Below are 57671 nucleotides of genomic sequence, written 5' to 3'. Positions count from 1 at the left end.
GCCTCGTAAAGGCTGGGCATCATCGGATAAAAGCTGTCGCGTGAATGGAAAAGTAAAATGCCAATTGCGCATAGAAGGAGTAGGAAGCTCATCGCCATCCAGCTCTTTTGGCTGGCAGGTTGGTTCATGGCAGGCAGTGTTGAATCTATTGGAAGCTCAAAGTCGTCGGCATCAACAACATCCAGAAAATCGCCAAAGTCGTCTACTTCAGGTTCAGCAGCGGCCTGAAACCACTTATGCTGACAGCTACGACAGCGCACCGTACGACCATCCGTGCCGATGGCATTATCAGGCACAGCATAGCGAGTGTTACATTTAGGACAGTTAAGAATCATATTCTTGCATTGTATATTCAATTTACACCGCTTAGTCTAATCCCAAAATAACCCTAATGAAAACACTTCAATGATTCGCCTGCGTAATATTTTCCATACCTATGATCGTGAGCATATGGTGTTGCGCGATGTCAACCTGACGCTTGAGAAGGGTGGGTTCTATTTTTTAGGTGGACCAAGTGGAGCAGGAAAGTCGACCTTGATGTCGCTTATATCGCTCATGCGCCGCCCTAGCCGTGGTCAAATTGAGATGTTCGGCGTGGATGTGACTAAGTCAACGCATGAGGAGCTTCCGGCGATGCGCCGCCGTGTGGGGATGGTTTATCAAGATTTTCGCCTGCTTGATCACCTAACGGTTGAAGAAAATATCGCCCTTCCTTTGAAGGTAATGGGTGAGCCTAAGGGGCATATTATTGAAAAAGCGCGTGAGATGGCGGAGTGGGTCGGTTTGAAAGATGAAACTCAGCTCTATCCGCCCGTGTTATCAGGCGGGCAGAAACAGCGTGTCGCGATTGCTCGTGCTGTGATTACGAATCCAGATGTGATTCTGGCCGATGAGCCGAGCGGTAACCTTGATAATGCGTTGAGTGAACGTTTCATGCACTTATTTAAAGAACTGCATAAGCAGGGCACGACCGTACTTTACGCGACGCACGATCAAAATCTCATCCAGAAGCATAAATATCCTGTGATGAAGTTGAGTGGCGGTAGCATAACGCTTGCGCGTTAGAGAGAAATAACCATAAAACACGGTTGACAGTGGCGGCTTAGCTGAGTAGAAAGCCAATCTCTTTTAAGATAGGAAGATGTGATGAAAGTTTTAAGTTCTTTGAAGTCAGCGAAAAAACGCGACAAGAATTGCCAAGTAGTAAAGCGCAAAGGCCGTCTTTACGTCATCAATAAGAAGAACCCACGCTATAAAGCGCGTCAGGGTTAATTCTCTTATTTGAATTGGATATTGCAAAGAAAGCTGCCGAAAGGCGGTTTTTTTTTGTGCATTGCGTAAACTTCTTTGATTGCCCTCACTCGCTCTGCTGACCTCGATGATGGATTAATTACGACTAACCATGCTCTTGATATAACAAAGAGGGGAGGCCAGTAGGCGCACAGAGGGAGCCATTAAAAGGACTATCGAACGTAAAGGTGAACTTCGCTATGCGGTAAGCCTGAGGCGACCTGCTTTTGCACTTGTACTTTGCCGGAATCTACACCCAGACTATACAGATATTTCAAGACCGATTGTAAATTACGCTCTGATTTCTCGGCTACGTGGCTGCTGCCTTGCGGCGCATAATGGATGATTTTGAATTCGACACCTGGGCTGACTTGCATTGCGCGGCGTACGGCATTGCCTACAGGGCGTTGAAAATAGACACGAGGCTGGTTAAAACGCACGACCGCTAAGGGCACGCTATAATGGTCACTTACTTGCGCTTGTGCCGTAGAAGGCACGCCGATAAAAGCCGGTACAGCGAAGGTTAAACCAAGGGTAAGTGACAATATCCAAAATCTATTCATGGGGGCTACTCTAGCTAAGCCTTAGCAAACTGCAAGGGGTAAGCACAAAGATGTGGATAAAACCCTTGTCATTTCCCTTTTGATTGTTTAGGTTGCGCCTCGCTTAAGAGCACCGGTGCGCACCCCTAGCTCAACTGGATAGAGTACCTGACTACGAATCAGGCGGTTGCAGGTTCGAATCCTGCGGGGTGCGCCATTTATTTCAATGGGTTGGATGAATTTTTCAAAAATGTAAATTTACGCGGTGCCCTTCTGGTGCCCTTTCGAGTGAAGTTTCAAAACCCTTTATAAGCGGCATAGAATCTAACGATTAGAGGTTTTAGCTTCAAAGGCTGTTTGAATCAGTAAAACTCGCTACCATTACACAAAACTTGCCGCTATACCTTTTATATGCAGTTATTTCACCCTCGTATCATAGCAAAGCACATTGAGAATGCAGTTCCTCCACCAGCAAATCATGTCGAGATATTGCAGGGCTGGGCTGAGAATCTAGACCTTGGCATTTATGACAGTGAAACTAAGAATGACGGTCAGTTTATACAGCGTATCTTAGTGGATGTACTTGGTTACACTGAAAGTAGTGGCGCAAGCGATGGGTGGACTCTCACTAAAAATCATCAAATCGGTTCAGGCAATGTAGATGTTGCGTTGGGCAATTTCGAATCTGGCAAATCCGATATTCTTGCTCCCTTTGAGCTTAAAGGCGCAAAAACTAGAGATTTAGATGCGATTATGGCAGGGCGCAATAAAACCCCTGTAGAGCAAGCATGGGAGTATGGTACAGACAATAAGGGCACGAAATGGGTGCTCGTTTCCAATTACCGCGAAATTCGACTTTATGCTTATGGGCATGGACGTAAGGAATATGATGGGTTTGATCTTTCTAAACTAACAAATCCTAAGAACTACGCTCACTTCTTACTCTTATTATCGCCTAAAAACCTCCTAAACGGTCATACATTATCTTTGCTTCGAGAGAGTGAGAAGGTCGAAAAGCAAATTACCGATGCGCTTTACCAAGATTACAAAGCCCTACGCTCTCAACTAATCTCTAGTCTAACCCAGCAAAACCCCAATGTTGAATCGCTGGAAATTATCCAATTTTCGCAAACCATCTTAGACCGTATTTTGTTTATCGCTTTTGCCGAAGATAAAGGGCTACTACCCAAAGAAACACTTAAAAAAGCCTACGAAACTCAAAATAACTACAACCCTCAACCTGTATGGGAGAATTTTAAGGGCTTGTTCGTAGCGATTGATAAGGGGAGTCCTCCATTAAACATCACTGGCTATAATGGTGGTCTTTTTTCCGCTAACCCAGCGATTGATAATTTAAGCCTGAGCGATGAACTCTGCGAAGGTTTCAAAAAGATTGGCGATTATGATTTCGATAGCGATGTAAGCGTAAACATCCTCGGCCATATCTTTGAGCAATCCATTACTGATTTGGAAGAAATCAAAGCCCATGCTACTGGCGAGCTTGACGCGTTAGATAAGAAGAAAAGTAAGCGCAAGAAAGATGGTATTTTCTACACGCCGCCATACATCACTAATTATATTGTGGAGCAAGCTGTAGGCGGCTGGCTAAAAGACAGACAATCCGAAATTGGTTTCGATAAACTGCCAGCTTTAGCCGATGAAGATTATGCATCTATTAAAATCGCTAAGAACGGTAAGGTAAGCCAAAATGCTAAAGTTAAGAAGCATATCAAGGCGTGGCAGGAGTATAAAACTGTCCTTTCAAACATCAAAGTGCTCGACCCTGCATGTGGTTCAGGTGCGTTTCTAAATGAGGTGTTTGATTATTTGAAAAATGAGGGTGAGGCTGTAAATAGTCAACTAACCGAGTTCAACGGCGGCCAAGCACATATTTTCCGCTGGGATACCCATATTCTCGCCAATAATATCTATGGCGTAGATTTGAATAATGAGTCGGTTGAAATCACCAAGCTCTCATTATGGCTAAAGACCGCTAATAAAGGCGAAAAACTTACCTACCTTGATAATAATATTAAATGCGGAAACAGCTTAATAGACGATTCAGCAATAGCAGGTGACTCAGCCTTTGATTGGAATGTTGAGTTTGCCGATATAATGCAAGCAGGTGGCTTTGATGTAGTGGTTGGTAATCCGCCTTATGTGTTTGCACGTGAAAATTTTTCTCAAGATGAGAAGGATTGTTATGTTAAGAAATTCATATCCGCACAATACCAAGTAAATACATACCTTCTTTTCATTGAACAGTCCTTGAGGAAGGTCAAAGAGACCTCAGGAAGAGTTAATCTTATTGTGCCTAATGCGTGGTTAATGGTTACTTCCGCTAAAAACCTCCGTCACTATATTTTGGAGAATTCATATATAAAGCGAGTTACAAATTTGAGTGGCTATTCATTTGATAACGTTAATGTTGAAACAATAATAGTAGATTTAGTGAAAACAAAGAACCTTAACGGTAAGTCATTAGAGGTTTACCAAAGTAATGAGCATAAGGGGTTTAGTCATCTGCATAATAAGAGCCAAATAGACTTCAATCAAAACTCAGATTATGAATTTCAAGTTTTTCTAAATAATCTTGAAAGTGATACAATACAGAAAATTATTCAAACATCCCAGCCTTTAGAGAAAGTCTGTGCGATTAAGACTACACTTAAGGCTTATCAGAAAGGGAAGGGAAAACCGAAACAAACTAGTGATGACGTAAAAAATAGAATTTATGACTTTCATGAAAAAGTAGATAAAAATACCTACAAATATTTAGAAGGAAAAGATGTTAATCGTTATGCAGTAAAGTGGTCTGGGGGGTATCTTCAATGGGGAACTCATTTAGCAGAACCCAGAAATTTAGAGATTTTTAATAGCCCCAGAATCTTAATTCGAGAAATTACTGGTAAGTACCCCGCTTCGGTTCTGGCCACGTATGTTGAAGAAACTTATCTATGTAATATTAGCAATATTGCTGTAATTCCAGAAAGTGAAGAATACAGCGTATTCTATATTCTGAGTCTGTTGAATAGTAATACTCTATCATATTACTTTATGCGCACTAACCCAAAAGCTGTACGCCAAATGTTTCCCAAAATTATTTTGAAAGACTTGCGTCAGTTTCCTATTAAAATGGCAACTCCAGAGGAGCAAGCTCCCTTAATTATCAAAGCTAAGGCTATGCTCTCTAAAAATACGGAACTACATAACGTTTCATCCAAGTTTCTTGGCTTATTGCAAGCCGAACTTCCCATCGATAAGTTAAGTAAGAAACTTGAATCATGGCACTTGCTCGACTTTGCTGAGTTTCTAGATGAATTGAAGAAAAAGAAAATCTCACTTTCGCTTGAGCAGAAATCTGAATGGATGGATTATTTTGAGAAACAAAAAACAGAAGCTCTAGCCATTAAATCAGTTATTGATAATGCTGATCGTGAAATTAACCGGATGGTTTACGAACTCTATGGCCTGACCGATGATGAAATTGCTATCGTCGAAGGGCAGGTTTAGGAATGTTTAGTAACCTGTGCTTTCGCCACGACACGCGCAAACTGTTTGTTGCTGTGCAGCAGTGTAATCAGAATGTCACTTGCAAAGATGCAACCATTGCAGTAAGTAATAGTCATTATGGCTCTTCCCTCTGCATGCACGGGAGAGCCTTTCTTTTATGAGCCAGAACTCTAACAAGACCTTCTATACTGCCGCTGAACATATCATTCTTTTGCAAGAGCGCGGAATGACGATTGCTGATGTTGATCAGGCAAAGGCTCATTTAGAACGAATTGGCTATTACCGATTAAGTGCCTATTGGCATCCTTTCAAGATTTCAGATGATAATGGCGGCCACGCATTTGCCGAAAGCACTAGCTTTGAAACTATCTTAGAACTTTATAAATTTGATAGTGAGTTGCGATTCATTGCACTAGGCGTGTTGGAGCAACTAGAAGTGGTGATGCGTTCTCAAATTTCTATGATTTTGGGGAGTCAGCATCCATTAGCCCATCGAATCACCTCCTATTTAGATGGAAAACTTAAGCTAGACCAGCATGGGATATGGCTTGGGAAGCTCGATAAAAAGAGTCAAACCTCTAAAGAGAAATTCGCCCACCACTTTAGAGAGAAGTATCCTGATAAGAAGATGCCTATTTGGATTGCGGTAGAGCTGTTTGATTTTGGCATGCTGGCTTATCTCGTAGATTTCATGAACTATCGAGATAAAGAACAACTCGCTAAAGCATTCGGATTACCCTCTGGTCGCTTCCTTTCAAGCTGGATGAAGGCAATGAACATTATCCGAAACACAGCAGCGCATCATTCTCGACTATGGAATAAGGCTTTTGCCTTGCAGCCGCAGCTCCCAAAAAAGGACGAAATAGATATGCTGGCACATTTGCGCGATGACCCAGCGGTGAAAGCACGACTATATTGCTACTTTGCTTTTATGAAGATACTTACCGATAACTCGTGCCCAGACTATCAATGGGCAGGCGAGCTGAAACAGCTAATGGCAAGATTCCCAACGACTGACATTATATCAATCAAGCAAGCTGGTTTCATAGATGGGTGGAGTGAATTGGAGCTTTGGAAATAGTTAAAACTTTAACTCGCCATAGCTTTCTCTAGCATCTTGTCATTTTTCCAAGTCAATAATGTAAGTCAGGGTAGTTTCCAAGGCGTATTGGCAGTGTATTTGTGTATATCTCGAATATTTAAGATAGCCCCAATAATCTATAATAATCAAGAAAAATCATTGTGTTGTAAGTATCTGTGTATCTCCGTATATCTCAAAATAATCTGACTACGAATCAGGCGGTTACAGGTTCGAGTCCTGTGGGGTGCACCATTACTTTCAATGACTTAGATCATTTTATAGTTTTCTAAAAAACTTGCGTTGCTACTCGGTTGCTACGCTCAGAACTGTTATCTCATTCCATTGCGTAGTGTAGCATGGGCTTACATTCCCTCTTTTCATACCCCACCGCTTGCTAATACCTGCATAGCTCAGAGTATGCTTATCCGCATGACAGTAAACAGACACATCTACCTAATTGGTATCAGCTTGAGAAAAAAGATCCGCAGATGTTCTTCGGCATGTATCAAATGTGGATGCGACCAAAGCCCATTATCTAAGTATTCTTCAGTGCTAAACGCCTAAGTTCGGCACGATTGTCATCAAACTGTAATAGTTTAAAAGGGTGCTTAATGTTACACTCTACCCTCAGTTTTAGTGTTATTTTTTTATTCTTATAAACCAAAGGTATTTATGTTGGTTTCTCTCTTAAAATGAGTTGCCATACTTAGATACTTATTTTTTCACTATAAAATTTCAAAAAGATGAAAATTTATAGCCTATTTTTATTTATACTCGTTTGTTTGCTGACGGGTTGCTCGACCTCTTTTTTAATGAAGGATGATGCGAGTCTTCTTTCAAAAACTTCAAAAGTAACGAAGTGGATGGAAAAAGAAAATTGGTTTATCTCTCTGCAAGGGGTTGATTCATCGAATTTTCAAGCAAATTTGAGTGATGGTTGCGTGCAACCCCATTCAAAAAATGGAAGAGTGATGAAAATTACTGATACTCAATTTTCTTCGTATGAAGAGATATTGATTGTCAGAGTTGAATTCATCAGCCTGCTGTATTGCATCCAAGATTTGGAGCAATATCTTAGCAAGACTGATTCACTTTTACTCCCTGCCATGGGGGATAAACTTATTATGGCGGCCTTTTTGGGCCTACATGGAAAAGCATATGATGGTAACGCTAAAGAGTATCTTGATGCTCGGTTACCAGCATATCAAATGACCACCGTCGAACTGATTGATTATTTCAACTTTCGGCACGTCATTACCCCGCAAATTGCGGAAAATGCGATTTCAAATTATATGGAATTTCGTATCACTCGTAAAGACCTTCGAAAGAAGGTAATTCGGGGAAAAATTTATGATTACTCTTACGGCGATTTGCTCGTATCTGATGTGATTATAACAAAAAAGAACCTTGAACCCTAGTTGGATCAAGGTTTTTTTTGTTTTAGAGGGAGGGGTGCGAAAGTTATCCGACTGTCAAGGTGGGGTCGGTCAATCTTTGTTGTGCTGGAACCTCAGTGCTTGGTAGGGTGGTTCTATCTGTTGCGACGACCTCTACCGACATCACTTGGGTTTCTTCGCGCATCTGTTGCAGATTAACCCGGCCATCGAGTAAACCACCATAGACTCCTGCACCTTGCCCTTGTTCGACTGCGGCAATATCGATCGATTGGTCCAATTCGGTTTTCTGTACGTTGCCATCTCTATCTCGGATTCCGAAGATAACCTTATCGGGCGATACCCCCTTGGGTAGGTGGATCACGCCAAGTGTGCGGGTCGTGCCATTCTGTCTGATCTGTGCTTTAATGATGTTTGGTTCATCTCCACCAACAAAGGTAACCTCTGTTCCAGCGGTTTTCGTTTTGACGAGGAAACGAATATTATCTGCTACTTGGTCGGGTGTTCCGTAAAGATCAGTGTTCGTGAAGTGAATTGTGACAGGCTGTGCTAAGTCTTCCGAGAGAAGTACAGACCCATAACCGCTTTGTATGCCCTCGTTTTCCTTTAGGAGAGCCGTAGAAGCATCGGAAAGAGCAGGGCTAATTGTGAATTCTTGCGGAGAATTATTATCCACCAGAATATTATGTTCTACTTCAGTCATCAAGCTGCGCTCATCTTCGGCAGCTTGCGTTTTTTGTTTATATTCAGCGTATCCTTCTTCCCATTTTGCTTTTGCAGCAGCATTTTGAGCCATTACAGCTTCGTAAGCCTTTTGTGCTTCGGGTGAAGGAGTGATGCTGATTTGAGTGTTCCGCTTTTTTTCATTGGCGGTGCCATCTGGATCCGTCACTTGGCTTTCGCCCGTAGAGGCGTGACTGAATTTGGCTTGTTGTTCTGGGTTCTCAATGCCGAGATCTTGCATATGTTTTATGAGTTCTGCGTAGGCTGCGGTAGTACGGCCTTCAGAAAGGATCTGGTTTGTGTCCGCGCCTCCTCTTCTGTCAGTTTGGCTATGGAGGAGTACAAAAGCACCTGAATTGTTTTTGAGATATTCTGCGACTTCACGTAGTGTGTTTTGCCCTTTTGGCTTAATATCAGTTTTATTGTTATCGTAGTAGAGTGCTGTGTTGCCCTGATATATGCCTGCTGGTGCTGGTAAGGGGGCTGGCGGTGGTTCAAGAACTGGACCTATCGGAACTTTACGGCCCAGATTGATTCTAAGGCCAGAGTAATACTCTCTCTCGCGTGGTTTTGGTGGTTTATCATAATGTTTGAAAGTCGTGATCTTGCCATTTTCTCTCACAATGTCTCTGTCATTGAGAGGGAATTTATCCGGTATGTGGTCCGAATGGTGTGGCGTATGGTCACCACCGTGTCTTCTATTGTTGGGGACGGGGGGGGCCGTTTCCTTCTTATTATGAAGAGCAGTGAGCTTATTATCGGAAGTAGGAGTCGCATTCAGGTTACTCGTCTCCATCGTCGCAACTTCTTGCGATCCAAAAGCCTTCTTAAGCCATGATGGTAACTCCATTGATCTTCCTCTTTATATGTTAATTATACGTTAATATTTATTATATAGATGTGAGGTGACAGTTTCATGACAGCGAGGCTGGGCAACCGTTACGGTATATTTCAAGTGTGTATTGTAATGGGTTATTAACCTGTGAATTAGGCGGTTTTAAGGTCGAATCTTGTGATGTTATTTATATTCGCCCAATAGTATTATTCGGGCCTGTTTTGTGCTATGCGTAGGTTATGACGTTTGTTAAGGGTTCAGTTTTAATCAGTGCAGCAGTGCTTCTGCTGACAGGTTGCATAATCCTACGACGGAGTGCCCGATGGTGAGTCAATGGTGGTACCATGCGCGACCACAGGTGGAAGAATCGGCGATTAAATCAACAGGAATTAGGCATAATCCTTCGACGATTACGACGGTCGGTGGGCATGGGCATGGTCGTAAGTAAATTGTTCGTTTTTGAATTTTTTGGCATGCTTGTTGCTACTAATGTAATAAAGTTAGAAAAAATGAGGGTAACGTAATGAAGATTTCTGATGTTGATGGTGTCAAAGGGGCAGGAAAGCCTAAGAAACCGAAAAAGACGGGTGATAAAGGGGCGTTTGATGCCGCTTTAAGTGCGGCAGAGGAAACAGAGGCAGTAGCGGCTCCGGCTTCGGTTGGGGGTGTGGAAGCGCCTAGTTCATTGCTTTCGTTACAAGAAGTGCCTGCGGGTGCGGGTTTGCGTGAACAAACCATGCAGCAAGGCAAAAAATCGCTCGATATGCTAGAAGAGCTCCGTCGCGATTTGCTGCTAGGGGATGATAGTGATCACACCTTACAGCGTATGCGTGATCAGCAGAGCCGTATGAAGCAGCAAGTGTATGATCCGCAGCTTAAGCAAGTGATGGATGATATCGATTTGCGCCTCGCCGTTGAAATTGCCAAGCGCGAGACGTCTTTCGCCTAGTCGTCTTTATTTAATATCTTTATTTTTCGTGTAAGCGTCGATTTTATTTGGCCTCCTTTAAGGGTTGGCTTATAAAAACCGTATCTAACAAGGAGCGATGATGAAATACCCTGAATCAATTGCCGTATTTTGCGGTGCTAGTAATGACGTAGCCGAAACTCACCTCGAAATAGGCAAAGAGCTTGGTAAAGAGTTTGCCCAAAATGATATCCGTCTTGTTTATGGCGGTGGTGATTGTGGCGTAATGGGTGCCATTGCAAATGCGACGATGGCCGATGGCGGCAAAGTGACCGGCGTATTCCCGCATAGTTTGAAAGATCTTGAGAGTGAGCATGAATCTCTGACCGAAATTATCATGGTTGATACGATGCATCAGCGTAAAGAGATTATGTATCAGCGTTCAAAAGCATTTATTATTCTTCCAGGTGGCTTTGGCACGATGGATGAGATGTTTGAAATCATCTGTTGGAAGCAATTAAAGTTGCACAATAAACCGATCATTATTTTTAACCATCATGGCTATTGGAATCATCTGATTGCGTTGATGGAAAATATTGTTGCTAAAGGGTTTGCGGCACAGGAAGTGGCGAGTTTCTATAAGGTGGTGGATGATATGCCGTCTTTGATGGAAGCATTGGAAGTATCTGATTATTCAGATGACCGAGCTGAACTCCTCTAACACCAAGACCGGATATTTAGTTTCACCCACCGTTGATTTTTTAACGCTTGGGGGAGGAGCTTTATTATTTACACTTATTTTCTCGTTTATTCCGTATAGCGAGGCGTTGGGTGTTCAGTTGGCGATGGGTACGAGCATTGCGACTTACTTTATCAACCATCCGAATTTTGCGCATTCCTATCAAATTTTTTATGACCAATTCAGGCATAAATTAACGCGCGAAGATTATCCTTTAAGTTTGCGACTGCGTTATTGGTGGGCAGGGGTTCTATTCCCGATTGTAGCGATAGTTTTCTACGGCATTTGCCTGATTGGCGAACATTATCGAGTGATTGGTTGGGCTGCTAATGCCATGTTCTTTACGGTGGGGTGGCATTATGTAAAGCAAGGTTATGGCGTGTTAATGGTGCTTTCGGTGAAAGAAAAATTTTTCTTCAATGAAAAAGAAAAAAAGGCATTTTTACTCAATAGTTATGTGGTGTGGGCGGTTTCGTATCTTATTTTTAATAACATTATGGGCGAGGTCGATTTCCTCGGAATTAAATATTATACGTTTCAAACACCCAATATTATTATGACGGTACTCAGTGGGCTGGTGGCATTTACGACGGCATATTGTGTCGGCATGCTAGTGAAGCGTTACCGCGCAACAGGAGAGAAACCCTCCTTAATTGGCCTCATCGCTTATATTTCTGCGGTTTATATTTGGCTGTTTATGCGTTGGGTGGATCCGGTGCTTTTCTTTGTCGTACCCGCCTTTCATTCGCTGCAATATTTGCCTTTTGTGTGGCGTTATAAATATAATCAATATAAGCAGAATGAGTCCCATCGTTATGGCTATCGTTTCCGCATGTTTATATTTTTAAGTGTCGGATTTTTATTGGGGATGTTAGGGTTCCATCTGGCTCCATTTTGGCTGGCTGCGATGATCTCTTACGATGAAACAATATTCGGCACGAGTTTGTTTATTTTTATGTGTTGGATCTTTATTAATATTCAGCATTACTTCATGGATAATGCCATTTGGCGAAAAGAGAATCAGGATGTTCAACAGCACTTATTTGCAAATTAAATTATTTATTTTAACGGCGTTGTTTTTGGCGAATTCTGCATGGGCAGATAAACCTGCCATTCATGATTTCTCATTGGAAAATGGCCTGCGTGTGATTGTGATTGAAGATACGCGCATTCCGGCCATTAGCCATAATTTGCTGTTTAAATTTGGCGCAGCGGACGATCCGCGCGGTAAATCGGGACTGGCGCATTATATGGAGCATATGCTGTTTCAAGGAACGCAAAAATATAAACCTAATGAATATAGTAAAATCATCGCCGCCAAGGGTGGAAAAACCAATGCGTTTACTACGGCAGATTATACGGGTTATTGGGTGAATATCGCCAAAGAGCATTTACCCTTGGTGATGGAATTAGAAGCGGATCGTTGGGAGAATTTGCAATCGGCTGATGCGGAATTTACCAAAGAAAAGCAGGTCATTTTGGAGGAACGCCGCGCGCGGGTGGATAATAATCCGGGCGCTCTCTTTGCGGAACAATTGAATGCGGCGCTCTATTTGCATCATCCCTATGGCATTCCGATTATCGGTTGGGCCAATGAAATGGAGAGCCTCGATAAAACAGCGGTGATGGATTATTATCAGCGCTATCAGCATCCGAGTAATGCGGTTCTCATCTTATCCGGTGATATTAGTTTGAGCCATGCTAAGATGCTTGCGAAGCGTTATTATGCACCCGTAAAACCTCGTGGAGAGGCTTTACCAATACGTAACGCCGAGCCGCCACAACTTGCGCCACGTCGCCTCACGATGCAGCATGCACGGGTCAAGCAGGTGGAATTAGGTAAGGCCTATGTCACGCCAAGTTACGGTTGGCGTGGAGATGAAAATAAGCAGCATTTTATTCCTTTAATGATTGCGGATTATTTATTGGGTGGCGGTAAAACTAGCCGGCTTTATCAATTATTGGTGGAAGAAAAGCGCTTGGCGCAATCGGTGAGTACGGATTTTAATCCCTTCCGCAAAGGGCCGGGTGAATTTGAATTAAATGTGTTACCGACTGATGCGAATAAATTACCAGAAATTGAGAAACTTATTGCGACAGAGGTTCGAAAATTAATGCAAACTCCGCCAAGCGAAGCTGAATTAAATCGTGCCAAAACGCAGCTTATTGCAGGTAATATTTATCTGCGTGATGGGTTGCAATCTTTGGCGCAAGTGATGGGTCATTTAGCGATGATTAACCTGCCGCTCGATTATTATTTCACCTGGGAAGAAACGATCGAAAAAGTTACCGCCCAACAGGTGTCGGACAGTTTAAAACTGTTAGATGAAAGTTATTCCGTGACGGGGGTGTTGAGCCCAAAACTCTAACCGTCATTGCCCGATTTATTCGGGCAACTTATTCACGGATAAATCGATTACCCGGACAAGCCGGGTAACGACGAATGTATGTAAACTAGCCCTGATCCAAGAAGCTACGCATTTTGCGTGAGCGGCTTGGGTGTTTCAGCTTACGCAGTGCTTTCGCCTCAATTTGGCGAATACGCTCACGTGTCACTGAGAATTGCTGTCCCACTTCTTCCAATGTGTGATCTGTATTCATACCGATACCGAAACGCATACGCAGCACGCGCTCTTCACGTGGAGTGAGGGAGGCGAGGATACGGGTCGTCGTTTCACGCAAGTTACTGTGGATAGCAGAATCAACCGGAAGCACCGCATTGGAATCTTCAATAAAGTCACCGAGTTGTGAGTCTTCTTCGTCACCAATCGGCGTTTCGAGAGAAACAGGTTCTTTGGCGATTTTCATCACTTTACGAACCTTATCGAGTGGCATGACGAGGCGTTCCGCTAGTTCTTCCGGCGTTGGCTCACGGCCAATTTCGTGAAGCATCTGACGGCCCGTACGAACGATTTTATTGATCGTCTCGATCATGTGAACTGGGATACGAATGGTACGTGCTTGGTCAGCGATAGAGCGAGTGATCGCCTGGCGAATCCACCATGTGGCGTAGGTACTGAACTTATAACCACGACGATATTCAAACTTATCGACGGCTTTCATCAAGCCAATATTACCTTCTTGAATCAGATCCAAGAATTGTAAGCCACGGTTAGTGTATTTCTTGGCGATAGAAATTACGAGACGAAGGTTGGCTTCGATCATTTCTTTCTTCGCACGGCTTGCTTCACGCTCACCTCTTTGTACGGCCATTACGATGCGTTTATATTCGCTAATATCGACGCCGAGTTGACGCGCTGTGCTGCAAATATCGCTACGTAGGTCATCTAGCTCATCGTAATTATCGCCAATGAAGGCTTTCCAGCCTTTTTCTTTCGACTCCGCCATTGTCTCGAGCCAACCTTCGGTCAACTCATTGTTTTTATAGGCATTTAGGAAGCTTTCGCGAGTCACGCCTGATTTCTCAGCCATTTTAAGCATTTGCATTTCCTGTTGGATTACGCGGCGGTTAATGCCGTACATTTTATCCATCAGCTTTTCGACTTGGTTATTATGCACGCGGATATTGATGGTAAGTTCTACCAAATCTATGTGCAATTTGTCATATTTCTTTTTATCTGCGTCGGTGAATTTACCTTCGCCAAAAGCCGCGAGGAGTTGCTTCTCTTGAAGCTTTTTCATCGGCTTCGCAATTTTCGCCAGCTCATCAAGCTGCTCTAAGGTGCGCGGTGTAAGCTCTGTTTCCATCGCTAGGAGTGATGGGTTAGCGACGTAATCATCGTCAGAACTGCTTTCACCCTCTTCGCCTTCTTCGCCCTCTTCACCCTCTTCGCCTTCTTCACCCTCTTTGCCTTCGGCCTCATCTTCGCCTTCTGCATCCGCATCGGCAAGACCTAGGCTATCGCCATCAGGATCAGCTTGGTCATCGTCAGAGGCACCATAAGCTTCGGCACCGTAAGTCGCATCGAGATCGATGATGTCACGTAGTAAAACGGTTCCGGCTTCAAGTCCGTCGCGCCAGTCCATCATTTCCGTCATCACGAGTGGGCTTTCGCAAAGGGATGTCACCATGGCTTCACGGCCGGCTTCGATACGTTTCGCAATTTCAATCTCGCCTTCGCGTGAGAGAAGCTCAACATTGCCCATTTCGCGCAAGTACATGCGGACAGGGTCATCGGCGCGGCCGTATTTATCGGCTTTTTCTTTATCGTCAGATTCTTCAATCTCGCTCGCATCTTCTACGAGGGTGATGCCGGCGCTTTGTAGGCCAGAGATAGTGTTGTCGATGAAATCCGTTGAGAATTCATCTGGCGGAACCATCTGGTTGATCTCATCGTAAGTAAGGAAACCACGGGTTTTACCACGGCCGAGGAGCTTCTTAACAATCTCCTGTTGTTTTGTTTTTAACGCGGCGGCTTCTTTTTTGGTGAGTGTAACTTCAGGAACAGCTGCTGCCGCTGCCGCAGCAGCTTCCGCTTCTTTTTTCTGTTTTGCCGTCATTCTTTTAGCGGCAGGTTTTTTCTCTGCAGCGGGTTTCTTAGCTGCGGTCGCCTTTTTGGAAGCAGGCTTCTTCGCAGCGGCGGTCTCTTTTTTTGCAGGTGTCGCTTTTTTGGCGGCAGTTTTAGGAGCGGCCTTTTTGGCGGCAGGTTTTTTTGTCACCTCTTCTGTGTCGCTTTTTGCTTTGGAAGTCGTCGTTTTCTTCGCAGCCATAATATATCCCGATACTATTAAATTCTTTAGAGGGTTTTAAAACCCACCATAGATAGGCCGGAAGGGGTTAATTTCAAGTTAATCCTCTAAAAATATTCAATTTTTTTGCATTTTCGTCGGTTTTTACGCGTATTGGCGCTGCAATAGCACCTCTTTTTCGGCTTGTAGTGCTTGTAATTGCTGCAAGCTATTTTCGGTAACTTCACGTTGAAGCAATTGCATTTCCTGATCAATTTGGGCGAGTGTGACGCCATCGACCAGTTGTTGCCATGCTTGTGGTAAGTTCTCGGTTGGTAAATGCACTTGATTATCATCGCGCAGGGCCATGACCGCTGCTGAGGGCACTTCTTCGCGCTCTACCAGCCAATGTTGGATCGCTTTGAGCGTGTTATCGGAGATTTCAAATCGTTCAAGCGTCGCGCTGATATCGCCTTGATCGAGTAGTTCAGGGTGCATGATGAGCAATTTGAGCATTTGTTTTTGCGTGCGTAAAATACCGGCGGCGCGGGTAGGGATGTTTTTCGGCGGAGGCGCTTTGATCGTTTGTTTTTTGCCGTAAGGCTTATTGAAATTGCCGGAACTTTTGCCTTTGGCAAAGCGTTGTTCACGGAAATATTGCTTAAAATGATGCTGCACGCTTTCATGCTGAATCCGGCTTGCCATCTGGTTGAGCTCGTCTTCGGAGGCGGCGCGTTGCTCCGGTGTGGTGGTGCCGTGACGTTTGCTCACCGTTTCAAAAATCATTTTGGACAATGGCGTGGTTTGCTCAAGTTTTTTGTGCAAGGCTTTGGCGCCGTTGGCTTGCAAGAAATCATCCGGATCTTGCCCTTGGGGCAGGGTAAGGAAGCGCAGGGTCTTTCCGGGTTCTAGCATAGGCAGGGCAAGCTCCGCGCTACGCCACATGGCGCGCTGGCCTGCTGCATCGCCATCAAGCGAGAGGATAGGTGCATCCTGATAGCGCCAGAGGCCCTTCAGATGCATTTCCGTCAGTGCTGTACCAAGGGGAGCGACACCGGTCGTAAAGCCATATTGGTGAAGCGCGATGACATCCATATACCCTTCAGCGATGATGATCGGGGTGTCATCACGCGCGGCCATTTTCGCATTCTTCCAGTTATAGAGCACGTGGCCTTTATGAAAGAGTGGCGTTTCCGGCGAGTTCAGGTATTTAGGAGCTGTATCTGACTTGGCCATTAGACGCCCACCAAAGGCGATCACTTCGCCCTGTCGATCCGTAATTGGGAACATGATGCGCCCACGGAAACGGTCATAAGAGGGGCGGCTGCGATCCTCTAATTGAATGAGGAGACCGGTTTCGATCAGTTGTGATTCCTTGGCATTTTGACTGAGGAGGTATTCTTTTAACGCGTTGCGGTCATTGGGCGCGTAGCCTAATTTGAAATGTTTGATCGTTTCATCGCTTAGGCCGCGACCCATTAGGTAATCACGAGCGGCTTGGCCGTGTGCGAGCTGTAATTGTTGCTGGAACCAATCTGCGGCGAGTGCGACAACAGTTGTGAGGCTCTGACGTTTCTGTTCTTGAGCCTCTGCCTCGGGCGAAATTTCAGGTAAGGGAATACCCACTTCTCGTGCGAGAGATTCAATGGCCTGAGGGTAGCTAAGTTTATCATATTCCATGATAAATTTAATGGAGTCGCCATGTTCAGAGCAGCCAAAGCAATGGTAAAAACCTTTTTGATCATTCACGAAGAATGAGGGGGATTTCTCCTGATGGAAGGGGCAGCAGGCTTCAAACTCGCGTCCCTTTTTCTTCAATGGCACCCGCGCCCCGACAATTTGCGAAACGGGAAATTCGTCTCGCAAGCGCTGGATAAAGCTTTTAGGGTACATTGGCATAGTAAAACTTTATAGAGCGTGGGAGCGGATTAGGCTATAGGTTATCTTAACGATGAGTAATGAATTTCTGAATATCAAGGGCCAGCAAGTGCCGCTTAAGCTGAAGCGTAATGCGCGGGCGAAGCGGATTGTGCTGCGTTTGAGTCGAGATGGTTCGGCGGTTCAGTTGACTTTGCCGCGTCGGGTGAGTGAGAAAAAGGCAATTGCTTTTGCGCAGACTCAGACCGAATGGATTGCGAAACAGCTCGCTAAAAAACCAACGCCGATTGCGTTTGAGCCGGGGATGGAATTATCCGTATTGGGGGAAGATTTAATCTTCGAACACCACGATAGCCGTCTGACCAAACGGGAGGGTGATACGATTTATATTGGCGGCGATGTGGAATTTTTCAGCCGTCGTGTGAAGGATTATATTAAGAAACAGACGCGTGACGAATTTAGCGAAATGGCGCTCGATTTAGCCGATGATTTAGGGATGCATTTAGCGGCGGTACGTTTGCGCGATACGACCTCGCGTTGGGGAAGTTGCAGTCAAGATGGAACGATCAATTTGAGCTGGAGATTGGCTTTGGCACCTAGCAGAGTAGCGCGTTACGTGATCGCGCATGAGGTGGCGCATTTGGAGCATTTCGATCATTCGCCGGCCTTTTGGGCAGCGGTGGAAAAACTACATCCCAACTGGGAAAATGAACGTGATTGGTTGCGGAAAAACGGTGCGACGTTACACGCTTATGGTGGGTAATTGGCTGAGTTTCCCCCAGCGTTGATGCACCCATAACCACTGCTCCGGATGCTCGATGACCCATTGTTCAATTTGTTGATTGATGAGGCGCATGGCTTCTAGCGTTTCGGTGTTCTCGGGCAGAGTTAATTCCTGCACTTCGACGGTAAAGTGACATTCTTTTTGGCGGATGCAGCGAATGGCGGCGAGGCTCGAATTAAACCGTAAGGCCATCTCTGCCGCCGCGGTCGAGGTTGGTGCTGGATTGCCGAAAAACTCGATCTCCTCGCCATCATTTTGTTTTTGATCGACCAATAAACCTGCCTGACCATTCTTGCTCATCGCTTTTAGTAAAGCCCGTGCGCCGCGTTTTCCTTTCGGGTGGAGCTCATTGCAATAACGGTTGCGAATTTTGTAATAAATTTTTTCAACATAAGGATTATTGAGGTGGCGATAGATTGAGGTGATTTCAATATTTTCTAATGCGCCGACCCAAGGAATAATTTCCCAATTGGCTAAATGCGCCCCGAAAAAGACGCAAGGTCTGTCGGCTTGTTTGAAATGGGTGATCGCATCGCTATCTTTTTGCGTGATGGTCACGCGGTTTGCGAATTTTTGATGACCAAGCCATGGCGTTTCAGCAAAAGTGCGGCCAAGGTTATCCCACATTTTATGTAGCGTATCGGCGCGTTTTGCTTCGTTCCAATCGGGAAAGGCGCGGATTAAATTATACGTCGCAATTTTATGCCATTTGAGGCGTGGGCCGATAAATTGACCGAGTTTCCCGCCGAAGCTGGAAGCCATATCTAGCGGCAATAAACGGAAAATTCCAAACAGAAAGAGCATCAATCCGGCTTCTATCAGATGGCTAATTTTCTTAACCATGAGCGATCCGTGTTTGCAGCCAATCCAAAAATTCTTTTGGCTGGTCTAGGGTAAGTTTGACATCGACGACCACGACCCTCTCGCGGAACGTTTCGGGCAGTTTAACGTAATCTTTTGCGGTGGTAAGCAGAGTGGCTTGTTCCTCCTCAGATTTTTCTAACAGCAGGGCAATATCGCTCGGGCTATAGGTGTGATGGTCGCTATAGGCAATCTCGCCGAGCAGGTTGATACCTTGTTTGCGCAATCCATCGAAAAATTTATTCGGTGTGGCAAGGCCGGTAAAAGCGAAGGCAGGTTTGTTTTTATAGTCGCTTAAGTCCGTGACCGTATTGAGGGTGGCCGGCCAAATGCGTAATTCAGTAGGCGGACGATACGTGCCATCGCCGATTAAGATCACGCCAGCGCAGCGTTTTAGTGCTTTGCGTAAAGGCTCGCGCAAGGGACCGGAGGGAAGAAGTTGGCCATTGCCGATCCCATAATGGCTATCCATCACCAGCAGTGAGATATCCTTATGGAAGGTTGGGTTTTGTAGGCCATCATCGCTTAGAACGATGCTTGCGCCCTCTTTGATAGCCGCTTTTGCTGCGGCTTGGCGATCAGCGGAAACCCAAGTTGGGCAGGTCTGAGCGAGCAGTAAGGGCTCGTCGCCGACTTGAGCCGCTTGGTGTGTATTGCCATCGATGCGTAGCGGGCTGGTTTGAGGTTCTCCGCCATAGCCGCGGCTGACGCAATGCGGCTCTTGTCCGGCGATTTTAAGCATCGCGCTGAGCATACGGGTTGTGGGTGTTTTACCAGCGCCACCGGCGGTTACATTGCCAATGCAGATAATAGGTGCGGAAAGTGGTTCCAATTTTGTGCGCTGCGCTTGCCATTTACGGTGCAGGGTGCTGAAGCCATAATAGATCCAGCCTAGTGGCGCGAGCAACCGGCCATGCATGGTTTCCTGTCGCCAGAATGCGGGAGTTTTCACAGTGCTTCCAGTGCCGGCGAGAGTTCGGTGATAATTTTTTCGACCGCGCCGCCTTCGCGTTTAACCGTCTCATTCGCCGCTTCGGCGAGGGTTTCTTGTGTATCGTGATTATGCAGGAGCTCTTCGACCGCCTCGCACAATTCGGCTTCATTACGCGCTCGCATGCATGCATCATTACGGATGAAATCGGCTGTAATTGCCGGAAAATTATCCATATGAGGGCCTAAGATGATCGCGCAATCAAGGCGCGCGGCCTCAAGCGGATTTTGCCCGCCATGCGGTATGAGTGAGCCGCCTATAAAGACGATACCGGCGATACGGTAAAAGATACCCAGTTCGCCCATACTATCGGCGAGGTAAATATCGGTTTCCGAGGTGATGGGGTCTTTCTTGGAACGGCACGCCACTTTCAAGCCCATCGCACGGAGTTCCGTCGCAATGTTTTCGCCGCGTGTATTATGGCGTGGTACGATGATAGTTAGCAAGTCCTCGTGAATTTCGCGCAAGATGCGGTGCACATTACCTGCCATGGTTTCTTCGCCCGCATGAGTGCTGGCTGCTAGCCATAAGGGGCGACCCCTGACGGCGCTAATGACTTCGCCTGCGGCCTTCGAATCAGCCGGTAGCGGGGGTGCGTCATATTTTAAATTGCCTAGGTGTTTGATGCCCTGTGCGCCCAATTCACGAAAATGATCTGCGGATTTCGTGTTTTGCGGATAGATCGCCTCAAAGCAATCGAGTAGCGGAATAATCCCTGCGGGAAACTTCTTCCAGCGTTCAAAAGAGCGGCGCGACATACGGGCATTTATCAAGCGCATATCACAGCCGGTTTTATGGGTGAGGGTAATGAGGTTCGGCCAAATCTCGGACTCGATAAAGAGCGCGAGTGCGGGCTGCCAATGTTTCAAGAATTTACCAATCGCACGCGGGCTATCGATCGGCGCATATTGATGAATCGCATTATCGGGTAGTTTGTTTTCGAGTAAATGCGCGGAGGTTTTGGTGCCAGTCGTCACCAGGAGTTTGACACCAGGTTTGCGTTTGGAGATTTCCTCAATGAGTGGCAAAACCGAAAGAGACTCGCCAACGCTGGAAGCGTGAATCCAAATTAACTTCCCTTCCGGGCGGCTCATGGCGATACGTCCTAGCTTCTCCTGATAGCGTAAGGGATCTTCCTTGCCTTTATGCACGCGAAAGCGCAGCCAAAGCGGCAGTAGCGGTGTCGCAGCCCAAGAGGCAAGTCGGTAAAGCGTCAAATAAGGCAATCGCATGATTATGCGTGTTTAACCCAAAGCAATGATTTTGTCCAATTGCTGAGCGCTCAATTTGTTTTACTTCTTTTAACTTCTCGCTTAACGTCCGGCTTATGACAGGTGGTGCACAAAGACGCGTTTGGGTTTTGACGGATGAACGACCGGGAAATCGTACGCAAAGTATGGGGGTGGCGCAGAAGCTTCCTTATGAATTTGAAGAGAAGCATTTAGAATTCTCGCTGCTGGGTGGTTTGCCAAATCGGTTGATGGGGGGGAGTCATTTCCGCCTACGTCGTCGTTCGCGGGCGATTTTAAATGCGCCTTGGCCTGATATTGCAATTGCTGCGGGGCGTAAGTTAGCACCCGCGCTGCGCTATATTAAGCAAAAGAATCCAAATTGTTTTACGGTTTATTTGATGAACCCGCAAACCAGTTTGCGCCATTTTGATATGGTGGCGATGCCTGAACATGATAGGCCGCCAACGCGCCCCAATGTATTGCCAACCGTCGGCCCTGTTCATTCTTTAACGACCAAGAAATTGACGGCAGAAGCCGATAAATGGCGCAGCCAGCTTGCGCATTTGCCTGAGCCGCGTATTGCGTTGCTTGTGGGCGGAGATTCCAAATCGGCGCAATTTTCGAGTCATGATTTTCACGATATGGGCGAGATGGCCAGTAACATGGCGCGCGATATTGGCGAAAAAGATAAACCTGGATCGCTCATGGTTACGACCAGCCCGCGCACCAATGCACGTGCGATGGATTATTTGCGCCTCTCGCTTTCAGTGGAGCATGAATTATTCGTGTGGCAATCACGGGTAGATAATCCGTATCACGCCTATTTAGCGCTTGCGAATGTGATTATCGTGAGTGGAGATTCCATGAGCATGTGCGCCGAAGCCTGCGCGCTAGGCAAGCCCGTCTTTATTTATGTGCCGCGTGGCGGGAAATTGTCGCCAAAACTCATGCGCTTCCATCAATCTCTTTTTGACCGCAACCTCGCCCAACCCTTAACCGCAGGCGCCATGCCACAATGGAATACCGGCGCTGCACTAGACGAAGCCGGCCGAGTAGCAAGCGAGATCGTTCGCCGTAATGGCACATTAATTTAAGTTCATAATACCCGCTTTCCATTGACTTATGTGGCCTGCGCCCTACATCTATCTCCACATAACAATAATGGAGAGTTCTCATGAGCGTACTAGTAGGTAAAGAAGCCCCCAATTTCACCGCAGCAACGGTAATGGGTGATAATGAAATTAACGAGAAATTTGACCTGAAAGAATACCTTGATGGCAAAATGGGTATCTTGTTTTTCTACCCGTTAGATTTCACGTTTGTTTGTCCTTCTGAAATCATCGCCTTTAATAATCGTCTTGAAGAGTTCACAAGTCGTGGCTGTAAAGTCGTTGGCGTATCGGTTGATTCACATTTCAGCCACCTTGCGTGGAAAAACACAGCAGTAAATGATGGTGGTATTGGCCAAGTTCAGTACCCACTCGTAGCGGATCTAACCAAGCAAATCGCACGTGACTATGATGTTCTCGTCAATGATGCCGTGGCGTTCCGTGGCACCTTCCTTATCGATGAAAATTTTGTGGTTCGTCACCAAGTGGTGAATGATCTTCCACTTGGCCGTAACATCGACGAAGCGATTCGTATGGTCGATGCGTTGCAGTTCCATAACGAGCATGGCGAAGTATGCCCTGCTGGTTGGAATAAAGGTTCCGAAGGTATGAAAGCAAGCTCTGATGGCGTTGCTGATTACCTCGAAAAGAATGCAAAAAGCCTGTAAATAACATGCGTACCCCTTGTTGGCTTTCATGTCGGCAAGGGGCGCTTTTAATAAAGAAAATATTATGACATTACATCACACATCCGTTCTTATCATTGGTTCAGGCGCTGCAGGTTGTACTGCGGCTATTTACGCAGCACGTGCAGGACATACGCCAATTATGGTGCATGGTATGCAGCCGGGCGGGCAATTGACGATCACGACTGAGGTCGAGAATTACCCCGGTTTTGCGGATCCCATTGAAGGGCCGTGGTTGATGCAACAAATGGAAAAGCAGGCTGAGAATGTCGGCACGAAGATTTTCCATGATACGATTATCGAATGTGATTTATCAAAGCGTCCTTTCACAGCCAAAGGTGATTCGGGTGATGAATATACCGGCGATTCTCTTGTGATTGCGACCGGCGCTTCAGCGCGCTGGTTGGGTACAACAGGCGAAGAGAAATTCCAAAACTTTGGCGTTTCGGCGTGTGCGACTTGCGATGGTTTTTTCTTTAAAAATCAAGAAGTAACCGTCATTGGTGGCGGTAACTCAGCGGTCGAAGAAGCATTGTTTCTCGCGAATATCTGTAAGAAAGTCACCGTTATTCACCGCCGCGATGAGTTGCGTGCGGAAAAGATTATGCAAAAGCGCCTCTTCGCCAAAGAGAATGTCGAAATGCTATGGGATCACACGGTGGAAGAATTTGTCGGAACCGATGGCCCGCCCTCACTGACCGGCGTTCGTGTGAAAAGCACAAAAACCGGTGAAGAATCCGTAGTGGAATGCACTGGCTCTTTCGTGGCGATTGGCCATGTGCCTAATACGGGCTTATTTAAAGGCCAGCTAGAGATGCACGATAACGGCTATCTCAAAACCGCCAATGACAGCACCGCAACCAACATTCCCGGCGTTTACGCCTGTGGCGATGTGCAAGATTTCACCTACCGTCAAGCGGTAACAGCAGCGGGTACAGGCTGCATGTCAGCCCTCGAAGCAGAGAAGTTTTTGGCGGAGAATGAAGACGAAGCGGCGGCGGCTTAAGTTAGGCTAGCGTGTTTTAGCAGATGATGAACCCGTCGATTTATTCGCGCTGGCGTGTAAATCGTAAAATAGGTTGGTCTCGTGCAAGATGTGTTTAATTTCCTTCATACGCTCAGGGTAATTCGTTCTTTGTGGATCGGATAACCCTGTTGCAACGGCTGTTATGGCTTGCCATTCGGTTCGGGAAAGCTGGATGAGTTGCCAGGGAGCTTCGGCGATAATATTTTGGTCCATGTCAAATATCTTACCTCGTGTAGGAGCCTCTTTGGTGGGTTTAGAGTAGGCAGTGACAAACTCTTCTCGCTGTTCGTAATGATTGAGGGCAGAGTATTTCTCGTTATAAGCGGCGATTTTTTGTTTTAAATAGAGGCCAGCAGCGAAATAGATGGATTTATCTCGCTTGGAGACGTTGCCCCATTTTTCTTCCGTTCCAGGGTTAGCATATTGTGCGACCTGGTTTTTATAAGCATGAAATTGTCGAGAATAGAGTTTGTCAAAATCCTCCATCCTCCCATCGTGATGTGTTAGTCCTAGCATAAAGTGCATCATTATGACTTCTTGCAGTGGAGTATGTCCGAGTTTGGGGCATAAATGGCAAATTTCGTGTATTAATGCTCCCTGCTTCAAGGGGGTTTCTATGGCGTTAACACTCATGATTTCGGGGTTGTTTAGATAGTATTCGCGATTCCCTTTTTTGCGCATCGTTTCTACCATATCCAATACGGTAGGCTGCCTTCCTGCCTTCTGACCATCATGCATTTCTGTAATGATCTCGCCATAATAATTTTGATTAGTGAGAGGGATAACCATACTAAGAGTATAAGGCAAAAAAGTTAAAACTTCTTTACCGACGATTTGCGTAAAACGCATATAACTGCTAGTAGTTATGCGAAACATGCAAGAGGGTGGCGATGTTAGATTGGGATAAATTGCGGGTATTTCATTCGGTAGCGCAGGCGGAGAGCCTGACACGTGCGGGTGAGTTATTGAATCTGAGCCAATCGGCGGTGAGCCGTCAAATTTCTGGGTTGGAAGAGCAGTTGGGGATGACGTTATTCCACCGTCATGCGCGCGGGCTGATTCTGACAGAGCAGGGCGAAATCCTCTTCCAAACCGCAGCGGAAATGGCGCAAAGTTTACGCGCGACCGAGAATGCGCTAACGGATAGTCGTGAGCGCCCCAAGGGTCCGTTGATTGTATCAACGCCGGTGGCAATTGGTACCATGTGGTTGATTCCGCAGCTGGCTGAGTTCCAGCAGCTCTATCCTGATATTACGGTCACGCTCAATGTGCAGGATGCCGAGGTGAATGTGGCGATGCGTGAGGCTGATTGTGCCTTACGAGTTAATGAGAGTAATGCACCGGACGTGGTGCAGCGTAAAATCACGACGATTCATAATGATCTCTATGCCTCGAATGATTACCTTCGTAAGCACGGGGTGCCACGTAAGTTAGAAGAGTTGCATGAGCATCAATTGATTGCCTACGGCGCAGAGTTCCGGGCGCCTTTTTCCGAAGTGGATTGGTTATTGAGGTTGGGGAGTAAGAATAAGGCAGCGTTGCGTCCCGCGTTTAAGGTCAATAGCCTGTTTGGAATGCTGCGCGCGGTGGAGCAGGGAATGGGTATTGCCGGTTTACCGGATTACATGGTGCGGGGTGCGCGTAATATTAGCCCTGTGTTACCCAATACACGCGGGCCTGCTGTCGATGCCTATTTTGTGTATGGTACGGAGCTTCGTAATTCTAAGCGCATCACGGTTTTCCGCGACTTCTTGCTCCGTAAGTTTGCGTCGACAGAGTTTTAGGGGTTGTAGTTTTGCTCCTGCTCGTCTCTGGGCTCGACGATAAACTATTGGCTTCGCCAATACTCAAGGCTGGGTTGGCCTGCTGGCCTCCCTTTTTTTTGAATTTCTTCTGCTATTGTACTCGCCCACTGACTCGCTTCATCTGGATTTCTGTTGCTCGAATTTCTTAACTCTCTACAGCGTCATATGCATGTTAATTACCATAAAATGCTTGTGATATGCGTTTTATGCATATGAAAACTGCAAGAATGTTAATTTTCAGTTAGATTTTGATTGCCTATACAAGACTCACATCTGGCCGAGGTCAGATTCTTTCATTCGAGATTTCTCATATGAAAGCCTCCCTGTTAAAGCTTGGGCCGGCGCGGATTTATTCGCTCCGGCTCTTTTTTTGTACGGGTGCGGCGGATTAACGGCACCGCGTTATTTAAACGGTCTTTTTTATGTGTTAAACGCTCTCCTTGCAGTTGCGCGGGGCAAATCACTGCTCTATGCATGAGGTAACTTAAAATTTATGCATTTATAGGAGCATTTCATGGCTATTCTCGTTGATCAAAATACCAAAGTTATCTGTCAGGGTTTTACGGGTAAAGAGGGAACGTATCATTCAGAGCAAGCGATTGCTTATGGTACAAAAATGGTCGGCGGTGTGACGCCGGGTAAGGGCGGTACGGACCATCTTGGTTTGCCGGTTTACAATACGGTGTTGGAAGCGAAAGAAACGGCCAGTGCGAATGCCTCTGTCATCTACGTTCCGCCTAAATTTGCAGCGGATGCGATTTTGGAAGCGATTGACGCTGAGATCGAACTTATCATTTGTATCACTGAAGGTATTCCGGTGTTGGATATGGTGGAAGTAAAGCGTGCGCTTTCGGGCAGTACCTCTCGCCTAATCGGCCCTAACTGTCCGGGTGTGATTACGCCGGATGAATGTAAAATTGGTATTATGCCAGGTCACATCCATAAGCGCGGTAATGTCGGTATCGTGTCGCGTTCAGGTACGTTGACTTATGAAGCCGTAGCGCAGACTTCTGCCGCGGGTTTCGGTCAATCGACTTGTGTCGGTATTGGTGGTGATCCTGTGAAGGGCACCGAGTTTATCGATATGCTTGAGTTGTTCCTGCATGATGATGAAACGCAAGCAATCGTAATGATTGGCGAAATTGGTGGCGCGGCTGAAGAAGAAGCAGCTGAGTTCTTGAAGAACCATAAGATCAAGAAGCCAACCGTTGGTTTCGTTGCAGGCCGTACAGCCCCTCCGGGTCGTCGTATGGGGCATGCGGGTGCGATTGTTTCGGGTGGCCAAGGTGGTGCCGAAAGCAAGATCGAAGCGATGTTATCTGCGGATGTTAAAGTTGCAGAAAGCCCTGCGCATATTGGTATTGCGATGAAAGAACTGCTCGCTGCTTAGCTAAGTATTAGGTTTTCTTAATATTTTGGTAACATAAGGGTGGTATCCTGTATCTATGGTACAAGATATTAGACCGCTCAGTGCGATTGATTTGCATCCTTTAGAGGGTGTTTTAGGGATTTTTGATTCTAAGTTTTCGGCAGAGGAAGCTTCTATTGAGGTGATGGATTCGAGAATAACAGGTGTTTCCGGCTATAAATTAGTTCTTCCAGATATTGATAATAAGAGGGCCGGGCCAATCTCTGACCATTTCAAGAGAAAGGCTGACGGTGCAGGTAAGCCAATCTTCACTCAGGTTGATTCGGTGAGTAATGCTGGAGGAAAGACACAAGATGTTGTGGCGGTTATTAATCTAGAACTTCAGGAGGAGTTGATTGCCTATATGAAAGAGAGGGGCGCAAAAGTTTCCACCAATTTAATCAAACTGAAGTCAGAAAATAAAGAACAAGTGACTGCTTGGAGCAAAGGCTTGGCTGAAGAAATGCATAAGCATCTGGAAGGGGTCTATAATCTGTTCGATGGTAATAAGTCACTCAAGGGACAAATTAGAACAATGCAACGTGATCATCTTGATGTGCTCAGAGTAGATGGGCCGAATGAACCTGAGGTGAGTGTCGCTTATACGGCCTTAACGTCTAAGCTGAATGGATTTTTAAAAGAAGCAAAAATAGAAGCGACACGTCGAGAAAGTCAGCCTGCGCTCAATATATTGATAGGAATGACAGAGCGGCTTGAAAATTTTGCGCATGACGCGCCTGTTCAAGATGAGGCGGCTGTTCAGAATGAAAGCTTAGAGAAGTTAATTAATGGACTTCGTAAGGCGGGAGTTAAAGCTGGTAAAGAGCAGTTTGGAAAATTTGCAGATCAGTTGGCGGCGATTGACCTTGATCCAGCACAACTAGCAGCAAAGATTGATGAGATTGAAAGCTCTGGAGTGTTACCCTCTCACGTAAGGGTGCTTTTGAAGACTATTCAAGCGTCGCTCAGTCCGCAACTTTCCGGTATGGCGTATTAGTTTTATCTAGTATTTCTGCCTTCATTCTTTTCCTTATCTCCAAGAACTCCATGTCATGGATATCCTCATTTGTTTTTTTGCGCCGATTTTTTGATTTTCAGTGCGGCTTTTGCTTGCGATTAGCGCAAAAATGATACCTTTTGGTGTATAGAATATACTTGGCAATTTTCTGATTTTTGAAGAAAGAAAACTGATGACACACCAAAACGACCCTTTCCTTAGCGATGACACGCAATTAAGTGCGTTGAACGCGGTATTTGTTGAAGAAATGTACGAGCGTTGGGCTGAAAACCCGAGCGCGGTGGATGCGAGTTGGCAGAGCTTCTTTGCTGGCTTTGGCGATAATCCGCATGCGGTTCGTTCGGCGGTGGGGTCAGCCAGCTGGGCACATGATGAAACGCGCGTGATTGGCGAAGCGGATGAGACGGCACAAGCCAAAACCAATAAAGCGGTTAAAGGCGGCGGTACGGATATTGCCAGCACGCAGGAAAGCTTACGCGCGATTATGATGATTCGTGCTTATCGTGTGCGCGGCCATCTGATTGCAGATTTGGATCCGTTACAGCAAGAGCCGAATAAATATCATGCTGAGCTAGATCCAGCGACTTACGGCTTTGGCCCTGACAATATGGATAAGCCTATCTTTATCGATGGTGTATTGGGTATGGAAACTGCCACGATGCGTGAGATTTTGAATCTGCTGCGTAATACCTATTGCGGTAAAATGGGTGTGGAATTTATGCATATCCAGTATCCAGAGCAAAAAAGTTGGATTCAGCGTCGTATTGAATCGGCGCGTGGGCGTCCGAATATTCCGGCGGAAGAAAAGACAGAAATTCTGCGCAAATTGGTTGAAGTGGAAGCCTTTGAAGATTTCGTACATGTAAAATACACAGGCTCAAAACGTTTCTCCATCCAAGGGGGCGATACGGTGATTTCTGGCCTAGATCGTGCGATTGCGCAAGCGGCTGAGCTTGGCGTAAAGGATGTCGGTATTGGTATGCCGCATCGGGGCCGTTTGAATGTGGTCACGGCGGTGATGGGGCGTCCTTATGTGGAGCTTCTATCTATCTTTAACGGGAATCTCGATTTCCCTGAATGGGTCGAAAGTTCGGGTGATGTGAAATATCATTTAGGCCTGTCAACGGACCGTACTTATAATGGCAAAAATGTGCATTTATCGCTTTCTGCCAACCCTTCGCATTTGGAGGCGGTGAACCCTGTCGTTTGTGGTCGTACCCGTGCGAAGCTTCGTCAAATGGGCGATATTGAAGCCAAAAAACTGGCCATGCCGATTTTGATGCATGGGGATGCGGCCTTTGCTGGTCAGGGTGTGGTGCCTGAGTCTCTCTCTTTTGCAGAGCTTAAAGGGTATCGCTCGGGCGGAACGTTGCATATCATCGTGAATAACCAAATTGGCTTTACGACGAGTCCTAAAAATTCACGTTTCACGCCTTATCCATCGGATGTGGCGAAGACGGTGCAGGCGCCGATTTTCCATGTGAATGGTGATGATCCTGAAGCAGTGGCTTATGTGTGTAAACTCGCAGTAGATTTCCGTCAGGAATTTGGCCGCGATGTGGTGGTGGATGTGTTCTGTTACCGTCGTTACGGCCATAATGAAGGCGATGAGCCGATGTTCACGCAGCCTCTCATGTATAAAGCGATCAAGCTGAAGAAGTCTCCGGCGACGATCTACGCCGAGCAGTTAATTGCGGAAAGTTTTATCACGCAAGAGGGTGTCGACGGTATTTTCAAAGAGTTCAAGATACAGTTCGAAAAAGATCATGATACGGCCAAGAATTTCTCGCCAAACAAAGCGGGTTGGTTAGAGGGTGAATGGCAAGGTTTGAAAAAACCGGATCCGAATAAGTCGCACCCAGCCGGTAAAACGGGCATGAAAATCGCTGATTTGAAGAAAATCGGCATGAAGCTGACAGAAGTGCCAAGTGACTTTAATTTGAACAGTAAAATTAAGCGCCAAATGGGCACAAAAGTGCAAATGATGGAAACCGGCGAGAATATTGACTGGGCCATGGGCGAAGCGCTCGCGTTTGGTTCGCTTGTCACAGAAGGTACGCCTGTGCGTATTTCCGGTCAGGACTCTGAACGCGGAACTTTCTCGCATCGTCATTCGGTTTTGACCGATCAGGTGAATGAAGACCGTTATATGCCGCTTAATCATATTCAGAAAGAGCAGGCGCTTTTCGAGCCGATTAACTCTTCGCTCTCCGAATATGCGATTCTTGGTTTTGAATATGGTTATTCCCTCGCGGAGCCGAATGGCCTCACGATTTGGGAAGCGCAATTTGGTGATTTCGTTAACGGTGCGCAGATCATGATTGATCAGTTCATCTCCTCTGGCGAGATCAAATGGCTGCGTATGAGCGGCTTGGTGATGTTGCTGCCGCATGGCTATGAAGGTCAAGGGCCGGAGCATAGCTCGGCACGCTTAGAGCGATTCTTACAGCAATGTGGGGAAGATAACTGGCAGATTGTGAATATCACGACGCCGGCAAACTATTTTCATGCTTTGCGTCGTCAGATGCATCGTGATTTCCGTAAGCCATTGATCGTGATGGCGCCGAAATCGTTGTTACGTCATAAGCTTTGCCAATCAACCCTCGCTGATTTTGGCCCGAAAGAGACGTTCCAACGTGTGATTCCTGAAGTCGATAAGATGGATGATAAGAAGGTCAAACGTGTGATTTTCACCAGTGGTAAGGTCTATTACGATCTCTATCAGGCGCGCGAAGAGCGTAAGCAAAAAGATGTCGCGATTGTGCGTGTAGAGCAGTATTATCCTTTCCCACATGCTGAGATTCAGGATGTTATGCAAGGTTATCTCAAAGCGAACAAAGATGTCGAAGTCATGTGGGCACAAGAAGAGCCTGAAAATATGGGCGCTTGGCGTTTCATTGGTCCACGTATGGGTGATGTGCTTGATGAGTTGGATCAAGAATGCTGCAAGATCAAATATGCAGGCCGCCCAGAAGCGGCGTCTCCAGCAGCGGGTTATGTGAGTATTCACAACCGCCAGCAAGATCTGCTTATCAACGATGCATTGACGCTCGGTAAATCCTCAAGGCAACGCGGTAAGAAGGCAAAAGCGGCCTAAGGTTTTAAAGAGTTTTTGTCATTGCGGCGTTAGGCCGGCATGACTACAGGTTTTTGCGGAAATAAGTGGTTTGATCTTTCATATTGCGGTAGCGGTGTGCAAGGTAGAATTCATACGTTCCCTTTGTTTTTCGACGCAAGTTGCTACTTAGCTCCATGACCGTACAACCTGCCTGTAAAGCTTGTGTTTCTGCTAGCTGAATGAGGATGTTTCCTAGGCCTTTCCGTCGGTAGCTCTTATCAACCACCAAAGCGCTTAGCCGAGCCATACAATCGGTTTGGTGAAACCAGTCTATGATGTGAAAACTCATAAAGCCAATAACACGGCTATCCATTTCGGCGACAAATGCTTGATAGCTTTTTTGCTCATCAAGCTTCTGTATCTTATCCGTAATCTGTTCTTCTGTTATTTTATAACCCAACTCATCCAGTAAATTTTGGATGACAGGCGCATCGTTTACGACGGGGGCACGAATGTGAAAATCCACCGCTAACTCTTCGTTACCGCAATCACGCTTGGACGGGGCGGCAGGCTATCGTCGAAATCTGGCCATCGGGTGCTTGGTTCGTCGAAGGTCGAACCTTTATCTTCCCCCGGATGCTGGATGGAGAGGAACAGCGTTTCGCCATCAGGGGTAAAGCAGGGGCCGGTCACCTCGGCACCTTTAGGAGCGCGTAGGAAGCATTTGGGTGCGGTGTGATTATCGGTCGCATAGAGGCCATCGGCAATGCCGTAGCTTTTTGGCATGCCATCGGTCGCAATCCATAAGCTGCCAGATGGATGGAAGGCAAGATTGTCAGGGTTGCCAAACCAGCCAGATTGGCCTACGCGTTTTCCGTTATAATCCGGTGTGTCGCTATCAGGGTCGCCGGCGAGGATAGGTGTATCCCATAGGAATTTATCCGCCGCATGATCGCCTCCGGGAGGGAGGAGTTTGATGATATGCCCGCCTTTATTGGCGGCGCGGGTGTTGGCGCTATTGGCCACCTTGCGTTTTGGATTTCGGGTTAGCGAAACAAACACAGCATTGGTATAAGGCTGGATAGCGATGCCTTCGGGGCGGTCCATCTTAGTGGCGCCCAGTATGTCACCGGCACGGCGGGCCTCGATCAACAGATCGGCTTGGGAGGTAAACCTGTTCGATTTATCCAATCCGTTCTCACCGTAAATGAGGGGAAGCCATGTTAGCGATCCATCATCGAGGAACTTAGCGACAGAAAGCGTGCCTTTATCAAGCAGGTTGGCATTGGCCGCTTTGTGGGTGAGGTTGATTTTATCATCGGACACAAAACGGTAAATATATTCGAAATAATCATCATCACCGGAATAAATAACCAAGCGGCCATCAGGCGCAGTGGCGCAGGTGGCGCTTTCATGCTTGAAGCGGCCCAGTGCCGTGCGTTTTACCGGTTGCGAGAAAGGATCATAGGGATCGTATTCAACAACCCAGCCAAAGCGGTTAGGTTCATTAGGCGTTTGGGTAATATCGAAGCGTTCATGGATGCGGTGCCAGCCGTAATAGCCTCGTTTGGCGATCGTATAGCGTGCGTGATTTTCCGCCTCAGTGCCATCGGTTTTGCCATTAAAGTAGCCATCGATATTCTCTTCGGAGACGAGTACGGTGCCCCAAGGGGTGACTCCACCTGCGCAATTTCCAACCGTTCCGAGTACAGTTTTGCCTTGTGGGTCTGCCTTGGTGCTTAGGCGTGCGTTGCCTGCTGCTGGGCCGCTAATATGGATGGGCGTGGTGGCGGTGACGCGTCGTTGATAGCGGCTGTCTAGAATGGGTTCCCACAATCCGGTTTTATCACGTTTGACCTCAAGCATTGAGAAGCCGTGCGCGGCTTGTTCGATGCGTAATTCTTCTTCACTAATGGTTTCGCTGGAATCTTTTTTGCGCGTAGCGGAGAACATGAGGTGGGCGTTGGTATATTCATGATTCACGTGTAGGAGCCCGTGGCTGCTACTGCCATTGAGGGGCATGTAAGCGATAAAGTCGTTATTATAGCCAAAGCTCTTAGATTGGATATCAGCCGTTAGATTGAGTGGATCGAAGTCCGCTGCGTTAGCGAAAAGAGGATCGCCCCAGCGCATCAGGATTTGCGCTTGATAGCCCGCTGCCCCCAGTAAATTTTCGGTATAGCCTTTAGCGACAGAGGTGAAACTGAGGTCGAATGCATTGGAAGCACTGGTTGATGAACCTACGCCGCCCATCGCCTTAAGCGAAGCGGAGGGAAGTAGGCTCAATGCAGCCCCCGCTGTGCCTGCTTGCAGCAGGTTACGACGGCTTAAGCGCGTGGATAAAATATTTAAAAAATCACTCACCTTGAAACTATAAAGGTAGGTAGAGAGAAATGCTAGACGTCTTCCGGCTTTTCTTCTTCTGCCGTGGTGACTTCTTCTAATGCATAGCCTGCGGAGCGCACGGTACGGATGAGTTCTTGCATTTCACCTTCTGGGTTGAGACCTTTACGGAGACGACGAATGTGAACATCCACCGTACGAAGTTCTACGTAAATATCGTGTCCCCAAACGGAATCAAGTAGCTGTTCGCGTGAGAATACGCGGCCAGGGTGCTCCATGAGGTACTGAAGAAGTGAAAACTCAGTTGGGCTGAGATGAATTTCTTTATCCGCACGCCATACTTTATGTGCCGCCAAGTCCACACGAACATCAGAGAAGGTCAGAACCTTTTCAGAAAGCGCAGGGCGGAAGCGACGGAAAACCGCGCGAATACGAGCATTAAGCTCAGATGGGCTGAACGGTTTGATCATATAATCATCCGCGCCAGCATCGAGTCCTTGAATACGATCACCTTCTTCACCGCGAGCGGAAAGCATGATGATAGGAATCCCTTTGGTATCATTGTTGCGACGTAATGCCTCGCAAACCTCGATGCCGCTCATTGAAGGCAGCATCCAATCTAATACGATAACATCAGGGCGATGTTCCTTAACCATGGTGAGGGCTTCCTCACCATCATCGGTTGACTCGACGTTGTAGCCTTCTTTTTCCAAGTTATAACGTAACATGGTGACGATGGCTTCTTCGTCTTCAACAATCAAAATTGTGGTATCCATAATGTCCTTATACTGCATGATTACCGCTTGCGCGGATACTGGTTACGTGTTTTGTAACGGCAAAAGGTTAGATTTGCGTTAATTTTCTGTCGTAAAATTACATCATTAGAGTGTGAAGTCCATGAAATTCATATTAGAAATACTGCCGTTAGCGGCTTTTTTCATCACCTACCAGAAGGCAGGGCTGATGACGGCGACGCTGGTGCTTATGGTTGCTACGGCTATTTCTGTGACGGTGCTCTATATTAAAGAGAAGAAAGTGCCGTTTAACCCGCTTATTTCCGCTATATTAGTCGGGGTGTTTGGTGGGTTAACCTTAATATTTGAAGATCCGATCTTTATTAAGATGAAGCCGACCATTATTAACCTTCTATTCGCCGCGATTCTTATCGTAGGTACTTTGCTGCAAAAACCACCTTTAAAATACATGATGCAAATGGCCATCCAGATGACTGAGCAGGGGTGGCGTATCTTATCATTCCGCTGGGCAGGGTTATTTATCTTTCTAGCCGGTTTGAATGAATATGTTTGGCGTAATTACCCAGAAGAGTTCTGGGTTAATTTTAAAGTATTTGGCATGTTGCCGCTCACCTTACTATTCCTGATGTGCCAGATGCCGCTCATTAAGCGCCATCTTCTTGATCAGGAAGCATTGAAATAAAGCGAGTTTATCCGGCTTTACTATCCAGCTTGGGTGAGCTTGCTACGCCATATTCACGCTTGGGCATACGCCCTGCGAGATAGGCCTTACGGCCTGCAATCACGGCATGTTTCATGGCTTCGGCCATCATCACGGGGTTTGCTGCTTCAGCCAGAGCCGTGTTCATAAGTACGCCGTCACAGCCCAGTTCCATCGCAATTGCCGCATCGGATGCGGTACCAACGCCGGCATCAACCAGTACCGGTACGCTGAGCGCTTCCGCAATCAGCCTAATGTTGAGTGGGTTTTGGATGCCGAGGCCTGAACCGATCGGCGCGCCGAGTGGCATGACGGCGATACAGCCAATTTGTTCCAGCTCTTTCGCAACGATCAGGTCATCACTGGTATAGGCCATCACATCAAAGCCCTCTTGCACCAAAGTTCTCGCTGCTTTGACAGTTTCGATCACGTTGGGGTAGAGGGTTTTTTCATCGCCCAGCACTTCAAGCTTTACCAATTTTTCGCCGCTAGCTTCGCGGGCAAGACGTAAGGTGCGTAGGGCGCTCTCGGCATCGTAGCAACCTGCGGTGTTGGGAAGGTAAGTGTATTTTTCCGGTGGCAGAACATCTATCATTTGCTGTTGTTGTTCGGCATTTAAGCGGCGTACGGCAACGGTGATGATCTCAGAACCACTGGCGATAATCGCCTGTTTGGTTTCCGCCATATCTTTGTATTTCCCTGTGCCAACGAGAAGGCGTGATTCGTAAGTTTTACCGGCGATTTTGAGTGGAGTGTCTTGCATTGTCATTATTTTAAAATACTTCCCATTATGCCACGTAAGATGGCTTTTGCTATTTTGCGGCCTAAAGAAGTTCCAACCGAGCGTAAGACGCTCTTAGTGGTGGCTTCAATATAGCCCTGACGGTTGCTGCGGCGCTTGGTAGAAGTGCGCTCTAGCTTTTCTTCTTTTTTCGATTTTGTAGCAGACTCAGCGGCTTTCTCAGCACGAGTGTGCAGAATTTCGTAAGCGGATTCACGATCAATCGCTTTGTCATACTGACCCGAAACCGGACTGTTATCTCGTATCGTCTTGCGCTCTGATTCCGTCACTGGGCCCATGCGAGACGAGGGCGGGCGAACGAGCGTGTGTTGAACGACAGACGGCTCACCCTTTTTTTCCAAGGTTGAAACGAGTGCTTCACCTATACCTAATTGGGTGATGGCCTCTGTTGTATCCAGGTTCGGATTAGGACGGAAGGTTTCCGCTGCGGATTTCACGGCTTTTTGGTCTTTCGGTGTGAAGGCGCGCAGGGCGTGCTGTACACGGTTACCAAGCTGGCCGAGAATATCGACAGGGATATCTAGCGGACTTTGCGTCACGAAATAGATGCCAACACCTTTGGAGCGAATCAGGCGAACCACTTGCTCTACTTTATTAACCAGTGCTTTGGGCGCATCGTCAAACAGAAGGTGAGCTTCATCAAAGAAGAAAACGAGTTTTGGTTTATCTGGATCGCCTACTTCTGGCAGTGTTTCGAAAAGCTCCGAAAGTAGCCATAAAAGGAAGGTAGAATAGGTTTTTGGCGCGCGCATGAGTTCATCCGCTGCGAGAATATTGACGATACCGCGCCCGTCGCGCGTGGTGCGCATTAGGTCAGCAATCTCTAAGGCTGGTTCGCCGAAGAACGCTTCTGCACCTTCGGATTCGAGCTGTAGGAGGTTGCGCTGAACGGCGCCGACAGAGGCTTTGCTGATATGGCCATATTCGTTAAGTTCTCTCGCATTTTCAGCAATGAAGTTGAGCATCGCGCGTAGGTCCTTCAGATCGAGCAGCAGCATGCCCTCATCATCAGCGACGGCAAAAGCGATGTGTAAGACGCCTTCTTGCGCGTTGGTAAGGTCCATCAAGCGCGACAGGAGTACCGGTCCCATTTCCGAAATGGTGGTGCGAAGGGGATGGCCTTGTTTACCAAAAATATCCCAAAAGATGGTGGGGACGCAGCCAAGGGCAAAATCAGTGATGCCGATAGATTCAACGCGCTCATCAATTTTTGGATGCGGCTTTCCGGTTTGCGAAATGCCAGAAAGATCACCTTTCACATCGGCCATGAAGACGGGTACGCCCGCGTTCGAGAAGCCTTCAGCCAGCACCTGAAGCGTCACGGTTTTACCGGTGCCGGTTGCGCCAGCAATCAGGCCATGACGGTTGGCGTATTTCAAATTGAGCCATTGAGGGTTGCCCTCAGCGCCGCCAATGAGGATCTTGTCTGGAGCGTTTAAACTAGCAATTTCAGGCGTATCTTCGGTCTTCATCGCAGTGCTCATGAGGGTAGTCCTTGCTTTTCGTGGTATTTTGGCTACGTTCTTTTAGCAAATTACTTGCAGAATAACAATGGAGGCTTTTTATGATTGAACAGTTTATTGGACTAGCGACGCAACAGCTAGGCATTTCACAAGATGATGCGGAACAAGCAACGAGTGGCTTACTCTCTGTATTACAGGGACAAGCGGGTGAAGTTGATTTTTCATCGCTATTATCACAAATTGGCGGCGCAGAGCAGTTGATGAATAAATTTGAAACAGGCACAAACCTCGGCGGCGGCGATGCTGGTGGCCTGATGGGTAACCTTATGGGTGCTGTTGGTGGCATGCTAGGTGGCGGTTCTACGGCAAGCAGCTTGGTCGGTATGGCAGGCTTACTAAGCCAGTTGAATCTAGATTCAGGCCAACTTGGCTCACTCGCAAGCTTGTTCTTTGATTTCATCAAAGGCAATGCAGGTGACAGTCTTGCGCAAAGCCTAATGGGTGGTCTTGGTGACTTCCTATCGGATAAAGCAGCGTAATTTACGATTGATACTGATTATAAAAACCCTGCCTGAGAAGGTGGGGTTTTTTGTGTGTGCAGGGTGTAACAACATCTAATAAATGTATAATACATTAATTCCCCATTTATTTATGTGTTAAAGCTTTTGACTTTGCTCCGCGCGCGCGATATAAGCGGCGTTATGATAGATGCAGCAGTAAAAAAACCCGTAAAAGCCAGTGGCCCAACTGAAGAAACCGTTCTTTCCGTGGAGCATTATACGGATGAACTTTTCTCGTTCCGCCTAACCCGCCCGGAGAGCTTCCGCTTTCGTTCTGGTGAGTTCATTATGCTGGGCTTGCGAGTAAATGATAAGCCGTTATTGCGCGCTTATTCCATTGCCTCTCCTTCTTGGGATGAGGAGTTGGAGTTTTTCTCCATCAAAGTACAAGAAGGCCCCCTGACACAGCATCTGCAGAAAATTGAAAAAGGCGATACGGTGTTGCTAGGCCGTAAGCCGGTTGGAACTCTGGTGCTAGATGCACTGACGCCGGCGAAACGCCTCTATATGATTTCTACCGGAACCGGCTTTGCGCCCTTCGCTAGCCTGATTCGCGACCCTGAAACCTATGAGAAGTTCGATGAAGTGATCGTGACGCATACCTGCCGCACGGTGGCAGAGCTCGCCTATAGTAAAAAGACGGTCGAAGAGACGCTTAACCACGAATTTCTTGGTGAGCTAGCGCAACCGAAACTCAAATATTTCGATAGTGTCACGCGTGAGAATTATCCGCGCCAAGGCCGCATCACGACGCTGCTAGAAGATGATACGGTGAGCAAACATTTCGGTTTTGAAAGCCTAAATCCCGAAACCGATCGCGTAATGATCTGCGGCTCTACCGCGATGCTTGAAGATACCAAAACCATCTGTGAAGCGCGCGGATTTGTCGAAGGCGCCAATAACGCTCCCGCAGATTTCGTTATCGAACGCGCATTTGTTGGCTAGAATATAGGCATTATTTTCTCTATAGTCTTTTCGTGAGTAAGAAGCTTTTCCAATTAGAATCTGACTATGAACCGGCGGGTGACCAGCTGACGGCGATTCCTGCGTTGACCCAAGGTTTGCTTGACGGAAAGCGCAATCAGGTGCTGCTTGGGGTGACCGGTTCCGGTAAGACTTACACGATGGCGCAGGTGATTAACAACCTACAGCGTCCGGCCATGATTATGGCGCATAATAAAACACTCGCGGCGCAGCTTTATCAGGAGATGAAGCATTTCTACCCGCATAATGCGGTCGAATATTTTGTTTCGTATTACGATTATTACCAGCCCGAAGCTTATGTTGCGCGCACCGATACTTTTATCGAAAAAGATTCCAGCATTAACGAACAGATTGATCGTCTGCGGCACTCGGCCACGCGTTCGCTATTGGAGCGTCGTGATGTAATCGTGATTGCTTCGGTTTCGTGTATTTACGGTATCGGTTCGGCTGAGAGCTATAGTTTGATGGTGAAACATATCAAAGCAGGTATGGAGTATGATCAGCGTAAGTTGATGAAATCACTGACTGAATTGCAATATGAGCGTCATGATTTAGACTTCCATCGTGGCACGTTCCGCGTGCGTGGTGATGTGCTGGATATTTTCCCCGCGCATATGGCAGATCAGGCGTGGCGCCTAAGTTTCTTCGGCGATGAGCTGGAGGAGATTCAAGCGTTTGATCCGCTTACGGGCGAGATTCACGGCAAGTTAGACCAAGTGGCGATTTACCCGAATTCGCATTATGTTATCCCGCGCCCGACGATTGAGCGTGCGATTGGTACGATTAAAGCAGAGTTAAAAGAGCGCCTCCCACAATTTGAGTCGATGGGTAAGTTGGTGGAAGCGCAACGCCTCGGTCAACGCACGCAATTTGATTTAGAGATGATTCAAGAAACGGGCGCTTGCCGTGGAATTGAGAATTATTCACGCCACCTGTCTGGGCAATTACCGGGTGCGCCTCCGCCGACTTTATTTTCCTATCTGCCGGATGATGCGCTTCTATTTATGGATGAAAGTCATGTGTCAGTGTCGCAAATTGGCGGCATGTATAAAGGGGATAGGTCGCGCAAAACGACGCTTTCGGAGCATGGATTCCGTCTGCCATCTTGTATGGATAACCGCCCCTTAAAGTTTGAAGAATGGGAAACGACCCGTCCGCAAACGGTATTTGTATCGGCCACTCCGGCGAAATGGGAGCTTGAACAAACGGGTGGCGAGTTTGTCGAACAAGTGATTCGTCCAACCGGCTTGCTTGATCCGCCTTACGAAATTAAGCCTGTTGCTGTACAGGTGGATGATCTTATGGCCGAGGCTAAACTGACGATTGCTAAAGGCTTCCGTGTGATGGTGACGACACTCACCAAACGCATGGCGGAGGAACTGACGGAGTATCTCACCGAAGCGGGTAATAAGGTCGCTTATTTGCATTCTGATGTGGATACGCTTGATCGTATTGAGATTATCCGTCAATTGCGATTAGGCGAATTTGATATTCTTGTCGGCGTGAACCTCCTGCGTGAGGGGTTAGATATCCCGGAATGTGGCCTTATGGCGATTCTGGATGCGGATAAAGAAGGGTTCTTACGTTCGGCCACTTCGCTCATTCAAACCATTGGTCGTGCTGCGCGTAATTCCGAAGCACGGGTGATTCTTTATGCGGATAAGATTACCAACTCTATGCAAATTGCGATGGATGAAACAGACCGTCGTCGTGCTAAGCAAATGGCCCATAATGAGAAGCATGGTATTATACCTACCACCGTTGTGAGCCGTATTTCAGGTTCGATGAGCGATGATGTGAAAGCCAATACAAGTTGGAAACGTCCCAAAAATGCAGATGGGTCGCCCGCCGAACCTTCTAGCGGGGATAGTCAGGAATATCTCAAGCATCTACGTGATAGAATGCTCGAAGCGGCCAGTAATTTAGAATTCGAAGAAGCGGCGCGCATCCGCGATGAACTTGAAAAGTTGGAAAAAGCGGCTTAGAGGCCTATTTCAAACATCATGACGCAGTCGATATCGGAGTTGGTTGAATTATAGACCGTATCGCTAGAAATAAGGCAATTATTTCCAGCTCCCCCACCAATCAAGTGAACTTCGTCTGTAGTGGTAGTTTTTCCTTGATGGGGAATGCCATCATCTGTTTTTCGGTCAATAATTTCGGCTGCAAGAGCGGCCAATGCTCCTGCTCGTGGTCTACCTTGTGAACTTACAGGAGCCGCAAAGAAAAGAGTGTTTTTATTATTTTGTGCCTCAAGCGAGTATCCTGCGCCAATAATTGAGGATTTGGGGTGAGATACATCTAATACAGGAGGAAAGGTTATGACGCCGGTATAACTACCTGCAATAATTTCTGATAGACTAAGGTGTTGCCAAACACGCCCGACTTCGTTGGAAGTTAGCCCGCCAGCATTTTCAATTAAACCGTCACCGTCGCCATTACATTCGCCTGCTGTTCCGCATATTCCATCGGCACCGTTATCCCAGTAGTCATGCGCGTTGTCCATATCACCTGGGAGGGCGTTATATTTGAGTTTGAACGTATTCACTGCGAGTTTATATTTATTCACATCGGATATTACCGAGTTTAGCTCTGATGCACGAATCATCTCTTGACCAACGGTAATTCCTCCAATGATGACAAGGACGATGGAGAGTTCAAGAAGAGTAAATCCTTGTTTCATAGGTCTATTGTAGTATTTTAATTTTGCAATGTCCAGCCATGCCCTAAGGGGCCATGGCCTTTGCCAAGTCCAGGAGCATGGTGGATGGCTTGTTTAACATAATCGCGGCCAATTTTAATGGCATCGGTTAGGGTTTCACCTAAAGCGATGCGGGTGGCGATGGCAGAGGCTAGCGTGCAGCCTGTGCCATGCGTGTTTTTACTGTCAATACGTGGAGAGGTGAAGCGTTCGACGTCCCCCTGTTTTGTCACTAAAATATCGATGATGGTGTCGCCTTTTAGGTGTCCGCCTTTGACTAAAACTGCTTTGCAGCCAGATTTTTCTATAATTTTCTTTCCAGCCCTAATCATACCTTCGTCGCTCGAAATGAGGATATGGGCGAGCAACTCTGCTTCTGGAATGTTAGGTGTGACGAGCATCGCTAGAGGAAAAAGCTGTTCTGTGAGTAGCGATAGTGAGGCTTTTTCGAGTAATAGATCGCCGCTAGTCGAAACCATCACAGGGTCTACAATGATAGGGATTGTCTTATATTTTTTGATGAGTGTGACAAGAGACTCGATCATTTCAGAATTAGCAAGCATGCCCGTTTTGATACAATCAGCACCGATATCTGAGAGGACTGATTCAGCTTGTGCGAGCATGAATTCAGGTTTGACGAATTCAACAGAATCGACACCTTGCGTGTTTTGTGCGGTCAGCGCGGTAAGGGCCGAAGCAGCATAACCACCAAGTGCGGTAATCGTTTTGATATCAGCCTGAATGCCCGCTCCACCGCTGCTATCGCTGCCGGCAATGGTTAAAACTCTTCCGGATTTTGAGCTCATGCGGCGTTTGAAATATTATTTTCGATAATTTCGGCTAATTCAGCCGTTAGAGTATCAATTTGACCTTGATCATCACCTTCTGCCATAATTCGAATTAAAGGCTCCGTACCTGATTTCCGAATGAATAATCTCCCATTCTTAGATAAGGCTTTTTCAGCTTTTACAATGGCATCGATGACAGGTTTCTTTTCTAACGGATCTGCGCCGGAGTAACGAACATTGCGTAAAATTTGCGGCAATGGAGTGAAAAGATTTAATGCTTCACTCGCTGATTTCTGCTGACGTTGTAGTACGGCAAGTACCTGCAGGGCGCCAATGAGTCCGTCTCCTGTGGTCGCATAGTCGCTCATCACGATATGGCCAGATTGCTCGCCGCCAAGGTTGAACTCGCCTTCACGCATTTTCTGAACGACGTAGCGATCTCCCACATTTGTGCGGAATAACGTGATGTTTTTTTTCTTGAAATACTGTTCCAAGCCGAGGTTAGACATTTGTGTTGTGACAACAGCATCATGTTTTAGAATGCCCATTCTTTGCCATTCAGTGGCAATCATAGCGATGATTTGATCGCCATCGATCACGTTGCTTTTTTCATCGCAAATGATCAAGCGATCTGCATCGCCATCGAGTGCAATGCCAATGTCTGCGCGGCTTTCGCGGATCATTTTTTGCATGGCTTCTGGATGTGTAGAGCCGCAATCTTTATTCACATTAAAGCCGTCAGGCGCGATGCCGATTGGCACAATCTCTGCACCCAATTCTTGTAACACCGTAGGGGCAACCTTATAGGCAGCACCATTGGCGCAATCGATGACTATGCGCAGACCGCTCAAATCAAGATTGGTTGGGAAAGTTGCTTTTGCAAACTCAATGTAACGCCCGGGGGCATCCTCAATGCGTTTTGCACGACCAAGTTGGCTTGGATCGGCCAATTGGTTTTCGACATCATCGGTTTGCATCAATTCTTCAATCGCAATTTCAGCTTTGTCAGAAAGTTTGAAACCATCGGGGCCGAAGAGCTTAAGGCCGTTATCGTGATACGGGTTGTGTGATGCGGAAATCATCACTCCTAAGTCCGCGCGCATGGATTTAGTGAGCATCGCGACAGCAGGGGTTGGCATCGGGCCGACAAGGATTACATCCATTCCTGCCGCAAGAAAACCTGCCGTCAGCGCGTTTTCAATCATATAGCCTGAAAGGCGCGTATCTTTGGCAATTACCACGCGATGGCGGTGATTACCACGTGTGAAATAATGCCCTGCCGCTTTGCCGAGTCGCAAGGCAATGCTGGCCTTCATCGGATATTTATTGGCGGTGCCGCGAATACCATCAGTACCAAAGAATTTACGCTCACTCATGCGTCGGTTCCTTTATCCTTATCTTTTTTATCTTTTGGGTCTTTCTTATTTGCCTTCATATCCTTCTTTTTACGACGGGAAGGCAGAGCAGAGGTCGCAACGGTCACTTTTGCCGATTCATTGACAGAACGTACGATTTTACCATTTTCGAGCAATTCATCAATTTCATCACCTGTCAGGGTTTCGTACTCGAGTAGAGCATTTGCAAGTAAATCCAGTTGCTTGCGGTGTTTTGTAAGCATTTTTGTGGCGAGAGAATAAGCTTCGTCCAGAATGCGACGAACCTCTGAGTCAATCAGGGCAGCGGTCTCTTCTGAGTTGCCTTTGCTTTGGCCATAAGTGGCACCAAGGAAGGGCTCTCCGCCTTCGCCGGCGCTGTAATCCATCGGCCCTAGCTTATCGGACATACCCCATTGTGTGACCATTGCTTTGGCCATGCGTGTGGCTTGCTGGATATCCGAAGAGGCGCCGGAAGTGACTTGGTCATAACCGAAGATTAATTCCTCCGCCACGCGACCACCCATCGCCACGGCGAGGTCGGCATGCATTTTCTCGCGAGTAACAGAGAGTGTATCTGCTTCTGGTAAGCGCATCACCATGCCCAGAGCACGTCCGCGCGGGATGATGGTGGCTTTGTGGATCGGGTCGGAGGCGGCCATTTTGACACCAATAATAGCGTGGCCAGCTTCATGGAATGCCGTGAGTTTTTTCTCATCATCCGACATGACCATGCTTTTGCGTTCTGCACCCATCATGACTTTATCTTTGGCGGCTTCCATCTCCTGCATTGTAACGACGCGCTTGCCACGGCGAGCGGCGAGCAAGGCAGATTCATTGACGAGATTAGCCAGATCAGCACCGGAGAAACCAGGTGTTCCACGTGCGATGACTCGTGCATCGACATCGGGAGCGGCGGGTACTTTTTTCAAATGCACTTCGAGAATTTTCGTACGACCGGCAATATCAGGGTTTGGCACCACCACTTGGCGATCAAAACGACCGGGACGTAGCAGAGCAGGATCGAGCACGTCAGGACGGTTGGTGGCAGCGATGAGGATCACGCCTTCATTCGCCTCAAACCCATCCATCTCTACGAGGAGTTGGTTGAGTGTTTGCTCACGTTCGTCATTACCACCGCCCATGCCCGCGCCACGATGGCGGCCAACTGCGTCGATCTCATCAATAAAGATGATGCATGGCGAGCTTTTCTTGCCTTGTTCGAACATGTCGCGCACACGGCTGGCACCGACACCGACAAACATTTCCACAAAATCAGAACCAGAAATGGTGAAGAAGGGAACTCCTGCTTCACCGGCAATGGCTTTGGCGAGGAGAGTTTTACCGGTTCCTGGAGGGCCGACGAGTAAGCACCCTTTGGGGATTTTGCCGCCGAGACGTTGGAATTTTCCAGGATCTTTAAGGAAATCGACAATCTCTTCGAGTTCTTCTTTGGCTTCATCAATACCGGCAACATCGTCAAAGGTGACTTTGTTATTATCTTCGGTTAGCAAGCGTGCACGTGATTTACCGAAGCCCATGGCTCCGCCCTTGCCGCCGCCGCCCTGCATTTGGCGCATGACGAAAATATAAACGGCAATAAGCAGTAAAATTGGGAACCATGAAAGCAGAACGCCCCACACATTATCCATACCGCTAGAGGCGGGTAGAGCGTCTATTTTGACGCCTTTATCGCGTAATTGCGTGATGAGAGCCGGATAAGTCGGCGCTTGAACGATGAACTCGCTGCCATCGCCGTAGCGTCCCGTAATGGTTGTGCCGGTTTCGGGGGATTCTTTGATGGCGACTTCGCCCACTTGGCCCGCATCGACTTGATTTAAGAAATCAGAAAAGGCTGTTTTTTGAACATTTGCATTTTCCATTCCGCCTTGAAACAGGTTGACCAGAATCATGACGACGACACCAATGATAAGCCATAGGGTCAGATTTTTTGTGAAGTTATTATTCATGAATTGAATATAGGTACAAAAGGCGAGGGGACAAGGGGTTTTGCTCTGGTTGCAGTGGAATTTTGTTCGAGAGAAAAATGAAGCTGCTCCTGTTGCGTTTTGATGAAGCAATGTCCAAGCGTAAAGCGCTGATTTTTATTGACTTTTATATTATTAAGCGCGTTTAAACGTTTAGCATAACGTGGTGGGTAATCATCACCGCCTATATGGCAAAGGATGCGGCCTAATGTATAGGCGGCTTGATCCTCTGTAAGTTTCAAAAATGCAATTAACGGGCAGATGAGGTGAGTGTCGTTTACGGTGATATGTTGTTCGATGAATTTTGCATGGTCCTGCTCAATTTGCAGTCGCTGCAGTGCCATTTTTTGTCCCAACGCGAGGAGTTCTGCTTTTTCGTTTGGATTTTCCGTGAGTTGCTGGCGGATGCGGACACGCGCGAAAGCTGTATTTTGGTTGGATGGGTCGTTGATCCATGGGAATTGTTGTGTCCCTAACCAATCTTGCAGCTCAGCTCGTGTATGGCCTAATAGAGGCCGCAAAAGTTGGATGTTATTTTCCATCCGTGCGCCAGACATGCCGGCTAATCCAACCGGGCCTGCTGAGCGCTCCTGTTGGTAGGCGATGGTTTCGGCTTGATCATCTTGCGTATGGCCGAGCAATAAAACGGAAGTCTTATTCGCCAAGCACCATTCGCTCATTAAGTGATAGCGTGCATTGCGGGCATTTGACTGCAAGTTTCCTTGAAGCTCGTGATGTTCCCATTTTAGAATCTGGTGTGGGATGTCGAGGGCTTTCATCCATTCGTTGACACGCATTGCTTCGTATGAGGAATCCTCGCGGAGTTGATGGTCAACGGTGAGCGCCGTGATGGCAATATCGGGATAAAGCTGATGCATCAGATGCAACAGCGCAAGGCTATCTGACCCGCCTGAAAGGGCGACTGCCATGCTGGAAATGGAGGAGCTGTTAAGAGAATCTAGGGTCTTTTGAAAGCGCGTTACGACGCTTTTGGATGTTCGTTCGGTTTGAACGGCTAACATCCTAGACGGCTAATTTCCTGTGTCACTTTGCCTTTAAGCGCGGTGGAATTACTGGAATATTTGGTATCCACTTGCTTGAGCACGACACAGGCTTCCTGATCTTTTTGTGTTGCGGCAAGCGACATGGCAAGCTTCAGTAGATTATCGCCCGCTTTAGGTCCCTCTTCTAATGCCTGAAACCCTTGACGGAAAGAGTTAGCTGCCTGAGTATATTCGCGGCGAACATAGAAGGTTTCACCTAACCAGTACCATGCATTGCCGATCAAAGGGTCATTCGGATAATCATGGGTGAAGCGAGCAAATGCTTGTTCGGCGCCGACATAATCGCTTTGGTTCAGCATACGGAAAGCCTCGTTATAGAGGTCACGCGGAGTGGCGGCGCCTTCGCCCGGAATGCGAAGTGTTTGTGGGTCGGGTGAAGTTTCAAATCCCATACCAGCTGCAGCAGGTACCGTGACGCTACCCATGTCAGGTGAGGCGTTTGGAGCTGGGTAAGCAGCATCTGGTAATGCAGGAGGAGGGCCACCAGCCATCGGCATAGCAGGAGGGGTGGTATCATTGGGATTGTAAGCAGGGAGTGCTGGGGGTGCTGGGGGTGCTGCATTAGGCATGGCACTTGGAATCGCTGCGCCGCCATTGCCATTTAAGCGAAACTCAACATCCTCTTGAAAGCGTTGATGCGAAGCTTCCATTTTACCAATTTTATGGCGCAGACGTTCATTCTCACCGCGAATTTGACGGATTTGTTCTTCTAGGCGCGAAATTTCAGCGCCCATTTGGCTAGCATTGCCATAGGCTTGCGTTTGATAATCAACCTGCGCAAATGCCGAATGGCTTAAGAGAGCAATGAAGCTGAATAAGAATATTTTTTTCATCATAAAAAAACCCCGTGTAAGGGATGAATTCTTACACGGGGTTGGTGTTTAAAGTCAATAAGTGACTGATTAATTTGCAACTACCGTTACAGCGCGACGGTTTTGAGCCCATGAAGAGCCGCTATGACCGAGAACGCTTGGGCGTTCTTTACCGTAAGAGATGGTTGAAACACGTGTTGGCGAAATACCGAGGCCAACAATGTAGTTTTTAGCAGAGTTTGCACGACGCTCGCCGAGTGCCAAGTTATACTCACGGGTGCCACGCTCATCGGCGTGACCTTCGATGATAACATTGACGTCGCTATATTTACGCAACCATGAAGCTTGGCGTTCGAGCGTTGCTTGCGCTTCACCATCAACCGTAGAGCTGTTCGTGCCGAATAGAACGCGATCGCCTACGTTAGCTTCCAAATCAGCTTGAGTGCCTGGGGTGATAGAGCCGTCACTGTTGCCCATAGTGAATTCACCAGAACCAGAATCGTAACCGCTAGCGCCGTCGGTAACGCCACCTTCAGTCGGTGCTGTTTCACATGCAGCGAGTAGAGTGAGTGCTGCAGCAGCAGCTAAAATTGTTTTTAAAGAACGCATCCTTCAGACCTTTCGGGGCTAAGATATTAATTTACAAACGCATCATTAACTAAAATGAACAAAAATCAAATGAAATTTACACCGGTAAGAGCGGAGACCATGCCGGATCGGAAGCATCGAGCGGTGTTTTAACACGCCGCTTATTCGCTCCCGTAATATCAATACTGTAAAGCTGCGGTCCGCCGGTGCGGTTTTGTTTCGTGTAAATCAGCACGCGACCATTCGGAGACCATGTCGGTCCTTCTACGAGAAAGGCTTCATCTACGACACGCTCGCCGGTGCCATCTGCGCGCATTACGCCAATGTAGAAGCGGCCTTTTCTCATTTTCGTAAAGGCGATCCAGTCACCGCGTGGCGACCAAACCGGTGATGCATAGCGGCCATTGCCGTAAGAAATACGTTTCACGCCAGAACCATTAGATTTCATGGTGTAAAGCTGTTGAGAGCCGCCACGATCGGATTCAAACACAATGCGAGTACCATCAGGCGCATAAGAAGGTGAAGTATCAATCGCACGAGTATCGGTCAGCTTACGCATGCGACGTGAACGTAAATTCATCTCATAAAGATTTGTGGTACCATTGCGGGCGATCGACATGAGCATGCGGTTGCCATCATTGGCATAGCGCGGAGCAAAACTCATTCCGTCAAATTTACCGAGAGATTCTTCGCGACCGGTTTGTAAGTCACGTAAGTGAACGCGTGGGCTGCGAGTGGCATAAGACATATAGAGAATATCTTGGCTATCCGGTGAGAAGCGTGGGGTGAGAACAAGGTCTCTGCCGCTGGTTAGCATTTTATGATTCGCACCATCTTGATCCATAATAGCCAGTTTTTTAATACGGCGTTTTGCCGAGCCAGATTCGGCAACATAAACGATACGGCTATCAAAATAGCCATCTTCACCGGTCAGGCGTTTATAGATTTCATCCGCCATTAAGTGAGCTACACGACGCCAGTTGCTACGGAACGTGTTGAATTCTTTACCCGCTAATTGTTTTTCGCCATGAGCGTCCCATAGGCGGAAAGCGAGGCGGAAATTATCGCCACCTTTTGGCTCAATTACCGAAGTTACGAGCGCTTGTGCGTTGATTTGGCGCCAATCAGCAAAACGCGGAACGGCGTTACCTGATGTAATGACTTGAATGAAGGCTTGCGGGTTAATCGGGCGGAAAAGGCCGGAGCGTTCCAAATCAGCGGCAACGACTTTGGCAATATCTTGCCCCATACGTTGCGCATCGCCGCTAACGCCTGTCGGCGCCGTGATGGCAATAGGGAGCGGGCTTGAGTGGCCACGATTAATATCAATTTTGAGCTGCGCCTGTGCTGAAAAAGCGAAAGCAGAAACCAATAAAACGAAAAGAGTGATAAAACGCATAAAACTTACATCCTGTTGAGAGGAGTTTTGTTTAACGGGTGCCTCAAAATAAATCAATCAGGAACAGACAGGACAGGCGGAATCTTTTTGAATCTTGGCTTGTTTGCTTGTCCCGCTTATTAAATCGATGCGGTGCAGGATGCTAGTTTCGCCAATATTTACGATCTGTTTGACGGTTTCTGCCGCTTGCCAGCTGCCCATCATTCCGGCTAACGGCGATAAGACGCCCGATTCGGCACAAGTTGGGGTTTCGCCTTTTAAAGGAGAATCTGGATATAAACATTGATAGCACGCGCTGCCGCTGGAAGTGTCAAAACGGTAGAGTTGGCCTTCCCATCCATGAATGGCAGCAGAGATGAGTGGTTTGCGCAAACTATGGCATGTGGCATTGACGAGATAGCGTGTTTCGGGATTATCCGAGCCATCCGCCACTACATCATACTGCGCGATCATTTTCTCAGCATTGTGGGCATCTAGTTTGAAAGGATGTAATTCCGTTTGAATCTCAGGATTAAGCTCCTCTAATCGGTCAGCGGCGGCATCGGTTTTTAAGCGACCAATATCTGCCGTCTCAAAGAGAATTTGTCGATTGAGATTGGAAAGGGAGACGCGGTCAGGGTCAATAAGCCCGAGTATGCCCACGCCGCTGGCAGCGAGATAGAGGCTTAAAGGACAGCCCAGGCCGCCGACACCAATTACCAGTACGCGCGCTTGGCGTAGTTTCGCTTGGCCCGATTCGCCCAAACCTTGCAAAGAAAGATGGCGCGAATAGCGTTGCTCGTTGTCGTGGTTATTCATAGGAGTGATTATTATCGTCATTTTGAGCGCGGTCGAGAGATCTTTTCGATTATTTGATGGCGCTTACGAGCGCTTCGATGGAGCGCCCTTTTTGCTAAGCTGATGGTTCGCACGGTTTACTAACCGCACTCTTTAATAGAATGATAAATGAAGAAGGAGGGCCAGTAGGCCGACTCAGAGTCCTGAGCATTGGCGAAGCCAAAGTCCATCGTTGAGCCCAGTAGGTCGCCCGCGCGCTGTTACGTAACCCCTAAGCCAGTGCTTCTTCTTGGGGTGCTTCGACTGGAGCGCTCCACATTTTTTCTAGCTGATAGATCTCACGCGCTTCGGGTTTGAAGAGATGTACGATAATATTTCCGCAATCTACCAAGACCCAATCGCCTGAATCTTTGCCTTCGATGGCCATAATCGGCGCACCTTTTTCTTTAAGAAGGCTCGCAAGTCTGTGGGCTAAGGTCGTAACGTGGCGAGAAGAGCGGCCAGAGGCGACAATCATATAGTCAGCGAAACTGCTTTTTCCGGCAAGATCGATCGTGACAATCTCTTCGGCTTTAGAATCATCAAGTGCTTCCTCGATGACATGTATTAAAGAATCTGCATCATGTGCAGACATGGATGAGTTTAGAATATCCAGTCTCCATTGGTTATTATGAAAGTGAGTGTCTCCCCACTTCTTATCCTATTTTACCGCAAAAATGCTTGTTTTCCAATCGTTTTTCGCAATCGAGTCGCGGATTCAGGGTGACGAGGAATGAATAAATAAATCCAGCGTGGCGCGGGAGCCTCTAAAAGAGTGGTGGCTTCTTGTTGCGGTATACGTGCATGCGCGTAAGTCAGTGCCGCTGGGGAACGCAGCGCGCCATGCGAGTGTGGCGCGCGATCCATCACGCAAATGGGTAATAGTTTCAATATATTACGCCATTTATGCCAACGGTGAAATTGGGCAAGGTTATCCGAACCCATAAGCCATACGAATTGATGTTGCGGGTGGGTTTGTGTTAGCAGCTCTAGCGTATCCGCGGTATATTGTAGGCCATTCTCCTGCTCAATTTCGCAAATTTCAAGGGTGCAATTATTATCCGTGAAATGCCGAGCAGAGGCGATTCTTTGGCTATATTGCGCCATATCATCACGTTTCTTGAGCGGGTTTTGTGGACTGACTAGCCACCAAACTTGGTCCAACCTAAGGCGTTTGAGGGCTTGTTCAGAGATATGTAAATGCCCCGCATGCGCTGGATTAAACGAGCCACCGAGTAAGCCAATCTTCACGCGCGGGTTGCTCCGTCGCTGGTCACGGTATATTTATAGGTGACGAGTTGACCGGCTCCGACCGGCCCGCGTGCATGTAGGCGTCCGGTCGAAATTCCGATTTCCGCACCCATACCAAATTCGCCGCCATCGGCAAATTGGGTGGAGGTATTATGCATGACGATAGCGCTATCGACGCTCGCTTGGAAAGTAGCGGTGGCTTGAGTATTTTCTGTAAAAATAGCATCCGTATGGTGCGAGCCATGGATGTTGATATGGTGAATTGCTTCCTCTAGGCCGCTCACGGTTTTGAGCGAAATAATACTATCCAAGTATTCGGTAGTCCAATCTTCACTGGACGCGGCGCTAATGCGTGAATCAATTTTTTGTGCGACGGTGTCGCCGCGAATTTCCGTGCATCCTGCCTCCATCAGCGCATCGCACAGAGCCGGAATCACTTGGGACGCGATTGCTTCATCGACCAATAGGGACTCCGTCGCGCCGCAAATGCCGGTACGGCGCATTTTCGCATTGGCGATCCCTTTGGCGGCTTTGGCGATATCAGCATCTACATGCACATAAGAATGGCAGTTGCCATCGAGATGCAGAATAGTTGGCACGCGGCTTTCACGTGCGACGAGATCGGTCAGGCCTTTGCCGCCGCGTGGGATGAGTACGTCAATTTCGCCACTCGCATGTAGCATGGCGGTTACCCATTCACGTTGCGTTGAGGGAATAAGCTGCACCGCATGTTCGGATAATCCGGCGGCGGTGAGACCCTGCGTGATGCATTTTGCAATTGCGGCGCTGCTATGAAAGCTTTCCGAGCCGCCACGTAGCAATACTGCATTGCCGGATTTAATGCATAAGCCTGCCGCATCGGCCGTGACATTTGGGCGTGATTCGTAGATCACGCCGATCACGCCAAGCGGTACAGGTACGCGTTTAATGTGCAAACCGCTCGGGCGTTCCCATGCATCTAATTCGCCGGTGAGGGGATCGGGTAATTCGGTGATGGCCTCTAAGCCTTTTGCCATGGCTTCGATACGCTCAGCATCGAGTTTGAGGCGCTCTAACATCGCAAGCGAGAGGCCTTTTTGGGCTGCCGCCTCCATATCTGTCTCATTCGCGCCGATAATCTCGGCTTGCGAATTACGGATAGCATGGGCCGATTCGCGTAGGGCTTGGTTGCGCGCATTATGGCTGCTTAAGGCAAGCTGACGATAGGCTTGCTTGCTTTGCGCCGTTAGTTGCAACAGGGGTGTGGTAATTTCTGTCATTCTTCTGTATATAGCTGGCCATGACCATTACTGCCACACGAAAACTCGAATTTGATGCCGCGCACCGCGTGAAGCGTCACGAAAGCAAATGTAAGAACCTGCACGGCCATCGCTATGTGGTGGAAGTGACGGCGGAGGCTCCTGAGTTAGACGCGCTCGGCCGCGTCGTCGATTTTGGCGTGCTGAAAGAAAAATTAGGGACATGGCTTGATGAAAATTGGGATCATGAAACTATTCTTTGGGATGAAGATAAGACACTAGGTGAAGCCATTTCAGGTGAAACCGGACAGCCTATTTTTTATCTAACGAGTAATCCCACAGCAGAAAATATGGCCAAATATTTGCTGGAAGTGGTGTGCCCCGAGCTCTTCGAAGCACCGCTCAGAATCAGTAGAATCGTTGTGCGCGAAACTCCCAATTGCTGGGTAGAGGTGACTTAAGTATTTTTGCTACTTAAGTATGTGGGTGAAAATTGCGGCACATAGCAGGTCGCCATCGCTTAGTATGTAATCACTGTCTATTTCAGTATTTGCGGTGGCATCGGTGCAGTCGTTCCAGCGTTTTGCAACGATATGGCCTGTTCCTGGTTTTCCATTATCAAATTTTACATCGAGGGAGTATAGCTCAGCCGGAGAGAAAATTGATAGGCGGGGCATTTCTAATGTGTCGAATCCTCCAATAATCAGTAGCTTCCCAAAATTTCCTGCAAACCAGTATAGATTGCCTGTAGTAGTGGTTCTATCATAAAGAAACCATCCAGCACCTGCAATGCTAGAGTTAAAGCTGTTGCTTTCATCAGAACTCATAATGTGAGCGGAAGCTGGAATACTATCGAAATTACCAAGTATGAGTTCAGCGTTAGCTAAATGCTGCCATAAGCGAAACCACTCATATGAGGCATCACTGTGCTCAATCGTTCCGTCTCCATCTCCATTGCATGTAGCAGTACCTGTTGTGCTTGCAGTTACTTTGCAAGTTGCAGGTGTGGCATGTGTTATTCCCCAATAATCTTGAGCATTATCCATATCTCCAGGCAATGCATTATATTTTAGTTTGAAAGTGTTAAGTGCGGTGAGAATTTTAGTTTTATCTTTTGTAACAGACTTGAGTTCTGCTGAACGGATCATTTCCTGTCCAACCGTGACGCCACCCACAATCAGTCCTATAATGACGAGAACAATGGAGAGTTCGAGGAGGGTGAAGCCATTTTTCATAAATTTATTGTAAAATTAAAAACTGAAGATTTTACTAAAGTTTCACTTTTTCGCCTTTTTTGCGGATCGAGTCGGATTTGAGTTGGCCGCAGGCGGCGAAGATATCTTGGCCGCGTGTTTTTCGGATAGGACTGGAGAATCCGGCGGCCATCACAATACGGCCAAAGGCGTGGATACGGTTATTGCTGGAGCATTCGTAAGGGCTGTTTGGCCATGGGTTGAACGGAATGAGATTCACTTTCGCATGTACGCCTTTGAGGAGCTCGACCAATTGTTTGGCATCTTCTTCAGAATCATTCACGTCTTTTAACATGACATACTCAAAGGTAATGCGACGGCTGTTTGAGGCGCCCGGATAGTCTCGGCAGGTCTGCATGAGGTCTTTAAGTGGGTACTTCTTGTTGATGGGTACGATCTCGTTGCGCAATTTATCGTTTGTGGCGTGAAGTGAGATGGCAAGGTTCACCTCTAAATCGCGGCCACAGGCTTCAATCGCAGGAACGATGCCGCTGGTGGAAAGGGTGATGCGACGTTTAGAGAGTGCCACGCCATCTTGATCCATCAAAATCAACATCGCTTTTTTGACATTCTCGTAATTATAGAGCGGCTCACCCATGCCCATCAAAACGATATTGGTGACGCGGCGCTCTGCATCGGATTTATTCCATTCATCTTCGCGGTCTCGGGCCAGCATCCACTGGCCGACAATTTCGTCGACGGTCAAGTTGCGCACCAGCTTCATCGTGCCGGTATGGCAGAAAGTGCAGGCGAGGGTGCAACCCACTTGAGACGACACACAAAGTGCCCCGCGATCTTCTTCGGGGATGAAAACGGTTTCTACTTCGCGACCATCTTCCATTTTGAGTAGCCATTTACGGGTGCCATCAGTCGAGGTTAAATCTTCGGAGGTGCTAGGGCGTGCGATGGTATAGTTTTCTTCCAACCATTCGCGGATGTCCTTGCTGACATTGGCCATTTGTGAAAATTCGGTCACGCCTTTGACGTAAATCCAGCCCCAAATTTGCTTCGCACGAAACGTCGGATAGCCGTTACTGGCCAGCAAGCCAGTCAGTTCTTCTTTAGTATATTGAAGGAGGGAGGGTTTCAAACTACCTACACTTCGATTTCATATGATTATAGGCGGCGGTGAAGCCTGTGAGCGAATAAGTATCGTCCGACGTCGTGCCTTTTTGCGAAACGCCTTTGGCGCTTAATTTATTACCGGCTTTCATGGCGCGGATAATTGCGGCATCGGTTGCTTCATCATACGCCCAAGCGATCTCATTCTTGGTGAAGAGCTGGAATTTATTGGTATCGATCGATAGATGCACATCTTTGCCTTGGCGGAACGGGTAGCCAGAGGATACATTGATTTCGTCTTTCGCGCCACGATGAACGACCAGCACATAGGGTTGTCCACGATGGCTATAATTGCCCGCCTGTTTGATAGGGGCCGTGCCAATATAGCAGGTGTTTTTGTAGCTAAAGACGCTCCAGTCATGGAACGAGCGGTCATAGGTTTGTGCCGCTGCCGTAACCGGCAATAAAAGCGCAAATAGAATGCTAAATAAACGAATCATAGCGGCACTATAGTGGCTATTTAGGCGATGACAATAGTTGATAAGAACTGTCTTCAGTTGCGATCTGTAACTCAGTCTCATCAAGCTTCTTACGGAGGCGGTAGAGGTGGGTTTCTAGCGTATGAGTATCGAGCTCGGTTTGATGGCCCCACACATTTTGCATCAATATCTCATGCGAGACGGCGGCATCTGCAATATGCAATTGCTCGATCAGGCTGGTTTCAATCTCGGTGAGCTTTAGTGTCTCTGGCAGGGCAGGGAGCGCGCGGCTGGAATTGAGGAATTGTAGAATCTGGTTCAGATGCGTTGGCTGGTGGCGATAGGCACAAACCGGAGTTAGGCGCGACTCCCCTTCAGGCAGGAGTAGAAAGATTTGTGCATGACGGTGGGGGGGCTGTTCATTCACCCATTTATTGGCATCGCGGGCACTTGATTGGTCGTGCGTGATTAGTAAGCTGCGGCGATTAGCGGCTATTTCTGCATAATGGCCCACCTCAATGCTTCCCTCAGGCAATAAAGGCAGCAGGTGCTGCGCCTTTGATTTCTGCGTACTATAGAGTGTGACTGGTGTTAAACTACTTGTCTGCATGAGGCTTAATCTATAGGTTTCCAGTGCTTATGAATACTGAAAAACATTCGATCGCTTTAAGCCGCGCATTATTTGAACTGCGCAGTGGGCGCTCTATTACGCTTGGGACGCTATCGTTTCAGCCGGTGGAGGGTAATGATTTGCCCGTGGGCGGCACGCTGATTGCGCCGGATAGTTTGGATGAGCGCTTTCTTCCCAATGTAGCACGAGTGCCTGAAACTGCTGAAGAAAAACTAGCTATTACCTTGCTTAAACGTGCCGGATTATTGCCGGCTTTAGCGCAAATGGAAGCGGCAGAGATGAGTTTCTCGGTTGCTGATATTGAGGCAGGTTTAAGCGCTGATAGCTCGCAATTGCAGGAAGTCGCACGCGCGCGCTTGCCGATTAAAGCGGTCGAAAATGCACAAGTGGTGAGTTTCCGCAGTCCCTCCAGCGCGATGGAGCATCTTGCTGTGGTGATTGGTGATCCGCAAAGCCAAGAAGCGCCGCTCGTGCGGGTGCATTCGTCATGTATTACCGGCGATTTGTTGGGGAGCTTACGTTGCGATTGCGGCGATCAATTGCATTTAGCGTTGGAACAAATTGGTAAGGCTGGTCACGGTGTGATCTGCTATTTACAGCAAGAAGGCCGCGGCATTGGCATTAGCAATAAAATCCGCGCCTATGCCTTGCAAGATGAAGGACAAGATACGCTCGATGCCAACCTCGCCTTGGGATTTGCGGCGGATGAGCGTGATTTCGGTTTGGCGGCGGCGATGTTGAAGCTTTTGGGGGTTGAGGCAATCACGTTGCTCTCCAATAATCCTGACAAGAGCAAGCAGCTCGCCCAATATGGTATCCAAATCGCGGCGCAAGAGGCGTTGATTGCTGATGCGAACTCACATAATGCCGGTTATTTAGACACAAAAGCCAAGCGCTTCGGGCATAAATTAGACAATTAATTGTCATTAAACTGTCATGCAAATGATGGTAAAAAAATGTATAATCCTGCCTAATTCTTTAGTTAAAATATTATTAGATTTGGGGCTGACACCTAACATTTAAATTGTTAGGAGTTATTGATGTATATAAAGCATTGTAAGTTATCGAGAAATAAGCAGTTAGAGTTGATAAAATATTTCATTGCGGGTTC

General features: G+C 47.4%; 54 protein-coding genes and 1 tRNA gene (1 of these 55 running past the window's edge). 25 read left to right on the top strand and 30 right to left on the bottom strand.

The genetic code is table 11. The features are described from left to right. Window positions 1–335 carry the beginning of a zinc-ribbon domain-containing protein gene (locus tag P8P30_07310; GenBank protein ID MDG1287360.1) on the bottom strand. Its footprint begins 391 nt before the window's first position, so 335 of the gene's 726 nt are visible here — the first part of the coding sequence; its start codon is at window positions 333–335; the stop codon falls past the left edge of the window. Between the two features lie 70 nt (window positions 336–405). Between P8P30_07310 and ftsE the strand changes: the two genes are divergently transcribed. Both ftsE and ykgO read left to right on the top strand, forming a co-directional pair. After that, entirely contained in the window at window positions 406–1065 is a 660-nt protein-coding gene (gene ftsE, locus P8P30_07305) for a cell division ATP-binding protein FtsE (protein ID MDG1287359.1), read from the top strand. An 81-nt stretch (window positions 1066–1146) separates the two neighbouring features. Next, a complete protein-coding gene (gene ykgO / locus P8P30_07300; GenBank protein MDG1287358.1) occupies window positions 1147–1272 on the top strand; it encodes a type B 50S ribosomal protein L36 in 126 nt (41 codons plus the stop codon). 191 nt (window positions 1273–1463) lie between these two features. Here the strand turns inward: ykgO and P8P30_07295 are convergent, their stop codons facing one another. Continuing rightward, complete coding sequence (locus P8P30_07295; GenBank protein MDG1287357.1) at window positions 1464–1853, bottom strand: hypothetical protein; 390 nt, start codon at window positions 1851–1853, stop codon at window positions 1464–1466. Between the two features lie 119 nt (window positions 1854–1972). Between P8P30_07295 and P8P30_07290 the strand changes: the two genes are divergently transcribed. The 4 genes from P8P30_07290 to P8P30_07275 all read left to right on the top strand — a co-directional run bounded on the left by P8P30_07290 (window position 1973) and on the right by P8P30_07275 (window position 7844). After that, window positions 1973–2049 (top strand) — tRNA-Arg (locus tag P8P30_07290). A 194-nt stretch (window positions 2050–2243) separates the two neighbouring features. After that, entirely contained in the window at window positions 2244–5345 is a 3102-nt protein-coding gene (locus P8P30_07285; protein MDG1287356.1) for a TaqI-like C-terminal specificity domain-containing protein, read from the top strand. A 157-nt stretch (window positions 5346–5502) separates the two neighbouring features. After that, window positions 5503–6426 (top strand): Abi family protein, encoded by a 924-nt coding sequence (locus P8P30_07280; protein ID MDG1287355.1) that lies wholly within the window; start codon window positions 5503–5505, stop codon window positions 6424–6426. 743 nt (window positions 6427–7169) lie between these two features. Further along, entirely contained in the window at window positions 7170–7844 is a 675-nt protein-coding gene (locus P8P30_07275) for a hypothetical protein (GenBank protein ID MDG1287354.1), read from the top strand. Window positions 7845–7887: 43 nt separating this feature from the next. On the opposite strand, the gene P8P30_07270 is transcribed toward P8P30_07275, so the two are convergent. Further along, complete coding sequence (locus tag P8P30_07270) at window positions 7888–9393, bottom strand: OmpA family protein (protein ID MDG1287353.1); 1506 nt, start codon at window positions 9391–9393, stop codon at window positions 7888–7890. A 307-nt stretch (window positions 9394–9700) separates the two neighbouring features. Here P8P30_07270 and P8P30_07265 point away from each other — a divergent pair, with 307 nt between their 5' ends. The 5 genes from P8P30_07265 (at window position 9701) to P8P30_07245 (ending at window position 13393) form a co-directional block, all read left to right on the top strand. Then, on the top strand, window positions 9701–9826 hold the full coding sequence (locus tag P8P30_07265; GenBank protein ID MDG1287352.1) for a hypothetical protein: 126 nt from the start codon (window positions 9701–9703) through the stop codon (window positions 9824–9826). Between the two features lie 75 nt (window positions 9827–9901). Further along, a complete protein-coding gene (locus P8P30_07260) occupies window positions 9902–10327 on the top strand; it encodes a flagellar assembly protein FliX (protein MDG1287351.1) in 426 nt (141 codons plus the stop codon). A gap of 97 nt (window positions 10328–10424) precedes the next feature. Then, a complete protein-coding gene (locus P8P30_07255) occupies window positions 10425–11006 on the top strand; it encodes a TIGR00730 family Rossman fold protein (GenBank protein ID MDG1287350.1) in 582 nt (193 codons plus the stop codon). Further along, a complete protein-coding gene (locus P8P30_07250) occupies window positions 10984–12078 on the top strand; it encodes a hypothetical protein (GenBank protein MDG1287349.1) in 1095 nt (364 codons plus the stop codon). Before P8P30_07255 ends, P8P30_07250 begins: the two co-directional genes overlap by 23 nt. Further along, window positions 12050–13393: a pitrilysin family protein gene (locus P8P30_07245; GenBank protein MDG1287348.1), complete on the top strand. Its 1344-nt coding sequence runs from the start codon at window positions 12050–12052 to the stop codon at window positions 13391–13393. Before P8P30_07250 ends, P8P30_07245 begins: the two co-directional genes overlap by 29 nt. An 85-nt stretch (window positions 13394–13478) precedes the next feature. On the opposite strand, the gene rpoD is transcribed toward P8P30_07245, so the two are convergent. Together rpoD and dnaG are read right to left on the bottom strand one after the other, a co-directional pair. Further along, complete coding sequence (gene rpoD, locus P8P30_07240; GenBank protein MDG1287347.1) at window positions 13479–15695, bottom strand: RNA polymerase sigma factor RpoD; 2217 nt, start codon at window positions 15693–15695, stop codon at window positions 13479–13481. Window positions 15696–15818: 123 nt separating this feature from the next. Further along, on the bottom strand, window positions 15819–17552 hold the full coding sequence (dnaG, locus tag P8P30_07235) for a DNA primase (GenBank protein ID MDG1287346.1): 1734 nt from the start codon (window positions 17550–17552) through the stop codon (window positions 15819–15821). Window positions 17553–17604: 52 nt separating this feature from the next. On the opposite strand from dnaG, the gene P8P30_07230 reads away from it, so the two are divergent. Beyond that, window positions 17605–18294 (top strand): SprT family zinc-dependent metalloprotease, encoded by a 690-nt coding sequence (locus P8P30_07230; GenBank protein MDG1287345.1) that lies wholly within the window; start codon window positions 17605–17607, stop codon window positions 18292–18294. On the opposite strand, the gene P8P30_07225 is transcribed toward P8P30_07230, so the two are convergent. Genes P8P30_07225 through P8P30_07215 form a run of 3 tightly spaced genes read right to left on the bottom strand, consistent with a single transcriptional unit; the run spans window position 18274 to window position 21399 of the window. After that, window positions 18274–19158 carry a hypothetical protein gene (locus tag P8P30_07225; GenBank protein MDG1287344.1) on the bottom strand — a complete coding sequence of 295 codons (885 nt, stop codon included), beginning with the start codon at window positions 19156–19158 and terminating at the stop codon, window positions 18274–18276. The two genes, P8P30_07230 and P8P30_07225, sit on opposite strands and share 21 nt — an antisense overlap. Then, the gene (gene lpxK, locus P8P30_07220) at window positions 19151–20128 is read right to left on the bottom strand and encodes a tetraacyldisaccharide 4'-kinase (protein ID MDG1287343.1); all 978 of its coding nucleotides are present in this window, start codon (window positions 20126–20128) and stop codon (window positions 19151–19153) included. Before lpxK ends, P8P30_07225 begins: the two co-directional genes overlap by 8 nt. After that, a complete protein-coding gene (locus P8P30_07215) occupies window positions 20125–21399 on the bottom strand; it encodes a 3-deoxy-D-manno-octulosonic acid transferase (GenBank protein MDG1287342.1) in 1275 nt (424 codons plus the stop codon). Before P8P30_07215 ends, lpxK begins: the two co-directional genes overlap by 4 nt. Window positions 21400–21494: 95 nt before the next feature. Here P8P30_07215 and P8P30_07210 point away from each other — a divergent pair, with 95 nt between their 5' ends. From P8P30_07210 to trxB, 3 genes are all read left to right on the top strand, one after another. Beyond that, window positions 21495–22493 carry a mitochondrial fission ELM1 family protein gene (locus P8P30_07210; GenBank protein ID MDG1287341.1) on the top strand — a complete coding sequence of 333 codons (999 nt, stop codon included), beginning with the start codon at window positions 21495–21497 and terminating at the stop codon, window positions 22491–22493. 80 nt (window positions 22494–22573) lie between these two features. Beyond that, window positions 22574–23176 (top strand): peroxiredoxin, encoded by a 603-nt coding sequence (locus P8P30_07205; GenBank protein ID MDG1287340.1) that lies wholly within the window; start codon window positions 22574–22576, stop codon window positions 23174–23176. Between the two features lie 64 nt (window positions 23177–23240). Further along, the gene (gene trxB, locus P8P30_07200; GenBank protein ID MDG1287339.1) at window positions 23241–24200 is read left to right on the top strand and encodes a thioredoxin-disulfide reductase; all 960 of its coding nucleotides are present in this window, start codon (window positions 23241–23243) and stop codon (window positions 24198–24200) included. A 6-nt stretch (window positions 24201–24206) separates the two neighbouring features. Here the strand turns inward: trxB and P8P30_07195 are convergent, their stop codons facing one another. After that, window positions 24207–25070 (bottom strand): hypothetical protein, encoded by an 864-nt coding sequence (locus tag P8P30_07195; protein ID MDG1287338.1) that lies wholly within the window; start codon window positions 25068–25070, stop codon window positions 24207–24209. A 41-nt stretch (window positions 25071–25111) separates the two neighbouring features. Here P8P30_07195 and P8P30_07190 point away from each other — a divergent pair, with 41 nt between their 5' ends. The 4 genes from P8P30_07190 to P8P30_07175 all read left to right on the top strand — a co-directional run bounded on the left by P8P30_07190 (window position 25112) and on the right by P8P30_07175 (window position 31549). Then, window positions 25112–26005, top strand: a complete 894-nt coding sequence (locus tag P8P30_07190) for a LysR family transcriptional regulator (GenBank protein ID MDG1287337.1) — start codon at window positions 25112–25114, stop codon at window positions 26003–26005. Window positions 26006–26540: 535 nt separating this feature from the next. After that, on the top strand, window positions 26541–27416 hold the full coding sequence (sucD, locus tag P8P30_07185) for a succinate--CoA ligase subunit alpha (GenBank protein ID MDG1287336.1): 876 nt from the start codon (window positions 26541–26543) through the stop codon (window positions 27414–27416). Between the two features lie 55 nt (window positions 27417–27471). Next, on the top strand, window positions 27472–28431 hold the full coding sequence (locus tag P8P30_07180) for a hypothetical protein (protein ID MDG1287335.1): 960 nt from the start codon (window positions 27472–27474) through the stop codon (window positions 28429–28431). Window positions 28432–28624: 193 nt separating this feature from the next. Further along, a complete protein-coding gene (locus P8P30_07175) occupies window positions 28625–31549 on the top strand; it encodes a 2-oxoglutarate dehydrogenase E1 component (protein ID MDG1287334.1) in 2925 nt (974 codons plus the stop codon). Window positions 31550–31592: 43 nt separating this feature from the next. Here P8P30_07175 and P8P30_07170 read toward each other — a convergent pair whose 3' ends face one another. From P8P30_07170 to phoB, 3 genes are read right to left on the bottom strand one after another with little or no spacing between them, the layout of a single operon-like run. After that, window positions 31593–32036, bottom strand: a complete 444-nt coding sequence (locus tag P8P30_07170) for a GNAT family N-acetyltransferase (GenBank protein MDG1287333.1) — start codon at window positions 32034–32036, stop codon at window positions 31593–31595. 2 nt (window positions 32037–32038) lie between these two features. After that, window positions 32039–33874: a PhoX family phosphatase gene (locus tag P8P30_07165; protein ID MDG1287332.1), complete on the bottom strand. Its 1836-nt coding sequence runs from the start codon at window positions 33872–33874 to the stop codon at window positions 32039–32041. A gap of 32 nt (window positions 33875–33906) precedes the next feature. Next, window positions 33907–34629: a phosphate regulon transcriptional regulator PhoB gene (phoB, locus tag P8P30_07160; GenBank protein MDG1287331.1), complete on the bottom strand. Its 723-nt coding sequence runs from the start codon at window positions 34627–34629 to the stop codon at window positions 33907–33909. Between the two features lie 121 nt (window positions 34630–34750). Here phoB and P8P30_07155 point away from each other — a divergent pair, with 121 nt between their 5' ends. Continuing rightward, window positions 34751–35290 carry a septation protein A gene (locus P8P30_07155; protein MDG1287330.1) on the top strand — a complete coding sequence of 180 codons (540 nt, stop codon included), beginning with the start codon at window positions 34751–34753 and terminating at the stop codon, window positions 35288–35290. A gap of 7 nt (window positions 35291–35297) precedes the next feature. Here the strand turns inward: P8P30_07155 and P8P30_07150 are convergent, their stop codons facing one another. Both P8P30_07150 and P8P30_07145 read right to left on the bottom strand, forming a co-directional pair. Continuing rightward, on the bottom strand, window positions 35298–36077 hold the full coding sequence (locus P8P30_07150; GenBank protein MDG1287329.1) for a thiazole synthase: 780 nt from the start codon (window positions 36075–36077) through the stop codon (window positions 35298–35300). Continuing rightward, on the bottom strand, window positions 36077–37594 hold the full coding sequence (locus tag P8P30_07145) for a DUF853 domain-containing protein (protein ID MDG1287328.1): 1518 nt from the start codon (window positions 37592–37594) through the stop codon (window positions 36077–36079). Before P8P30_07145 ends, P8P30_07150 begins: the two co-directional genes overlap by 1 nt. An 80-nt stretch (window positions 37595–37674) precedes the next feature. Here P8P30_07145 and P8P30_07140 point away from each other — a divergent pair, with 80 nt between their 5' ends. The 3 genes from P8P30_07140 to uvrB all read left to right on the top strand — a co-directional run bounded on the left by P8P30_07140 (window position 37675) and on the right by uvrB (window position 41102). Continuing rightward, on the top strand, window positions 37675–38112 hold the full coding sequence (locus P8P30_07140; protein ID MDG1287327.1) for a DUF2780 domain-containing protein: 438 nt from the start codon (window positions 37675–37677) through the stop codon (window positions 38110–38112). A gap of 162 nt (window positions 38113–38274) precedes the next feature. Next, window positions 38275–39078 carry a ferredoxin--NADP reductase gene (locus P8P30_07135; protein MDG1287326.1) on the top strand — a complete coding sequence of 268 codons (804 nt, stop codon included), beginning with the start codon at window positions 38275–38277 and terminating at the stop codon, window positions 39076–39078. Between the two features lie 32 nt (window positions 39079–39110). After that, window positions 39111–41102, top strand: a complete 1992-nt coding sequence (uvrB, locus tag P8P30_07130; GenBank protein ID MDG1287325.1) for an excinuclease ABC subunit UvrB — start codon at window positions 39111–39113, stop codon at window positions 41100–41102. On the opposite strand, the gene P8P30_07125 is transcribed toward uvrB, so the two are convergent. The 12 genes from P8P30_07125 to P8P30_07070 form a co-directional block, all read right to left on the bottom strand. After that, window positions 41099–41800: a prepilin-type N-terminal cleavage/methylation domain-containing protein gene (locus P8P30_07125; GenBank protein ID MDG1287324.1), complete on the bottom strand. Its 702-nt coding sequence runs from the start codon at window positions 41798–41800 to the stop codon at window positions 41099–41101. The genes uvrB and P8P30_07125 overlap by 4 nt on opposite strands. A gap of 17 nt (window positions 41801–41817) precedes the next feature. Beyond that, the gene (gene thiD, locus P8P30_07120) at window positions 41818–42624 is read right to left on the bottom strand and encodes a bifunctional hydroxymethylpyrimidine kinase/phosphomethylpyrimidine kinase (protein ID MDG1287323.1); all 807 of its coding nucleotides are present in this window, start codon (window positions 42622–42624) and stop codon (window positions 41818–41820) included. Next, a complete protein-coding gene (gene glmM / locus P8P30_07115; protein ID MDG1287322.1) occupies window positions 42621–43982 on the bottom strand; it encodes a phosphoglucosamine mutase in 1362 nt (453 codons plus the stop codon). The genes thiD and glmM overlap by 4 nt, the downstream gene beginning before the upstream one ends. Beyond that, entirely contained in the window at window positions 43979–45949 is a 1971-nt protein-coding gene (ftsH, locus tag P8P30_07110) for an ATP-dependent zinc metalloprotease FtsH (GenBank protein MDG1287321.1), read from the bottom strand. Before ftsH ends, glmM begins: the two co-directional genes overlap by 4 nt. After that, window positions 45946–46896, bottom strand: a complete 951-nt coding sequence (gene tilS / locus P8P30_07105) for a tRNA lysidine(34) synthetase TilS (protein ID MDG1287320.1) — start codon at window positions 46894–46896, stop codon at window positions 45946–45948. The genes ftsH and tilS overlap by 4 nt, the downstream gene beginning before the upstream one ends. An 86-nt stretch (window positions 46897–46982) precedes the next feature. Next, the gene (ybgF, locus tag P8P30_07100; GenBank protein ID MDG1287319.1) at window positions 46983–47867 is read right to left on the bottom strand and encodes a tol-pal system protein YbgF; all 885 of its coding nucleotides are present in this window, start codon (window positions 47865–47867) and stop codon (window positions 46983–46985) included. Between the two features lie 66 nt (window positions 47868–47933). Further along, window positions 47934–48452, bottom strand: coding sequence for a peptidoglycan-associated lipoprotein Pal (gene pal, locus P8P30_07095; GenBank protein MDG1287318.1), 519 nt, complete (start codon window positions 48450–48452; stop codon window positions 47934–47936). Window positions 48453–48528: 76 nt separating this feature from the next. Then, window positions 48529–49830: a Tol-Pal system beta propeller repeat protein TolB gene (gene tolB, locus P8P30_07090; GenBank protein MDG1287317.1), complete on the bottom strand. Its 1302-nt coding sequence runs from the start codon at window positions 49828–49830 to the stop codon at window positions 48529–48531. Window positions 49831–49887: 57 nt separating this feature from the next. Further along, window positions 49888–50628, bottom strand: a complete 741-nt coding sequence (locus P8P30_07085; protein ID MDG1287316.1) for a HesA/MoeB/ThiF family protein — start codon at window positions 50626–50628, stop codon at window positions 49888–49890. 250 nt (window positions 50629–50878) lie between these two features. Next, window positions 50879–51241 (bottom strand): ribosome silencing factor, encoded by a 363-nt coding sequence (gene rsfS / locus P8P30_07080; GenBank protein ID MDG1287315.1) that lies wholly within the window; start codon window positions 51239–51241, stop codon window positions 50879–50881. A gap of 71 nt (window positions 51242–51312) precedes the next feature. After that, entirely contained in the window at window positions 51313–51897 is a 585-nt protein-coding gene (locus tag P8P30_07075; protein MDG1287314.1) for a nicotinate-nucleotide adenylyltransferase, read from the bottom strand. Next, window positions 51894–53156, bottom strand: coding sequence for a glutamate-5-semialdehyde dehydrogenase (locus P8P30_07070; protein MDG1287313.1), 1263 nt, complete (start codon window positions 53154–53156; stop codon window positions 51894–51896). Before P8P30_07070 ends, P8P30_07075 begins: the two co-directional genes overlap by 4 nt. 20 nt (window positions 53157–53176) lie before the next feature. Between P8P30_07070 and P8P30_07065 the strand changes: the two genes are divergently transcribed. Continuing rightward, window positions 53177–53596, top strand: a complete 420-nt coding sequence (locus tag P8P30_07065) for a 6-carboxytetrahydropterin synthase (protein ID MDG1287312.1) — start codon at window positions 53177–53179, stop codon at window positions 53594–53596. Window positions 53597–53605: 9 nt separating this feature from the next. Here P8P30_07065 and P8P30_07060 read toward each other — a convergent pair whose 3' ends face one another. From P8P30_07060 to P8P30_07045, 4 genes are read right to left on the bottom strand one after another with little or no spacing between them, the layout of a single operon-like run. Then, window positions 53606–54370, bottom strand: coding sequence for a prepilin-type N-terminal cleavage/methylation domain-containing protein (locus tag P8P30_07060; GenBank protein MDG1287311.1), 765 nt, complete (start codon window positions 54368–54370; stop codon window positions 53606–53608). A gap of 34 nt (window positions 54371–54404) precedes the next feature. Then, complete coding sequence (gene rlmN, locus P8P30_07055) at window positions 54405–55478, bottom strand: 23S rRNA (adenine(2503)-C(2))-methyltransferase RlmN (protein ID MDG1287310.1); 1074 nt, start codon at window positions 55476–55478, stop codon at window positions 54405–54407. Window position 55479: 1 nt separating this feature from the next. Continuing rightward, entirely contained in the window at window positions 55480–55950 is a 471-nt protein-coding gene (locus P8P30_07050; protein ID MDG1287309.1) for an invasion associated locus B family protein, read from the bottom strand. A gap of 16 nt (window positions 55951–55966) precedes the next feature. Beyond that, window positions 55967–56539 carry a winged helix-turn-helix domain-containing protein gene (locus tag P8P30_07045; GenBank protein MDG1287308.1) on the bottom strand — a complete coding sequence of 191 codons (573 nt, stop codon included), beginning with the start codon at window positions 56537–56539 and terminating at the stop codon, window positions 55967–55969. A 29-nt stretch (window positions 56540–56568) separates the two neighbouring features. Here P8P30_07045 and ribA point away from each other — a divergent pair, with 29 nt between their 5' ends. Then, the gene (ribA, locus tag P8P30_07040; protein ID MDG1287307.1) at window positions 56569–57480 is read left to right on the top strand and encodes a GTP cyclohydrolase II; all 912 of its coding nucleotides are present in this window, start codon (window positions 56569–56571) and stop codon (window positions 57478–57480) included. Window positions 57481–57671: the final 191 nt, after the last annotated feature.

Source organism: Rickettsiales bacterium, from assembly GCA_029252805.1.
Taxonomy (GTDB): Bacteria; Pseudomonadota; Alphaproteobacteria; order Rickettsiales; family JALZUV01; genus JALZUV01.
Note: the sequence above shows the minus strand (reverse complement) of the source record. Positions and strands in the feature narration are given on the sequence as shown.

Bases quoted from the DNA above. Each gene is read 5' to 3' on its own strand.
- P8P30_07180 (MDG1287335.1), top strand. From the start codon at position 27,472: ATGGTACAAGATATTAGACCGCTCAGTGCGATTGATTTGCATCCTTTA.
- P8P30_07210 (MDG1287341.1), top strand. From the start codon at position 21,495: ATGACAGGTGGTGCACAAAGACGCGTTTGGGTTTTGACGGATGAACGA.
- trxB (MDG1287339.1), top strand. From the start codon at position 23,241: ATGACATTACATCACACATCCGTTCTTATCATTGGTTCAGGCGCTGCA.
- ribA (MDG1287307.1), top strand. From the start codon at position 56,569: ATGAATACTGAAAAACATTCGATCGCTTTAAGCCGCGCATTATTTGAA.
- glmM (MDG1287322.1), bottom strand. From the start codon at position 43,982: ATGAGTGAGCGTAAATTCTTTGGTACTGATGGTATTCGCGGCACCGCC.
- P8P30_07195 (MDG1287338.1), bottom strand. From the start codon at position 25,070: ATGCGTTTTACGCAAATCGTCGGTAAAGAAGTTTTAACTTTTTTGCCT.
- P8P30_07060 (MDG1287311.1), bottom strand. From the start codon at position 54,370: ATGAAAAATGGCTTCACCCTCCTCGAACTCTCCATTGTTCTCGTCATT.
- ybgF (MDG1287319.1), bottom strand. From the start codon at position 47,867: ATGATGAAAAAAATATTCTTATTCAGCTTCATTGCTCTCTTAAGCCAT.
- P8P30_07065 (MDG1287312.1), top strand. From the start codon at position 53,177: ATGACCATTACTGCCACACGAAAACTCGAATTTGATGCCGCGCACCGC.
- phoB (MDG1287331.1), bottom strand. From the start codon at position 34,629: ATGGATACCACAATTTTGATTGTTGAAGACGAAGAAGCCATCGTCACC.
- ykgO (MDG1287358.1), top strand. From the start codon at position 1,147: ATGAAAGTTTTAAGTTCTTTGAAGTCAGCGAAAAAACGCGACAAGAAT.
- P8P30_07285 (MDG1287356.1), top strand. From the start codon at position 2,244: ATGCAGTTATTTCACCCTCGTATCATAGCAAAGCACATTGAGAATGCA.
- P8P30_07265 (MDG1287352.1), top strand. From the start codon at position 9,701: ATGGTGAGTCAATGGTGGTACCATGCGCGACCACAGGTGGAAGAATCG.
- P8P30_07215 (MDG1287342.1), bottom strand. From the start codon at position 21,399: ATGCGATTGCCTTATTTGACGCTTTACCGACTTGCCTCTTGGGCTGCG.
- P8P30_07295 (MDG1287357.1), bottom strand. From the start codon at position 1,853: ATGAATAGATTTTGGATATTGTCACTTACCCTTGGTTTAACCTTCGCT.
- dnaG (MDG1287346.1), bottom strand. From the start codon at position 17,552: ATGCCAATGTACCCTAAAAGCTTTATCCAGCGCTTGCGAGACGAATTT.
- P8P30_07225 (MDG1287344.1), bottom strand. From the start codon at position 19,158: ATGGTTAAGAAAATTAGCCATCTGATAGAAGCCGGATTGATGCTCTTT.
- P8P30_07270 (MDG1287353.1), bottom strand. From the start codon at position 9,393: ATGGAGTTACCATCATGGCTTAAGAAGGCTTTTGGATCGCAAGAAGTT.
- ftsE (MDG1287359.1), top strand. From the start codon at position 406: ATGATTCGCCTGCGTAATATTTTCCATACCTATGATCGTGAGCATATG.
- P8P30_07045 (MDG1287308.1), bottom strand. From the start codon at position 56,539: ATGCAGACAAGTAGTTTAACACCAGTCACACTCTATAGTACGCAGAAA.
- P8P30_07245 (MDG1287348.1), top strand. From the start codon at position 12,050: ATGTTCAACAGCACTTATTTGCAAATTAAATTATTTATTTTAACGGCG.
- ftsH (MDG1287321.1), bottom strand. From the start codon at position 45,949: ATGAATAATAACTTCACAAAAAATCTGACCCTATGGCTTATCATTGGT.
- P8P30_07175 (MDG1287334.1), top strand. From the start codon at position 28,625: ATGACACACCAAAACGACCCTTTCCTTAGCGATGACACGCAATTAAGT.
- P8P30_07145 (MDG1287328.1), bottom strand. From the start codon at position 37,594: ATGAGCACTGCGATGAAGACCGAAGATACGCCTGAAATTGCTAGTTTA.
- P8P30_07140 (MDG1287327.1), top strand. From the start codon at position 37,675: ATGATTGAACAGTTTATTGGACTAGCGACGCAACAGCTAGGCATTTCA.
- P8P30_07250 (MDG1287349.1), top strand. From the start codon at position 10,984: ATGACCGAGCTGAACTCCTCTAACACCAAGACCGGATATTTAGTTTCA.
- rpoD (MDG1287347.1), bottom strand. From the start codon at position 15,695: ATGGCTGCGAAGAAAACGACGACTTCCAAAGCAAAAAGCGACACAGAA.
- tilS (MDG1287320.1), bottom strand. From the start codon at position 46,896: ATGGCAGTCGCCCTTTCAGGCGGGTCAGATAGCCTTGCGCTGTTGCAT.
- P8P30_07275 (MDG1287354.1), top strand. From the start codon at position 7,170: ATGAAAATTTATAGCCTATTTTTATTTATACTCGTTTGTTTGCTGACG.
- P8P30_07085 (MDG1287316.1), bottom strand. From the start codon at position 50,628: ATGAATAACCACGACAACGAGCAACGCTATTCGCGCCATCTTTCTTTG.
- P8P30_07125 (MDG1287324.1), bottom strand. From the start codon at position 41,800: ATGAAACAAGGATTTACTCTTCTTGAACTCTCCATCGTCCTTGTCATC.
- P8P30_07135 (MDG1287326.1), top strand. From the start codon at position 38,275: ATGATAGATGCAGCAGTAAAAAAACCCGTAAAAGCCAGTGGCCCAACT.
- P8P30_07050 (MDG1287309.1), bottom strand. From the start codon at position 55,950: ATGATTCGTTTATTTAGCATTCTATTTGCGCTTTTATTGCCGGTTACG.
- P8P30_07280 (MDG1287355.1), top strand. From the start codon at position 5,503: ATGAGCCAGAACTCTAACAAGACCTTCTATACTGCCGCTGAACATATC.
- P8P30_07070 (MDG1287313.1), bottom strand. From the start codon at position 53,156: ATGACAGAAATTACCACACCCCTGTTGCAACTAACGGCGCAAAGCAAG.
- P8P30_07260 (MDG1287351.1), top strand. From the start codon at position 9,902: ATGAAGATTTCTGATGTTGATGGTGTCAAAGGGGCAGGAAAGCCTAAG.
- P8P30_07255 (MDG1287350.1), top strand. From the start codon at position 10,425: ATGATGAAATACCCTGAATCAATTGCCGTATTTTGCGGTGCTAGTAAT.
- sucD (MDG1287336.1), top strand. From the start codon at position 26,541: ATGGCTATTCTCGTTGATCAAAATACCAAAGTTATCTGTCAGGGTTTT.
- pal (MDG1287318.1), bottom strand. From the start codon at position 48,452: ATGCGTTCTTTAAAAACAATTTTAGCTGCTGCTGCAGCACTCACTCTA.
- rsfS (MDG1287315.1), bottom strand. From the start codon at position 51,241: ATGTCTGCACATGATGCAGATTCTTTAATACATGTCATCGAGGAAGCA.
- P8P30_07230 (MDG1287345.1), top strand. From the start codon at position 17,605: ATGAGTAATGAATTTCTGAATATCAAGGGCCAGCAAGTGCCGCTTAAG.
- P8P30_07205 (MDG1287340.1), top strand. From the start codon at position 22,574: ATGAGCGTACTAGTAGGTAAAGAAGCCCCCAATTTCACCGCAGCAACG.
- P8P30_07190 (MDG1287337.1), top strand. From the start codon at position 25,112: ATGTTAGATTGGGATAAATTGCGGGTATTTCATTCGGTAGCGCAGGCG.
- P8P30_07150 (MDG1287329.1), bottom strand. From the start codon at position 36,077: ATGACAATGCAAGACACTCCACTCAAAATCGCCGGTAAAACTTACGAA.
- P8P30_07155 (MDG1287330.1), top strand. From the start codon at position 34,751: ATGAAATTCATATTAGAAATACTGCCGTTAGCGGCTTTTTTCATCACC.
- tolB (MDG1287317.1), bottom strand. From the start codon at position 49,830: ATGCGTTTTATCACTCTTTTCGTTTTATTGGTTTCTGCTTTCGCTTTT.
- thiD (MDG1287323.1), bottom strand. From the start codon at position 42,624: ATGAGCTCAAAATCCGGAAGAGTTTTAACCATTGCCGGCAGCGATAGC.